At 57.4% G+C, this 56387-nt stretch carries 56 protein-coding genes and 1 riboswitch (1 of these 57 only partly in view); of the genes, 39 read left to right on the forward strand and 17 right to left on the reverse strand.

All coding sequences use genetic code 11. The features are described 5' to 3' along the window. Positions 1-108: 108 nt before the first annotated feature. From AC2FFA_RS15240 to AC2FFA_RS15250, 3 genes are all read right to left on the reverse strand, one after another. A complete protein-coding gene (locus tag AC2FFA_RS15240; protein WP_117871291.1) occupies positions 109-390 on the reverse strand; it encodes an SCP2 sterol-binding domain-containing protein in 282 nt (93 codons plus the stop codon). Positions 391-469: 79 nt separating this feature from the next. Continuing rightward, the gene (locus tag AC2FFA_RS15245) at positions 470-874 is read right to left on the reverse strand and encodes a DUF1810 domain-containing protein (RefSeq protein ID WP_117872921.1); all 405 of its coding nucleotides are present in this window, start codon (positions 872-874) and stop codon (positions 470-472) included. A 32-nt stretch (positions 875-906) separates the two neighbouring features. Continuing rightward, a complete protein-coding gene (locus AC2FFA_RS15250) occupies positions 907-2133 on the reverse strand; it encodes an argininosuccinate synthase (RefSeq protein WP_496852262.1) in 1227 nt (408 codons plus the stop codon). Positions 2134-2274: 141 nt separating this feature from the next. On the opposite strand from AC2FFA_RS15250, the gene AC2FFA_RS15255 reads away from it, so the two are divergent. Beyond that, complete coding sequence (locus AC2FFA_RS15255) at positions 2275-3042, forward strand: hypothetical protein (RefSeq protein ID WP_496852263.1); 768 nt, start codon at positions 2275-2277, stop codon at positions 3040-3042. Between the two features lie 57 nt (positions 3043-3099). After that, positions 3100-4326 (forward strand): threonine ammonia-lyase IlvA, encoded by a 1227-nt coding sequence (ilvA, locus tag AC2FFA_RS15260; RefSeq protein ID WP_496852265.1) that lies wholly within the window; start codon positions 3100-3102, stop codon positions 4324-4326. Here the strand turns inward: ilvA and AC2FFA_RS15265 are convergent. Beyond that, on the reverse strand, positions 4323-4652 hold the full coding sequence (locus AC2FFA_RS15265) for an Hpt domain-containing protein (RefSeq protein ID WP_496852267.1): 330 nt from the start codon (positions 4650-4652) through the stop codon (positions 4323-4325). The genes ilvA and AC2FFA_RS15265 overlap by 4 nt on opposite strands. Before the next feature lie 163 nt (positions 4653-4815). On the opposite strand from AC2FFA_RS15265, the gene AC2FFA_RS15270 reads away from it, so the two are divergent. Beyond that, positions 4816-6090, forward strand: coding sequence for a PP2C family protein-serine/threonine phosphatase (locus AC2FFA_RS15270; RefSeq protein WP_496852269.1), 1275 nt, complete (start codon positions 4816-4818; stop codon positions 6088-6090). On the opposite strand, the gene AC2FFA_RS15275 is transcribed toward AC2FFA_RS15270, so the two are convergent. Further along, positions 6087-6530 carry an NUDIX hydrolase gene (locus tag AC2FFA_RS15275; protein ID WP_299899830.1) on the reverse strand — a complete coding sequence of 148 codons (444 nt, stop codon included), beginning with the start codon at positions 6528-6530 and terminating at the stop codon, positions 6087-6089. The genes AC2FFA_RS15270 and AC2FFA_RS15275 overlap by 4 nt on opposite strands. Positions 6531-6606: 76 nt before the next feature. Here AC2FFA_RS15275 and hslO point away from each other — a divergent pair, with 76 nt between their 5' ends. The 8 genes from hslO (at position 6607) to AC2FFA_RS15315 (ending at position 15847) form a co-directional block, all read left to right on the forward strand. After that, a complete protein-coding gene (gene hslO / locus AC2FFA_RS15280) occupies positions 6607-7593 on the forward strand; it encodes an Hsp33 family molecular chaperone HslO (RefSeq protein WP_496852271.1) in 987 nt (328 codons plus the stop codon). Further along, on the forward strand, positions 7568-8182 hold the full coding sequence (locus AC2FFA_RS15285) for a CoA pyrophosphatase (protein WP_117871307.1): 615 nt from the start codon (positions 7568-7570) through the stop codon (positions 8180-8182). The genes hslO and AC2FFA_RS15285 overlap by 26 nt, the downstream gene beginning before the upstream one ends. Then, complete coding sequence (locus AC2FFA_RS15290) at positions 8179-9333, forward strand: CCA tRNA nucleotidyltransferase (RefSeq protein ID WP_496852273.1); 1155 nt, start codon at positions 8179-8181, stop codon at positions 9331-9333. The genes AC2FFA_RS15285 and AC2FFA_RS15290 overlap by 4 nt, the downstream gene beginning before the upstream one ends. Before the next feature lie 192 nt (positions 9334-9525). Next, positions 9526-11364 carry an ABC transporter ATP-binding protein gene (locus tag AC2FFA_RS15295; protein WP_496852275.1) on the forward strand — a complete coding sequence of 613 codons (1839 nt, stop codon included), beginning with the start codon at positions 9526-9528 and terminating at the stop codon, positions 11362-11364. Then, positions 11361-13193, forward strand: a complete 1833-nt coding sequence (locus AC2FFA_RS15300; RefSeq protein WP_496852277.1) for an ABC transporter ATP-binding protein — start codon at positions 11361-11363, stop codon at positions 13191-13193. Before AC2FFA_RS15295 ends, AC2FFA_RS15300 begins: the two co-directional genes overlap by 4 nt. Positions 13194-13232: 39 nt before the next feature. Continuing rightward, on the forward strand, positions 13233-14462 hold the full coding sequence (locus AC2FFA_RS15305) for a class I SAM-dependent RNA methyltransferase (RefSeq protein ID WP_496852279.1): 1230 nt from the start codon (positions 13233-13235) through the stop codon (positions 14460-14462). 21 nt (positions 14463-14483) lie between these two features. Beyond that, positions 14484-15269, forward strand: a complete 786-nt coding sequence (locus AC2FFA_RS15310; RefSeq protein WP_117871317.1) for an ion transporter — start codon at positions 14484-14486, stop codon at positions 15267-15269. 59 nt (positions 15270-15328) lie between these two features. Continuing rightward, the gene (locus tag AC2FFA_RS15315) at positions 15329-15847 is read left to right on the forward strand and encodes a L,D-transpeptidase family protein (protein ID WP_117871319.1); all 519 of its coding nucleotides are present in this window, start codon (positions 15329-15331) and stop codon (positions 15845-15847) included. Here AC2FFA_RS15315 and AC2FFA_RS15320 read toward each other — a convergent pair. The 7 genes from AC2FFA_RS15320 to cysQ all read right to left on the reverse strand — a co-directional run bounded on the left by AC2FFA_RS15320 (position 15844) and on the right by cysQ (position 23860). Then, on the reverse strand, positions 15844-17283 hold the full coding sequence (locus AC2FFA_RS15320) for a nodulation protein NodH (RefSeq protein ID WP_496852282.1): 1440 nt from the start codon (positions 17281-17283) through the stop codon (positions 15844-15846). The genes AC2FFA_RS15315 and AC2FFA_RS15320 overlap by 4 nt on opposite strands. A gap of 6 nt (positions 17284-17289) precedes the next feature. Next, positions 17290-18990: a DUF5927 domain-containing protein gene (locus tag AC2FFA_RS15325; protein ID WP_496852283.1), complete on the reverse strand. Its 1701-nt coding sequence runs from the start codon at positions 18988-18990 to the stop codon at positions 17290-17292. Beyond that, entirely contained in the window at positions 18987-19973 is a 987-nt protein-coding gene (locus AC2FFA_RS15330; protein ID WP_496852364.1) for a glycosyltransferase family 2 protein, read from the reverse strand. The genes AC2FFA_RS15325 and AC2FFA_RS15330 overlap by 4 nt, the downstream gene beginning before the upstream one ends. A gap of 184 nt (positions 19974-20157) precedes the next feature. Then, positions 20158-21201: a glycosyltransferase family 2 protein gene (locus AC2FFA_RS15335; protein ID WP_496852285.1), complete on the reverse strand. Its 1044-nt coding sequence runs from the start codon at positions 21199-21201 to the stop codon at positions 20158-20160. Between the two features lie 7 nt (positions 21202-21208). Then, entirely contained in the window at positions 21209-22192 is a 984-nt protein-coding gene (gene galE / locus AC2FFA_RS15340) for a UDP-glucose 4-epimerase GalE (RefSeq protein ID WP_496852287.1), read from the reverse strand. 70 nt (positions 22193-22262) lie between these two features. Beyond that, positions 22263-23063, reverse strand: a complete 801-nt coding sequence (locus AC2FFA_RS15345; protein ID WP_496852289.1) for a 3-deoxy-manno-octulosonate cytidylyltransferase — start codon at positions 23061-23063, stop codon at positions 22263-22265. Beyond that, positions 23063-23860: a 3'(2'),5'-bisphosphate nucleotidase CysQ gene (cysQ, locus tag AC2FFA_RS15350; protein WP_496852291.1), complete on the reverse strand. Its 798-nt coding sequence runs from the start codon at positions 23858-23860 to the stop codon at positions 23063-23065. Before cysQ ends, AC2FFA_RS15345 begins: the two co-directional genes overlap by 1 nt. A 122-nt stretch (positions 23861-23982) precedes the next feature. On the opposite strand from cysQ, the gene AC2FFA_RS15355 reads away from it, so the two are divergent. Beyond that, positions 23983-24807: an ABC transporter permease gene (locus tag AC2FFA_RS15355; protein WP_496673574.1), complete on the forward strand. Its 825-nt coding sequence runs from the start codon at positions 23983-23985 to the stop codon at positions 24805-24807. Here AC2FFA_RS15355 and AC2FFA_RS15360 read toward each other — a convergent pair. After that, the gene (locus tag AC2FFA_RS15360) at positions 24804-25406 is read right to left on the reverse strand and encodes an alpha-ketoglutarate-dependent dioxygenase AlkB family protein (protein ID WP_496852293.1); all 603 of its coding nucleotides are present in this window, start codon (positions 25404-25406) and stop codon (positions 24804-24806) included. The genes AC2FFA_RS15355 and AC2FFA_RS15360 overlap by 4 nt on opposite strands. A gap of 212 nt (positions 25407-25618) precedes the next feature. Between AC2FFA_RS15360 and dnaK the strand changes: the two genes are divergently transcribed. The 14 genes from dnaK to radC all read left to right on the forward strand — a co-directional run bounded on the left by dnaK (position 25619) and on the right by radC (position 38126). Continuing rightward, the gene (gene dnaK / locus AC2FFA_RS15365; RefSeq protein WP_299899852.1) at positions 25619-27526 is read left to right on the forward strand and encodes a molecular chaperone DnaK; all 1908 of its coding nucleotides are present in this window, start codon (positions 25619-25621) and stop codon (positions 27524-27526) included. Positions 27527-27707: 181 nt separating this feature from the next. Further along, entirely contained in the window at positions 27708-28433 is a 726-nt protein-coding gene (locus AC2FFA_RS15370; protein ID WP_496852295.1) for an FkbM family methyltransferase, read from the forward strand. A gap of 3 nt (positions 28434-28436) precedes the next feature. Beyond that, the gene (dnaJ, locus tag AC2FFA_RS15375) at positions 28437-29585 is read left to right on the forward strand and encodes a molecular chaperone DnaJ (RefSeq protein WP_117871341.1); all 1149 of its coding nucleotides are present in this window, start codon (positions 28437-28439) and stop codon (positions 29583-29585) included. Between the two features lie 239 nt (positions 29586-29824). Further along, a riboswitch (TPP riboswitch) is annotated at positions 29825-29930 on the forward strand. A gap of 44 nt (positions 29931-29974) precedes the next feature. After that, complete coding sequence (gene thiD, locus AC2FFA_RS15380; protein ID WP_496852298.1) at positions 29975-30778, forward strand: bifunctional hydroxymethylpyrimidine kinase/phosphomethylpyrimidine kinase; 804 nt, start codon at positions 29975-29977, stop codon at positions 30776-30778. Next, positions 30775-31752, forward strand: coding sequence for an FAD-dependent oxidoreductase (locus AC2FFA_RS15385; RefSeq protein WP_496852299.1), 978 nt, complete (start codon positions 30775-30777; stop codon positions 31750-31752). The genes thiD and AC2FFA_RS15385 overlap by 4 nt, the downstream gene beginning before the upstream one ends. After that, positions 31736-31930 carry a sulfur carrier protein ThiS gene (thiS, locus tag AC2FFA_RS15390; RefSeq protein ID WP_117871347.1) on the forward strand — a complete coding sequence of 65 codons (195 nt, stop codon included), beginning with the start codon at positions 31736-31738 and terminating at the stop codon, positions 31928-31930. The genes AC2FFA_RS15385 and thiS overlap by 17 nt, the downstream gene beginning before the upstream one ends. Positions 31931-31932: 2 nt before the next feature. Beyond that, a complete protein-coding gene (locus AC2FFA_RS15395; protein ID WP_496852301.1) occupies positions 31933-32697 on the forward strand; it encodes a thiazole synthase in 765 nt (254 codons plus the stop codon). Continuing rightward, on the forward strand, positions 32694-33290 hold the full coding sequence (locus AC2FFA_RS15400; protein WP_299899865.1) for a thiamine phosphate synthase: 597 nt from the start codon (positions 32694-32696) through the stop codon (positions 33288-33290). The genes AC2FFA_RS15395 and AC2FFA_RS15400 overlap by 4 nt, the downstream gene beginning before the upstream one ends. Further along, positions 33287-34252, forward strand: coding sequence for a HesA/MoeB/ThiF family protein (locus tag AC2FFA_RS15405; RefSeq protein ID WP_496673551.1), 966 nt, complete (start codon positions 33287-33289; stop codon positions 34250-34252). Before AC2FFA_RS15400 ends, AC2FFA_RS15405 begins: the two co-directional genes overlap by 4 nt. A gap of 20 nt (positions 34253-34272) precedes the next feature. Then, a complete protein-coding gene (locus tag AC2FFA_RS15410) occupies positions 34273-35208 on the forward strand; it encodes an ABC transporter substrate-binding protein (RefSeq protein ID WP_496852303.1) in 936 nt (311 codons plus the stop codon). Beyond that, complete coding sequence (gene tenA / locus AC2FFA_RS15415; RefSeq protein WP_496852304.1) at positions 35205-35879, forward strand: thiaminase II; 675 nt, start codon at positions 35205-35207, stop codon at positions 35877-35879. The genes AC2FFA_RS15410 and tenA overlap by 4 nt, the downstream gene beginning before the upstream one ends. Further along, complete coding sequence (locus AC2FFA_RS15420; protein WP_496852305.1) at positions 35876-36604, forward strand: ABC transporter ATP-binding protein; 729 nt, start codon at positions 35876-35878, stop codon at positions 36602-36604. Before tenA ends, AC2FFA_RS15420 begins: the two co-directional genes overlap by 4 nt. Beyond that, complete coding sequence (locus AC2FFA_RS15425; protein ID WP_496673539.1) at positions 36601-37335, forward strand: ABC transporter permease; 735 nt, start codon at positions 36601-36603, stop codon at positions 37333-37335. Before AC2FFA_RS15420 ends, AC2FFA_RS15425 begins: the two co-directional genes overlap by 4 nt. 35 nt (positions 37336-37370) lie before the next feature. Continuing rightward, positions 37371-38126 (forward strand): RadC family protein, encoded by a 756-nt coding sequence (radC, locus tag AC2FFA_RS15430; protein ID WP_496673536.1) that lies wholly within the window; start codon positions 37371-37373, stop codon positions 38124-38126. Positions 38127-38129: 3 nt separating this feature from the next. Here the strand turns inward: radC and AC2FFA_RS15435 are convergent, their stop codons facing one another. From AC2FFA_RS15435 to secA, 3 genes are all read right to left on the reverse strand, one after another. Next, positions 38130-39686: a phosphate ABC transporter substrate-binding/OmpA family protein gene (locus AC2FFA_RS15435; protein ID WP_496852306.1), complete on the reverse strand. Its 1557-nt coding sequence runs from the start codon at positions 39684-39686 to the stop codon at positions 38130-38132. Positions 39687-39710: 24 nt separating this feature from the next. Beyond that, positions 39711-40628 carry a hypothetical protein gene (locus tag AC2FFA_RS15440; RefSeq protein ID WP_496852307.1) on the reverse strand — a complete coding sequence of 306 codons (918 nt, stop codon included), beginning with the start codon at positions 40626-40628 and terminating at the stop codon, positions 39711-39713. A gap of 99 nt (positions 40629-40727) precedes the next feature. After that, the gene (secA, locus tag AC2FFA_RS15445; protein WP_496852308.1) at positions 40728-43445 is read right to left on the reverse strand and encodes a preprotein translocase subunit SecA; all 2718 of its coding nucleotides are present in this window, start codon (positions 43443-43445) and stop codon (positions 40728-40730) included. A 176-nt stretch (positions 43446-43621) separates the two neighbouring features. Between secA and AC2FFA_RS15450 the strand changes: the two genes are divergently transcribed. The 3 genes from AC2FFA_RS15450 to AC2FFA_RS15460 are packed head-to-tail and all read left to right on the forward strand — an operon-like array spanning position 43622 to position 46098. After that, on the forward strand, positions 43622-44470 hold the full coding sequence (locus AC2FFA_RS15450; protein ID WP_496852309.1) for a peptidylprolyl isomerase: 849 nt from the start codon (positions 43622-43624) through the stop codon (positions 44468-44470). 6 nt (positions 44471-44476) lie between these two features. Next, positions 44477-45703, forward strand: a complete 1227-nt coding sequence (gene argJ / locus AC2FFA_RS15455) for a bifunctional glutamate N-acetyltransferase/amino-acid acetyltransferase ArgJ (protein WP_496852310.1) — start codon at positions 44477-44479, stop codon at positions 45701-45703. Next, positions 45700-46098, forward strand: a complete 399-nt coding sequence (locus tag AC2FFA_RS15460) for a (deoxy)nucleoside triphosphate pyrophosphohydrolase (RefSeq protein WP_496852311.1) — start codon at positions 45700-45702, stop codon at positions 46096-46098. Before argJ ends, AC2FFA_RS15460 begins: the two co-directional genes overlap by 4 nt. Before the next feature lie 81 nt (positions 46099-46179). Here AC2FFA_RS15460 and AC2FFA_RS15465 read toward each other — a convergent pair whose 3' ends face one another. Beyond that, the gene (locus tag AC2FFA_RS15465; RefSeq protein WP_496852312.1) at positions 46180-46608 is read right to left on the reverse strand and encodes a GFA family protein; all 429 of its coding nucleotides are present in this window, start codon (positions 46606-46608) and stop codon (positions 46180-46182) included. Between the two features lie 316 nt (positions 46609-46924). On the opposite strand from AC2FFA_RS15465, the gene AC2FFA_RS15470 reads away from it, so the two are divergent. From AC2FFA_RS15470 to AC2FFA_RS15515, 10 genes are all read left to right on the forward strand, one after another. Next, positions 46925-48868: an AMP-binding protein gene (locus AC2FFA_RS15470; protein ID WP_496852365.1), complete on the forward strand. Its 1944-nt coding sequence runs from the start codon at positions 46925-46927 to the stop codon at positions 48866-48868. A gap of 78 nt (positions 48869-48946) precedes the next feature. Next, positions 48947-49765 (forward strand): ABC transporter ATP-binding protein, encoded by an 819-nt coding sequence (locus tag AC2FFA_RS15475; RefSeq protein WP_496673518.1) that lies wholly within the window; start codon positions 48947-48949, stop codon positions 49763-49765. A 29-nt stretch (positions 49766-49794) separates the two neighbouring features. Continuing rightward, positions 49795-50781 (forward strand): branched-chain amino acid ABC transporter permease, encoded by a 987-nt coding sequence (locus AC2FFA_RS15480; protein WP_117871384.1) that lies wholly within the window; start codon positions 49795-49797, stop codon positions 50779-50781. A 10-nt stretch (positions 50782-50791) separates the two neighbouring features. Then, entirely contained in the window at positions 50792-50980 is a 189-nt protein-coding gene (locus tag AC2FFA_RS15485; RefSeq protein WP_480685585.1) for a hypothetical protein, read from the forward strand. Beyond that, a complete protein-coding gene (locus AC2FFA_RS15490; RefSeq protein ID WP_117871388.1) occupies positions 50977-51234 on the forward strand; it encodes a hypothetical protein in 258 nt (85 codons plus the stop codon). Before AC2FFA_RS15485 ends, AC2FFA_RS15490 begins: the two co-directional genes overlap by 4 nt. A 3-nt stretch (positions 51235-51237) precedes the next feature. Beyond that, positions 51238-52314 carry a branched-chain amino acid ABC transporter permease gene (locus tag AC2FFA_RS15495; protein WP_117871390.1) on the forward strand — a complete coding sequence of 359 codons (1077 nt, stop codon included), beginning with the start codon at positions 51238-51240 and terminating at the stop codon, positions 52312-52314. A gap of 73 nt (positions 52315-52387) precedes the next feature. After that, positions 52388-53671 (forward strand): ABC transporter substrate-binding protein, encoded by a 1284-nt coding sequence (locus tag AC2FFA_RS15500; protein WP_117871392.1) that lies wholly within the window; start codon positions 52388-52390, stop codon positions 53669-53671. Between the two features lie 108 nt (positions 53672-53779). Then, on the forward strand, positions 53780-54613 hold the full coding sequence (locus AC2FFA_RS15505) for an ABC transporter ATP-binding protein (protein WP_117871394.1): 834 nt from the start codon (positions 53780-53782) through the stop codon (positions 54611-54613). A 19-nt stretch (positions 54614-54632) separates the two neighbouring features. Next, positions 54633-55850, forward strand: a complete 1218-nt coding sequence (locus AC2FFA_RS15510; RefSeq protein WP_496852313.1) for a phenylacetate--CoA ligase family protein — start codon at positions 54633-54635, stop codon at positions 55848-55850. Between the two features lie 122 nt (positions 55851-55972). Beyond that, positions 55973-56387, forward strand: the 5' portion of a protein-coding gene (locus AC2FFA_RS15515; protein WP_496852366.1) for an ABC transporter permease. It continues 1250 nt past the right edge of the window; 415 of the gene's 1665 nt are visible here — the first part of the coding sequence; the start codon lies at positions 55973-55975; the stop codon falls past the right edge of the window.

Here is a 56387-nt window from a genome sequence, read left to right on the forward strand (position 1 = left end):
GAGTTTATCGGCGGCGGACGTCGGTGGAATACCTTACACCGGGCCGTCTTGGCAGTGGGATATGGGCGTCCCGGCAAGGGGGAGGTCCGCGATGAACCTGCCTTCGGCTTAACCCAGCAACTGCCCCAGTTTCATCGCAACACCCATATTGCCCGAGATTTTAAGCTTGCCTAAAGCGACACCTGTCATCGGGTTCAGTTTTCCGGTCAGAAGCTTGGTCAGGTTGTCCTGCGAGATGCGGATCGTGCAATCCGTTTCCTGGTCCTGAGTCGATGCCTGACTGTCCGCCAGAACAATAACGCCGTCCTCACCACAATCGAATTTCAACGAGCCGTCAAAGGTTTTGCCGTTCAGACCTTTTTGAATTTCGTCGGCGATGTCCTGAAGCATCCGGGTTCCTTTCGCAGTTTCCGAATGCGTAAAGCGTCAGGTATCGAACAGGCAAGGCTGACCCGACTGGAACTTCCCATCACGACGCGCTGAGGCTCTGAACTGTCCGAGCGCAGGGCGCGCCATCATAAAAAGCGTCAAGAACAGCCTGAAACTCGGCCGGAGCATTCGCCACCGAGGAAAACAACGTCATCGAAGAACGAAGCTTTTTTGCATCAACCCCGCCCAGAATATCGCTGGCGTCGCGCCCCTGATGCTGCAGTAACAGCGAGGCCGCATGTGTCAGACGGCGGCGCAGTTCAGGATGGTTCAGATAGCGTGTCGCTTCATCCAGATCTTCGATGCCGTAAAGCTGCGCCATATGGGACTGGCCCAGCTCGGCCAGTTGCGGAAACACGAACCACATCCAGTGACTGGTTTTCTGCCCCTGTTCCAGTTCACGCAGGACATCGGCCCAAACCGTGTCCTGCGCCTCGATGAACATATCGAGTTCGTCTTCGTTGTCGTCTTCGTCAATCACTTGGACAAACGCTTGTCGCGCGCGGCCAGCAGTTTCAGACGCAGCGCGTTCAGCTGGATGAAGCCTGCCGCGTCGGTCTGATCATAGGCACCTGCATCTTCTTCAAAGGTGACATGTGCCTCGGAATACAGCGAGTGATCCGACCAGCGACCAACGGTCGAGGCCAGACCTTTGTACAGTTTCACACGCACTGTGCCGGAGACATGTTCCTGCGATTTGTCGATGGCAGCTTGCAGCATTTCACGCTCGGGGCTGTACCAGAAACCATTATAGATCAGTTCTGCATATTGCGGCATCAGCTGGTCTTTCAGGTGCATCGCGCCGCGGTCCATGGTGATGGATTCGATACCACGGTGAGCCTCAAGCAGGATGGTTCCGCCGGGCGTCTCATAGATACCGCGTGATTTCATGCCGACAAAGCGGCCTTCGACCAGGTCCAGACGGCCAATGCCGTGCTTGCCGCCATATTCGTTCAGCTTGGTCAGCAGGGTCGCCGGGCTCATCGCCTCGCCATTGATGCTGACCGCGTCGCCTTTTTCAAAGCCGATTTCGATGAACTCCGGCTCGTTCGGGGCATCTTCGGGGTGGACGGTACGCTGGTACACATAATCAGGCGCCATATCCGCAGGGTCTTCCAGAACCTTTCCTTCGGACGAGGTGTGCAGCAGGTTGGCATCGACCGAGAAGGGCGCCTCACCACGCTTGTCCTTGGCGATCGGAATCTGGTTCTGTTCGGCAAACTCCAGCAGCTTGGTGCGGCTGGTCAGATCCCATTCGCGCCATGGTGCGATCACCTTGATGTCGGGGTTCAGCGCATAGGCCGCCAGTTCGAACCGTACCTGGTCATTGCCCTTGCCGGTTGCACCGTGGGCGACCGCATCGGCACCCGTCGCTTCGGCGATCTCAACCAGACGCTTCGAGATCAGCGGCCGCGCAATCGAGGTGCCCAGCAGGTACAGCCCCTCGTACTGCGCATTGGCGCGGAACATCGGGAAGACGAAGTCGCGAACGAACTCCTCACGGATGTCCTCAATATAGATGTTCTCGGGCTTGATCCCCAGCAGTTCGGCCTTCTGGCGTGCGGGCTCCAGCTCTTCTCCCTGACCCAGATCAGCGGTGAAGGTCACGACCTCACACCCATACTCGGTTTGCAGCCATTTCAGAATGATCGAGGTATCAAGGCCACCGGAATAGGCCAGAACAACTTTCTTGGGCGCGGACATCTGACTTCCCTTTATGCGTAGAACGATTGGCCCCTAGCGGGTTTTACGCGCGGGGGCAAGTTGTGAGGATTGACGCAGTGACTGAATTGGGGTGAAACGGAGGCAGAGAATAACAAGCATTGGTTGAGAGGGCGGTTTCATATGTTGGGATGGCAAATATTTGTGCATTCGGTGCGGATGGTGTTTGGGAACCTGAAGCAGGTCCTGCAGATCACGGTTGGCCCTGCTCTGATTGGGACTATCGTTATCGTGGGCGTGTTCTTGGCGCTTGGTATTCCGCTTGAAGCGCTTGATGAAAACGCAGTCGATCTGCCACCTGGTGTAACCGCAGGATCAGTCTTTGTCTTTGTGTTCGTTTTGCTGGCGGTAATGTTCGTCACCATGTTCTGGATCGCGGTGTCATGGCACCGCTTCATCCTTATGGAAGAGTACCCCACGGGAATACTCCCGACATTCCGTTTCGACAGGATCCTTGCCTATTTCGGTCGCTTCCTGATGTTGGGGATTTTGATGATGATCGCGTATATCCCCATGGGTCTGCTCGCTGCAGCACTTGGCGAAAGCCTTGCGGGGCTTTCGATCATTCTGATGATTGCATACACTGTTTTTCTGGTCGTATGTTTCTATCGCCTGTCAATTATCCTGCCGGCAGCGGCGATTGGTGATCCCATCTCGCTCAGCGATGCATGGACCAAAACTGCGGGGGTCAGCGGTGCAATTTTGTTGCTTCTCGTCGTTGCATTCCTGTTCCAGGTGTTGGTGCAGCTGGCTTTCACTGTCCTGGCAATAATTCCGGTTTTGGGCGTTTTGCTGACCGTGTTCTTTGGCACGCTCATCCTTCCGATGATCAACATCAGTATCTTTACCACAATGTACGGTGTCTTCATCGAAAAGCGCGAGCTGTCGTAAGCCCGTACACATATGTATTCCTTGCCCTTATCGCGATGATGGGGCAGGGAAACGGACATGACTGATTTCGTGACCCGCGCCCGCGCCGCCGAACAGGCGATGCGCTCTGTGTTTCCGGCGACGCCGTTGCAGCGCAATGCTCATCTGTCCGAACGCTATGGGGCCGATATCTGGCTCAAGCGCGAAGACCTCAGCCCGGTGCGGTCGTATAAAATCCGCGGGGCGTTCAACGCGATGCGAAAACAGCAGGGGCAGGACCTGTTCGTCTGTGCCAGCGCGGGCAACCACGCGCAGGGCGTGGCCTTCATGTGCAAGCATCTGGGTGTCAAAGGCGTGATCTTCATGCCGGTGACCACACCGCAGCAGAAAATTCAAAAGACCAGAATCTTCGGCGGCGACAATATCGAGATCCACCTGACCGGCGACTATTTTGATGACACTCTGGCCGCCGCGCAAACCTGGTGCACGCAGCAGGGCGGGCATTTCCTGTCACCGTTTGACGATGCGGATGTGATCGAAGGGCAAGCCTCTTTGGCGGTCGAGATTGAAGAGCAACTGGGCGGTGTACCGGATCACGTTGTTTTGCCCGTTGGCGGTGGCGGCATGTCTTCGGGCGTGGCCACATGGTTCGGGGATCGCAGCCATTGTCTGTTTGTCGAACCAGCTGGAGGTGCTTGTCTTCGGGCTGCATTGGCTGCGGGGCATCCTGTGTCGCTGGATCATGTGGATACCTTCGTCGATGGCGCTGCGGTTGGACGGATCGGTGAGAAACCGTTTGAACTGTTGAAATCACGCCATCTGTCGGATGTGCTGGTCCTGTCCGAGGACCGAATCTGCACCACCATGATCGAGATGCTGAATGTCGAAGGCATTGTTCTGGAGCCCGCCGGCGCCCTGGCGATCGAAGCGGTGGGCGATATCCAAAGCTTTGTGCGGGGCAAGACCGTGGTCTGTGTGACATCCGGTGGCAATTTCGATTTCGAACGCCTGCCCGAGGTCAAAGAACGCGCCCAACGCTATTCCGGGGTGAAGAAGTATTTCATCCTTCGCCTGCCGCAGCGCCCGGGCGCATTGAAAGAGTTTCTGGGCATTCTGGGCCCCGAGGATGACATTGCCCGCTTTGAATACATGAAAAAATCAGCCCGCAATTTCGGTTCGGTCTTGATCGGGATCGAAACCCGCAAGCCCGAAAATTTCATGCGCCTGTTTGCGCATCTGGACGAGGCGGGGTTCACCTATACCGATATCACCGAAGACGAGACGCTGGCGCAGTTTGTGATCTAACTCAGGTTCTGGCGCAGCTCAGCCTCGAATTTCTGTTTCGAGCTGTCAAATACGGCCAGAATAGCGGGCAGATCGACATCTCCGCCCTGACCTGCGGCCGCCTGCCGTTCGCCGTCCTGACAGAGTTTCGAGAACTGGTCGAATCCAAGACTGAGCGCGCTGCCCTTCAGGAAATGCAGATTCTGTTCCAGTTCGGACCGGCTTGTATCCTGATGCAGGCGGGCGATGACCTCCTGAACTTCTTCCAGAAAGATGTCGACCACCTCATCAAACTCATCCGGGCCAACTTCGTCCCGCAATTGCCTGACTCTGCCCCAGTGGATCATACTGCGTCACCTGCCGTTGAACATGCGTTTTTAGGAATAGGCAACACCAGTAAAAACCGGGTTAACCGCCAAGCGGGATTGCAGCCTTCGGTCTTCACCGGATGTTAAAACCGTCGCCGCTAGGGTCGCTGTGTGTGAATGAACGCATCAAATCAGAGGGTAAATGGTGCCAAGGACGAGTCTTGAGGAAACCAGATCAGATCTGGATTTCGGCGCGATCCGTAAGGTGCTGGTGGTGGATGACAGCCGTCTGCAGCGGCGCATCCTGGTCGCATCGCTCAGAAAATGGGGCTTTGAGGTGGTCGAGGCCGAGACGGGCGATGCGGCTTTGGCGCATTGTCTGGATGATCCACCCGACCTTGTTCTCAGCGATTGGGTCATGCCGGGGATGAGCGGGCTTGAGTTTTGCAATGCGTTTCGCGCCCTGGATACCGATCAATACTGTTATTTCATCCTGCTGACTTCAAAAAGTGAAAAGCAGGAGGTTGCACGCGGGTTGGATGCCGGGGCAGACGATTTTCTGATCAAACCCCTTGAGGCGGATGAGTTGCGGGCACGCATATCCGCAGGCGCGCGCATTCTGGACATGCAGCGCGAGCTTTCGCAGAAAAACCGCTTGATTGAGTCCGCGCTGGAGGAACTCAGGCTGGCTCATGACGCGATCGACAAGGACCTCATACAGGCCCGTAAAATCCAGGAATCGCTGGTTCCGGAATTTACGCGGAGCTTTGGAAAATCCCGGGTCAGCCTGTTGTTGAGACCCTGTGGCCATATTGGTGGAGACCTTGTTGGCATGTTCTCGCCCGGGGTCAATCGGCTGGGGTTCTACAGCATCGATGTATCCGGACATGGCATCACCTCGGCCATGATGACGGCGCGTCTGGGCGGTTATCTTTCAAGCAAACACTTTGATCAAAATGTCGCAATGGCAAAGAGGTTCAACAAATTCTACGCACTGCTGCCTCCGGAAGACGTCGCCAGTATGCTCAATTCCCGATTGATGGCGGATGAAGGGATCGAGGAATACTTCACGATGGTCTACGCCATTGTGGATCTTCGAAACGGGCATCTCAAAATGGTACAGGCCGGGCATCCGCATCCGCTCCTGCTGCGGCAGGATGGCAGTACTGAATATCTGGGTGATGGCGGGTTGCCGATCGGGTTGATCGAAGACGCGAGCTTTCAGCAGATCGAGACTCACATGAAACCCGGCGACAAGCTGTTGGTGTACTCGGACGGGTTTACCGAATGTCAGCTCGCTGAAGGTGGTTTGCTGGAAGAAGACGGTTTGCGAGAGATGGCCCAGCAGTGCATTTCTGCAAAGGGCGGGTCGGAGTTTCTGGACGACATGTTCTGGCGATTGACGCAAGAGATTTCGCCCAAAGATAGCATTGGGGATGACGTATCCGCCGTTTTCTTCGAATATAACGGGCCTTAAAGCGAACTGAGATGCATTTCCGCAAAGTGCCGGTCACCGTCATTGCCCAGCAATCCAACGGCATCGGTGGCTTCCATCCACAAAGCTTCGTGGAACGCTTCGCTCGGAGGGCCTTTGCGGCGTACGGGACGGGCGCGGTAGATAAGGCAGACTTTTTCAGCCCACAGATCGTATTCGGGCATATAGGTGAACCGACGAAAAGCGCCGACACGACGCGGGTTGGCGACGTGCCACCCGGTTTCTTCATAGACTTCGCGATGCAAGGCTGAAATCGGTGATTCGCCTGGATCGATGCCTCCACCCGGCAATTGCAGATCCGGGCCCGGCTCTGTCTGACAGGTCAACAGCAATTGCCCGCCACGTGGCAAAAGGGCATAGACGCCAACCCTCCGGGTATATTTCCGCCCCGTCTCGGGGGTTTCACCGAACCGCCTGATCATGTATGGCCCCTTACAACCCAATCTGTACGACCTATATGGTGCCGGTATGCCAACCCGTGGCGTGTAAGGAAACCCCATGTCTCTTGGAACAAAAATCGCGTGGGACGATACCGTCCTGCCCTTTCAACTTGATGCATCCGACATGCGCGGCCGCGTGGCCCGTCTGGATGGCGTGCTGGATGGTATCCTGAAACAGCATGACTATCCCAAGCAGGTCGAGGCGCTGGTGGCCGAGATGGCCTTGCTGACCGCGTTGATCGGCCAGACAGTTGCGCTGCGCTGGAAATTGTCGTTGCAAGTGCAGTCCAAAGGGGCGGTCCGCATGATCGCCACCGACTATTATGCGCCGCAGGAAGAGGGTCAGTCCGCTCAGATTCGGGCTTATGCCAGCTTTGACCGGGACCGGTTGACCAATTCCGCGCCTTTCGATCAGGTGGGCGAAGGGTATTTTGCCATCATGATCGATCAGGGTGAGGGCACACAGCCGTACCAGGGCATCACTCCGCTGTCCGGTGGATCGCTGAGTGAATGTGCCGAGGCTTATTTTACGCAGTCCGAACAGCTGCCGACGCGGTTTTCGCTGAGCTTCGGCAGATCGACCGAGCCGGGCGTGGGCGAGCATTGGCGCGCAGGCGGCATCATGCTGCAGCACATGCCCAAAGCGTCGCCCTTTGCAGCGTCGGGTGAAGGAACGGGTGAAATCCTGACCGCTACCGATCTGGTCGACGGCGAAGAAGGTGAAAACTGGGGTCGCGTCAACATCCTGCTGGATACTGTCGAGGACTTGGAAATGATCGGCCCCTCTGTTGCGCCGACCGACCTTCTGGTTCGTCTGTTTCACGAGGAACAGCCGCGTGTTTATGATGCGCAGTCTGTGCAATTTGGCTGCACCTGTTCCGAGGATCGTGTGCGACAGAGCCTGTCAATCTATTCGGCCAAGGATATCGAAAAGATGACCACACCCGAGGGCGAGGTCACCGCGGATTGTCAGTTCTGCGGGGCTCATTATGTGTTGGACCCGGCAACTGTCGGGTTCGATGCCGAAGACACCAAAGGTGAATGACCCAGTTGAAAAGATCCGGGCGGCCCTGCGCCGCCCAGGTCACGGGTCCAGCGATTTTGACCTGAACCCGGATACCGTTCTGCCGCCCGGGCGCCGGTTACGGCCCGCCGGTGTTCTGGTGGCAATTTCTCTGGCTGAAGATACACCGCAGGTCATCCTGACCAAGCGCTCATCCGCGCTGAAGCATCACCCGGGCCAGATCGCCTTTCCCGGTGGCAAACAGGACGAAGCCGATGCTGATGTTACAGCAGCGGCTTTGCGGGAAGCTCAGGAAGAGATCGGCCTGCCCCCGGAAATGCCAGAGATCCTCGGGTTTCTGCCGACGCATGAAACCGTGACCTCGTTCACCGTAACACCTGTGGTCGCTGTATTGCGGGACAGGTTCCAACCCGTGCCTGAGCCCGGCGAAGTGGACGAAGTTTTCTCGACCCCCCTTGCCCATCTTTTGAATCCTGAGAATTATCTGGTTGAGTCGCGCCGATGGCGCGGCCAGAGACGCAGATACTACGCAGTTCCGTACGGCCCGTATTACATTTGGGGCGCGACCGCACGCATATTGCGCGGGCTTGCAGCACGGGTGAATGAATGATGCAGATTGACGAGCCCTGGATCAGTGAGCCAGCGACCCAAAAAGTCTGTTCGGCCCTGACCTCATCCGGGGCTCAGGCGCTTTTTGTGGGTGGCTGCGTGCGCAACGCGCTGCTTGGCGCGCCGGTTTCGGATATCGACATCGCCACCGACGCAAAACCCGAGCGGGTTATCGAAATGGCGCAGGCTTCCGGGCTCAAGGCCATTCCAACCGGCATCGAGCATGGTACGATCACAGTGGTCAGCGCAAGTATCCCGCACGAGGTCACGACCTTCCGCCGTGACGTGGAAACCGACGGTCGTCGCGCTGTCGTGGCATTTTCCGATCACGTCGAAGAAGACGCGGCGCGACGTGATTTCACAATGAACGCGATTTACGCACAGCCCGATGGCACTGTTTTAGACCCGCTTGGGGGCCTTCCCGACCTTGAGGCCCGGTTGGTGCGGTTTATCGGAACAGCCGAGAATCGTATACGTGAAGACTATCTCCGCTCGCTTCGTTACTTTCGTTTTCACGCCTGGTATGGGGATCCGGATGCCGGTTTTGATCCCGATGCGCTGGCCGCCATCGGTGCCAATCTTGACGGGCTGGAATCGCTGTCGCGCGAGAGGGTCGGGGCAGAACTGCTGAAATTGCTGGCATCGCCTGATCCAGCCCCCGCCGTTGCGACCATGCGCAGTACAGGTGTTTTGGCCCGGGTGTTACCGGGTGCGGACGATCGGTCTTTGGCCCCTTTGATCGCGCTGGAACGGGCGGCTGGTGCCGATCCCGATCCGGTGCGTCGCCTGGCTGCGATTGCTACGCCCGATAATGCCGCCACATTGCGGTTGAGCCGTTCGCAGTTGCAACGCCTGATCAGGATGCGCGAAGAGGCACAGGCCGCAACCAGTATAGCTGAACTGGGATATCGCTATGGCGACGAAGGTGGTTTGCACGAGACGCTTTTGCGCTGCGCTTTTCTGGAACAACCCTGGTCCGAAGACTTGCGGCGCGATCTGCACGCCGGGGCAGCAGCACGTTTCCCCGTCCAGGCCAGAGATCTAATCCCCAACTTCACCGGCCCGGCGCTGGGCAATAAGCTGGCCGAGCTGGAAAAACGCTGGATCGCATCCGGTTTTGCGCTGTCTCGCGAGGAGTTGCTGGCACACTAGTACGAAGTCTCAAAAAGGGATGACAACATTGATCCTTTGTGTTTAGGTGCGCCAGTCACATGGATGGAGGAATGCGAATGTATTACGGGATCTGGTTCGGCTAAAGCCGGGACACTTGCCCCGTAAAGGGTGGTGTTCAGGCGCCATCTTTCTTCGCACGTCTTTAGTTTCTGCTCAATCGGAGCACTCTCCATGTTTCGCTATTTCGAAAACCTTGTTGACCCTTTTGTTGCCTACCGCGAGGCTGACATACCGCCGACGCGCTTGTGGCCCTTCATGCTGGACTATTCGCGACCGTTCTTTCGGGTATTTGTCTGGGCGGCGCTGATTTCCATTGTCGTCGCGGGCGTTGAAATCGGACTGATCTATTACATGGGTCGCGTTGTGGATATGTTGGGCGGTACGCCGTCAGAGGTCTGGCAAAACCACGGAACGGAATTGCTTTTGATGGCGGCCTTTGTGTTGCTATTTCGACCGCTTCTGCATCTGGTCGATGTACTAATTCTGAACAATACGATCTTGCCAAACTTTGGCACATTGATCCGCTGGCGTGCGCACAAACATGTTTTGCGTCAATCAGTTGGCTGGTTCGAAAACGACTTTGCCGGGCGGATTGCAAACCGGATCATGCAGACACCGCCTGCGGCCGGAGAAGTGGTCTTTCAGGTTTTTGACGCGATTTCCTTTTCGTTGGCCTATTTGATCGGTGCGGCATTCCTGCTGTATGCGGCGGATCCGCGATTATTGATCCCGCTGTTGATCTGGTTTGCGTTCTATGCGGCACTGGTGCGATGGACTGTTCAGCGTGTCGGTCCGGCGTCAAAGGCGGCATCGGACGCGCGTTCGACGGTCACGGGACGGGTCGTGGACAGCTATACGAACATCCATTCGGTCAAAATGTTTGCCCATGGCCCGCAAGAGCTGGACTATGCCCGTGAAGCGATCGAGGAAACCCGCCGGACATTTCAGATCGAAATGCGAATATTCACTATCATGGATGCCGTTCTGGTCACATTGAACGGCATGCTGATCGTGGGCGTTGTGGGCTGGGCGATCGCGTTGTGGATGCAGGGCAGCGCTTCGGTCGGAGTTGTTGCAGCGGCCACGGCGCTGACTCTGCGCCTGAACGCCATGACCGGATGGATCATGTGGGCCCTGACCAGCTTTTTCCGCCAACTTGGTATCGTGGCCGAGGGGATGGAGACCATTGCCCAGCCCATCGATTTGATCGACGCACCTGATGCAAAACCCTTGCGGCTCGGCAAGGGAGAGATCCAGATCCGTGACCTCTCGCATCACTATGGTCGCGAGGCCGGCGGCTTGGACCATATCAATCTGACCATCCAACCGGGTGAAAAGATTGGCCTGATCGGTCGCTCCGGCGCTGGCAAATCGACCTTGGTAAAGTTGCTGCTGCGGTTCTACGACGTTGAGCGCGGTGCGATTTTAATTGATGGTCAGAACATTGCGAACGTTACCCAGGGCAGCCTGCGCAGTCATATCGGTATGGTTCAACAAGACAGCGCCTTGCTGCACCGCTCTGTACGCGACAACATCCTTTATGGCCGGCCGGATGCGTCCGAGGCGCAGATGATCGCCGCCGCCAAGCAGGCCGAAGCGCATGAGTTTATCCTCGACTTGCAAGATCCGCAGGGTCGGACCGGGTACGACGCACATGTCGGCGAACGGGGGGTGAAGCTCAGCGGTGGACAGCGGCAGCGCGTGACGCTGGCGCGGGTGATCCTGAAGGATGCGCCGATCTTGTTGTTGGATGAGGCGACATCCGCGCTAGATTCCGAGGTCGAAGCGTCAATTCAGGAAACCCTCTACGGCATGATGCAAGGAAAGACCGTGATCGCCATCGCCCACCGGCTCAGTACCATCGCGCAGATGGATCGGATTCTGGTTATGGATGCTGGCCGTATCGTTGAGGAAGGCACGCATTCCGACCTTCTGGCGCAGGGTGGCCTTTACGCCCAATTCTGGGCGCGGCAATCTGGTGGTTTCATGAACCCGGAGGCCGTTGAATGAGGGTTGCCGACCTCATCTATCCGTTCAGGAACATCGAAACGCCCCCGCCGCAGACTTTGGGGGCGTTCATTCGCTGGAGCCTGTCCGGCGCGTGGCCGATGTTGTTTGTTGCGGCAATCTTCTCGGCCACTGCAGGTGCGATGGAGGCGGGGACAGCGTGGATTCTGGGCCGTGTGATTGATGTGGCGATATCAAGCGGGCCCGAGAATTTTCTGACCCCGGCGAATATGTGGATGATCTTCGGTGCGGTCGCCTTCTTTATGTTGCTTCGCCCGATCCTGTTTGGCCTGTCATCTTTGTCGAACAATTACATTGTCATGCCGAACATCACACCTTTGGTGCTGGCCAAGCTGAACCGTTGGACGCTGGGCCAATCGGTGACGTATTTCGATGACGACTTTGCTGGCCGGATCGCTCAGAAACAGATGCAGACATCGAACGCCATGGCGTCGGTCGTGTCGGAAACCATCAGCGCGATTGTGTTTGCCCTGGCGTCTCTGGTGGGGTCTTTGCTTTTGTTAGGGTCTATACATCCTTTGGTGATGTTGCCCTTTGCCGCGTGGCTGGTGATCTACTTTCTGCTTGTGCGCTGGTATTTGCCGCGCATCCGAGTGCGGTCGGCGGCGCGGGCCGGGGCGCGAGCGATGGTGTCCGGGCAGGTGGTTGATACGATCACCAACATCAAGACTGTAAAGCTTTTCGCCCATTCCGCTTTTGAAGATCAGGCCGCGCGTGATTCGATGGTGGATCTGCGTGAAAAATCTCTGGAATTTGGCAAGTTGTCGGCCAGTTTCCGGTTCATCCTCATGACGCTGGCTGGAGTCCTGCCCGTCTTGCTGCTGGGCGCAACCTTGTGGCTGTGGCAGGGCGACATGGCGACTGCCGGGGATATCGTGGCTGCCGGGGCCGTTTCGATCCGTATAGCTCAGATGACCGGTTGGGTCAGTTTCACGTTGATGGGGCTGTATGCCAATGTCGGTGAAATCGAAAACGGGATGAAAACGCTGGCCAAGCGTGACCGGGTTGAAGATATGCGCGGCGCGAAGGACCTTGATGTGACCGAAGGATCGATTTCTTTCGAAGGCGTCAGCTTTGCCTATGGTCGCGATATCGGTGGGGTCATGGATTTGACCCTGACCATCGATCCGAGTGAAAAATTGGGCATCGTCGGTGCCTCGGGGGCGGGGAAATCCACGCTCGTTTCGCTGTTGCTCAGGCTCTATGACAAGGAAAATGGCGCTATTCTTATCGATGGCCAGGACGTATCGCAGGTGACGCAAGACAGTCTGCGCCGGCAGATCGGTATGGTCACGCAGGAAACGGCGATGTTCAACCGATCCGCTCGTGAGAATATTTTGTATGGTCGGCCGGACGCGTCAGAGGCCGAGATGATCGAGGCCGCAAAGAAGGCCGAAGCGCATGACTTCATCCTGAGTCTTGAAGATGCTTATGGTCGTAAGGGTTATGATGCTCATCTGGGGGAGCGTGGCGTAAAGCTCAGTGGCGGACAGCGGCAACGGATCGCTCTGGCGCGGGCCATTCTGAAAGATGCCCCAATTCTGGTTCTCGACGAAGCGACATCGGCGCTGGACTCCGAGGTTGAAGCTTCGATTCAGACTGCGCTGCATCGGGTGATGCAGGGTAAAACCGTGCTGGCCATAGCGCATCGTCTGTCCACGCTCAGCGAAATGGACCGCATCGTTGTTCTTGATCAGGGACGGATCGTGGAAACCGGAACCCATGAGGCGTTGCTGGACCTGGGCGGGCTGTATGCACGGTTCTGGCAACGGCAGTCGGGCGGCTTCATTCAGGCAGAAGCTGCGGAATAAGGGTTTTGTTGCTGTGAAAGCCCGGCTATCAGGCCTCCCATGACGCAGCAATTCAAAATCACACGGCTTGGACATCAGGGCGATGGCATTGCCGATGGCCCCATCTACGCCCCACGCACCCTTCCGGGCGAAATCGTCAGCGGCACCCTTGTTGGCCAGCAATTGACCGATATCCGGGTCGACACACCGTCCGAACATCGTGTCAAAGCTCCTTGCCGCCACTACAAAGCGTGCGGTGGCTGCCAGTTGCAGCACGCATCTGATGTATTTGTGACCGATTGGAAGCTGCAAATCGTCAACAACGCGCTGACGGCGCAAGGTCTCGAAGCGCCACTGCGCCCAATACACACATCGCCCGAACAGTCGCGGCGGCGCGCTACGATTGCCGTAAGGCGCACGAAGAAGGGCACGTTGGCGGGGTTTCACGGTCGTGCATCGGGCACGATCACAGAGATACCCGACTGCCGGTTGCTTGAGCCGGAATTGATCGCGGCTATTCCGGTGGCCGAGGCGCTGGCTGTTCTGGGAGGAAGCCGCAAGGGCGCTTTGGCCGTCACGCTCACACTGTCCGAAGGTGGTCTGGACGTGGCCGTCAAAGGCGGCAAACCTCTGGACGGCCCCTTGGAACTGGCGTTGGCGCAGGCGACTGAGAAGCATGGTCTGGCCCGGCTCAGCTGGGATGGTGAGGTTATTGCCATGCGGCATGCGCCGGTTCAGCGTTTTGGGACAGCCAGCGTCACGCCGCCTCCCGGAGGTTTTTTGCAGGCAACAAAGGATGGCGAACAGGCTCTATTACAGGCGGTTTTCGAAGCAACACAAGGTGCGAAGCGTATCGTTGACCTGTTTTCGGGCAGCGGAACGTTCTCACTGCCATTGGCGGAAAACGCCGAAGTTCACGCGGTTGAAGGCGAAGCTGCTATGATTCAGGCACTCGATCAGGGCTGGCGCCGGACACAAGGGTTGAAACGTGTAACGACCGAGGTCCGCGACCTGTTCCGCCGCCCGCTGATGCCGGACGAGCTGAAATCTTTCGACGCGATAGTGCTGGACCCGCCCCGCGCCGGTGCCGAAGCGCAGGTAGATGAGATTGCACAGTCGCAACGCCTGGTGATTGCCTATGTATCGTGCAGTCCTGTCACCTTTGCGCGCGATGCGAAAACGCTGGTTAACGCGGGTTACACACTTGAATGGGTACAGGTCGTTGACCAATTTCGATGGTCTTCACATACGGAACTCGCTGCGCGGTTTGTCCTGAGCGCCGCAACTTGATCAGGCAGGGGAATGCGACTCATGGGGTTTAAACAGCGTTTGCTGAACATTATCGAAGCGCCGGTATTCGGTCGCTTCATTACTGCTGTCATAATCTTTAATGCCATTCTTTTGGGGATGGAGACATCGCCAACCCTGATGGAGTTAGCAGGTCCGCTGATCGTCGCGCTGGATAGACTTTGCCTGACGATCTTCGTGGTCGAAATTACCATGAAGCTGATCGCCACCGGGCGCAGGTTCTTTACCAATGGCTGGAACATTTTCGATTTTCTGATCGTAGGCATCGCCCTGGTTCCCAGCGCCGGAGGTCTGTCGGTGTTGCGTGCCTTGCGAATTTTGCGGGTGTTGCGCGTGATTTCCGTCGCGCCTCGCCTGCGTCGCGTGGTCGAGGGGTTCATCTCTGCCCTTCCCGGAATGGCCAGCGTGTTTCTGCTGATGGCAATTCTGTTCTATATCGGGGCGGTTATCTCGACCAAGTTGTTCTCGACATCGTTCCCGGGTTGGTTCGGCGATCTGGGCCTGTCTGCTTATACGCTATTCCAGATCATGACATTGGAAAGCTGGTCGATGGGCATCGTGCGCCCGGTGATGGAGATCTATCCCTATGCCTGGGTCTTCTTTGTTCCATTCATCATGGTCACCACATTTGCCGTGGTGAACCTCTTGGTGGGTCTGATCGTAAATTCGATGCAGGATGCCCACCACGCCGAGGATGAAGTTAAAACCGACGCCTATCGAGATGAGGTTCTGGAACGGCTGGAAAGCATTGAACGTCGACTGGCCGAGCAGTCGAACATCAAAAAGTGATTTCAGTTTTTTCCTTTTTTGGCATAATGATCAAAAAAAAGCAGAGCAGGCAGTGAAACATGGATCGTCGAGTATTCGGATTGGGGGCGTTGGCAACGCTGAGCCTTTCGGCTTGTGCCTCTGGCAGCCCAAGATTTCTGACTTATAGCGGACCCGAGGTGACATCTTTAGTGGTCAACAAGAGCACGCGTAAGCTTTACTTGTTGCACCACGAAAGAATCCTCAAGGAATATGATGTCGAATTGGGGTTTGCGCCGAATGGAACAAAGAACCAGCGCGGCGACGGCCGGACGCCCGAGGGCACCTATCTGATCGACCGTCGCAACCCCAGAAGCCGATATCATCTGTCCATAGGCATATCCTATCCCAACTCGCAGGATGTCGCCAAAGCCAAGGCCGCGGGCGTTGATCCGGGTGGAGATATATTCATCCACGGAGAACCCAATCTGCGCTCAGAGCGGAAACGCGCAAAAAAGACGCGGGATTGGACGGCAGGATGCATCGCGGTCAAGAATGACGAAATCGAAGAGATCTATTCGATGGTTAACAAAGGCACGCTGATCACCCTGCGTCCTTAGGCTGTTTTCGGCACCCAGTCACTGAACCCGAAGGTTTCATAGTCGCGCTGGTACGCTGCAACTGCCTGCGCCTCGAGGTTTTCGTCGTAGATCTGGTCCAGAGCGTATGGTTCATCCGGCGCGCAGTGACCTGGTGGAGGCGGATCTGAATGCCCTAGGTTGCGTGCCAGATCCGGCAAAGCCGTCATCAGGTCCTCTTCTCTCAGAATCAGATCCGGCATGGTGAAGGATGCGATTCCCTCCAGTGTTCTGGACTGGCTGCACCACGTACCGTCTACGCGGATCGGCGTCTGCCCGTTCAGGTTAAGGCGCAAAAAGCCCAGAAACCCCGAAAATGCTTCACGGTGTTGTTCGACAGAATAATTGGTGTCCCGTACTTGCCCCGGGATTGGCAGTTTGAGCCGGTTACGAAGATAGTTCCGCACCATCTTGTAGCTGCCTGGCCCCGTACTCAGAATGTGTTGACAAAACACCGTATGTGCCCGGGCCAGAGGGTGCCGCAGAACCGTGAATTGCCGATGACCGGGATGGTTCTGCTTCCAGGAACGGACCTGTTTACGGTTCTGGTCCGAGATCAGTTTGTCCTTCGGGCATCCGTCCAGATCAGCCAGCCACTGCTCAATAACAGGCTCTATTCCACCGCGAATAGGCAAATACATCAATGGAGACCGGGCGGCGGCAACGTAAAGCGGCACAGCCGCCCCGCGCTGCGGTTCAAAGCTTGTTGACCGATGCAATCCGAACCGATCCTGGTCGCACAGGGCTTGCTTCATCTCTTCAGGATTGGTGACCTTGGACAAAGCCGGTGACGGGTTTTGTGGCTTCAGGGAATCATCCAGCCTGGTCAGCCGCGCCTCAACGCCCAACCATGCAGCCAGCCCGTTTATGACCTCCAGCTCGGTCAGGTCGTCATAGTTAATGAAGAACCCTGTTTGGCCTGTTTTTTGCAAGTGCCGTTGCACCATAAGCCGATGGCCTTGCACCTGGTTCAGATAATCCGAAAACTCGTCGGCGTCGAAGACAACCTGCGCGTCGACGCGACGTTTGACATTCTTCAGCAGCCACTGCTGCGTTTTCCGCGCGATTTTCAGCGACAGATAGCTGTCCAATGGATTGCGGGTCAGAAGGATCTTGGCACAGCACGGGTCGTTCAGCATGGGTTTCAGGATACGTGGGTCATGGTCTTTGAAATAACGAAAGCCATTGATGTCGCCCGGCGCTGATCGGATGGCTTTGAGCATTCGCATCGGATCCGCATCCCGGTCTTCCAGCGACAGGCCGAGCAGGTGGTCGGATTTCAGGCTGCCGACGAAATGCGGGTTGAATGCCTCTCCGTGACAGGTAATCCCATCCATCGCATTCAGGTTGGCTTCGAGCAGGTTCGAACCTGTTCGCATAGCGGCCAAAATCACGAAGTAGTCAAAACTGGCTGACATGGGCAATCACTGCACCAGATATGGTTTTCGGTAGGGTTTTGCCTGACGGCCGAATACGTCGTCCGCCGGGAAGTCGCCCATCAGATAAGGGTGCATTCCCTGATTCTTGAGGTTTTGCAGGAACTTCCCGAATCCGGACAGATCGACCATGGTTGGCACTTCGGTCAGGTGGCTGGTCGGTTGCACGCCTATTTCTTCAAGCACTGCCTGCAATGCATCCATCGGAGATTCAATGAAATCTGCCAGCGTCCAACTGCGCATCCGCGCTTTGGTCCAGACCGATGTCAGCACCTCAAGCTGCTTGGTTTCAATTCGTTGCAGGCGCGCCGCCTCACACCGGATTTCCGAGAAATTCATATTGGATCGGAACAGTGGAATTGCCCACGCGCCAGTGATGACCGAAATCTGAGCGTTTTTGTCCCGCGCCAGAAACCAGTTGATCTCCTGGGTGTCCCGCGGGCTGAACTGGAAACACTGGCGCTCGCCCCGCGTATTCCAGATCAGGTTCGACAAAAAGGCGGTTGGGTTGTAGTCCCGCAGCGCTGCACTGTCGCTGAGAGCCCCATTTGTTATAGCTTCCTCTTGCGAAAAACCGACGCGCCCCGGCCCGAAAAGATGCCCGTGGACTCTGGTTCCCGTGGTCGCGGCCAGCCATGGTTCAAAATCCTCGAACAGTTCTGAAAAGCCTTGAAATACGGAATACTGTGACGATGTCAGACCGTTTTCACTGCCATGCCGGGGAAACCGGCTTTGCATGTACAGCCCGTCGCGTCCACGAGTTCGCCGCTCCACAGCTTTGGAGAATACACGGTCGATCTTGCCCGGATTGGGTTCCGCCGGTTTCATTGCTCCGGTCTGATCTGTCAGGAATGCCTGGTACAACCGTTCCGCGCGAGGCCAGATTTTTCGGGCCACAAAACAATCTGATCGGCGCAGCAATTGCAGATGATCGTCATAGAAGATGTGTGGACGGCCCTGATAATCGAATTTGGACAGGGTCAGAGACCGGCTTTCTATATGCGTGGAATACAACCGCGCCAGCGTTTGAAAATAGCTTTCATCTGGAATCCAGACATGGCGGAAGTACTTGTCATATAGCTTGCGTCTGGGGTCCTGAAGGATTGCGGACAGCGTTTGACGGGTCAGGCACCACCACTGACTGCCCATATGCGGAACCAGGCCGTCGGGGATTTGCCTGCGAAATCCTGCGGCGCGCTGAAGTTTTACATATGCGTCGAATAATTTGCGATGCTTGCGCCACGAAAACGGAAACCGCAGGGTGAACCGTTCATGATCCAGCCCGCCGATGGTCCAGCTGACATCAGACGTGGTCGCGCTTTCGATGAAATCGACGCGTGGCCTGTCTGACAGGTAATCGATCAGTTCCTCGACCGGTCGCAAGGGCAAGCAGGCCCCCGAGGCCAGAAACACATGGCGAACTTCAGGGAATTGCTCCAACATCAACTCGGAGGCGCTTTGCGAGGCGGCAACAATGCCCCAGCCACCCCAGTCACACCGATATCGATCTGAAAACACGATCACGGGATTGTTGGAACAGGACGCTACAAATCGGGAATAGACATCGTCTGACACCTTGCGATCCACGTGGATGACCACCGGGCATCCTGCTGTCGTCCAGTGGCGTGCGACCTGTTCGGCACGGTCCAGCGAGGTATGAACCAACATGACAATACCCAGACCGCTCATGCCCAGTTTCCTTTCGACATGAGGCCAAGGATCTCAAGCTGCCGCCAGTTGATATAGGCCTCGGACCACTCGCACCAGAAAACGGGCTTGTCCTCAAGCTGTGTCGCATAGGCCCTGTATTCGCCGGAGCCGCGGTAATGCTGGCCACGTTCCAGTTCTTCGCGGGCTTTGTCGCCAAGAATATTGATCAACTTGGCATGAAGCAGCGACCCGCTGGCCTTCTCGCCGCCCCATTCGTCATAAACCTGATTGAGCCCGCGCGGCAAAAGCGAATGGGTCGAGCTGACATAAACATAGCGCCGGTCCCATTTTACCAGCGGAATCTTGTTCAGCGCCGGTGCCTTGGAGGGGTTGTCCCGAAAGAACACACGCGCCCGTGGACCCCCTTGTATCCAAAGATTTTTGTATTCGGGGTTCTTGGTAATCATATAGTTGCCGGGATCGAACCAACGCGCAATTTCGAACGGGTTCTGACCTTCGGCATAAGGTTCGGCGTCCACCGCCCCCTCAGGGTACATGTCGATCAGCATCGCGCCAAAACTGCGTACGGCACTGCCATCCAGCCAGTCGGTCAAAGCACGGATCGGGCGAGTGTCGCAGAACGGATAGATGAAGAATTCATCCGGATCGACGCTCAGCACCCAATGTCCATGCGCATATCTGTGCAGCAGATAGTTTGACCAGTCCAGACCATAGCTTGCGCGTTTGTAACTGGTTGTCGTCCGCCAGACCGAAACATCGGCCTGTTCTTTCAAAAACTCAAAACTGCCATCATCGCTGTCGTTGTCGACAAACAAAAAATGATTGATGCCCAGTTTGCGATAGTATTCGAGGAAGAAGGGCAGGCGAATTTTCTCGTTCCGAACAACGCTCATCAACAGGATATCATCACGGCGGATTGCTTGTGTGTTGTTGCTGACCGGCCTGAGTTCGCGGCGACGTTTGAGGCAACGCAGAATACGGCGCTTGCGCCGCAACCTCATCTTGTAAGACTCAAACAGGCTCACGTGTCTGCCCAACCTTTTTATGACGCGAGCTTTCCCCAAACCCGTCGCGACCGTTAACACGACATGGCGTTGCAGGTTTATGCCACTTTTGCATCTTCAGAGGCAACGACTTTAAAACCCGTAAATTGTAAACGTGCGGTTGATGCCCTTGTTTTCGTTTTCAATCCCAGCCTCCGCCACTCATCAGGCCCAACTGTTCCAGCTGGCTCCATCCGGTGAAGCGCACCGATTGCGAGGTCCACATATCCGGCTGGTTGATTATTCCATCGTAGTATGGCCCGAATTGGTCCGGATCATGAAAATGCTGGCGTCGCTGCTTTTCGGTATCGGATTTCTCGATAACGTCCGGCAGGAACTTCGTGTGCAGCAACACGCCCGACGGGGAATCACCGCCCGGCCCATCATAGGTTTCGTTCAGATGGCGCGGCAGGGCGGAATGACATGAGTTCACATAAGCATAGCGCCGCGACCAGCGCATCAGCGGGATCTTGTTCAGCGTTGGGGATCTTTGTCGTGTCTGCGTAAAGAACATCCGTTCCCGCGCGCCGCCCTGCACCCAAAGATTGCCCATCGGGCTTTGCCGTTGCGTACGATACGGTCCTGAATCGAACCAGCACAGCAGATTTGTGGGGTCAGTGCCCGGGTCATAAGCCTTATCGCCCAAAGGACCCTGGGGATAGAGGTCCAGCATCAGCGCCCCGAACCCGATCTGCCCGCGCCGGTCCAGCCAAGCAGTCAGGTCATGCAGGGACCGGGTGTCGCATTGGGCATAGACCAGCAGTTCATCCGCATCCACCATAAGGCACCAGTGGCGGTGGCCATACCGCATCTGCAACCAGGTTAACCAGTCTAGGCCAAACCGCGATCCACGATAGCTGGTATGGGTTTTCCACACAGAGACATCCGGTTGATCCTGCAGATACTCGGACGATCCATCGTCACTGCCGTTGTCGACGATCAGAAAATGATCAACACCCAAAGCGCGATAGTGACGAAAGAACCACGGCAGGCGGATGATTTCATTGCGTAGGGTGACAAAAGCCAACACGTCACCGCCCTTGATCTCGGCCGTCCGATCCTTCTGGCAGGTCAATTGATGTCGGCTGCGCAGCGACCTCCAGAGCAGCCGCCGGCGTTTCCAGCGCAACCTGTACTGCCGTGCCCATCCGATCCGGGGAAGTGTCAAAGCAGTGCTGGATGTCACCGGGTCCTCATTTCTCGTAGTGGCCGTTCTGGTGCCAGCGCCAAGCATCTGAGACCATCGTCTCTAACGTAGATCTTTTGGGCTTCCATCCCAGTTCGTTTTCAGCCCGCACAGAGCCGGATACCAGCTTGGTGCAATCTCCTGCCCGTCGAGGGCCCACAGTATACGGCACGGAACGGTTGGTGACGGACTTGGATTGCTCGATCACCTCAAGGACGGAAAACCCGGACCCGGTGCCCAGATTGAAGGCTCGGCTGTCTTTGCTCTGTTCCAACCAGCCTAGCCCCAGAATATGTGCATCTACCAGGTCACAAACATGTACATAGTCGCGGATACATGTGCCGTCGGGCGTGTCGTAATCCGTCCCAAAGACGGTAAGACCTTCCCGCTTGCCGTCAATCGCGTCCAACATCAGCGGAATCAGATGGGTTTCGGGTCGGTGAAACTCGCCCACATCCCCTTCAGGATCAGCGCCTGCAACGTTGAAATAGCGGAAGATGACATGGCGCAGCCCATGAGCCGCCTCGAAATCTTTGAGGATATCTTCGATCGCGCGTTTCGATGCTCCGTAGGCGTTCAGGGGATACTGCGCCGTGGATTCATCGAGTACCACATTGTCATGCTCACCATATGTGGCACATGTGGACGAAAACACGAAATCCAGACACCCGGCTGCAACCGCTGCTTCAATAAGCGTCAGCGAGCCTGTGACATTGTTCGACCAATACAGTCCGGGTTGACGCATGGCATCGCCAACCTGGCTGAGCGCCGCAAAATGCATCACTGCATCTGGTTTGTGTTTCGCGAAAACCTCATCCAGGCGGTCCCGATCCAAAAGGTCGCCCTGTTCAAAAGGGCCAAACTGTACCGCATCCTGCCAACCCGTGATCAGATTGTCGTAGGTCACAGGAAGATAACCTGCCTGCGCAAGCGCCTTGCAGGCATGTGAGCCGATGTACCCGGCACCACCGGTGACAAGAATTGTCTTCATGGCATATCCATCGGGGTTGTTTGAGGAACAGTTTCGGCAAGGGCGCCGCCAGAGTCATGGGGAAAAGACGTCACTCCAGCCCCATGGCTGCCATCATCTCTTCGATTCTGGGCACGTCCTGCGGGTTGTTCAGTTCCCAGAACTGACGGCCCCTTGCCTCGACCTCGACGCACAGAACCTTGCGCCCGTTTTCCATGAACCTGAGCTGTTCCAGGCCTTCCAGCTGTTCCAGAGGGCCGATTGGCCAACCTGGATACGCCGCCAGTGCATCGGGCCGATAGGCGTAAACGCCGACATGGTGAAAAACGGGTGTCGCTTCATCGCCGGTGTATGTCTGGGACGTAAAGGGCACGACCTCTTTCGAGAAGTACATCGCACTGTGATCGCGTCCGAATACTGCCGTCGTGCCACCCACACGGTCATGCTTGCGGTCGTTAAGAAGACTGTTCAACGCATTACCATCGCAGCGCAAAACAGGGGTCGCAACACCGGCATCCGGGGCCGCGCGCAGGCTGGACACCAGATCTTCGACAAACCAATGCGGTGTCAGCGGAGCGTCTCCTTGCAGGTTGACGATGATTTCATACCCGCCGCCCAGAACCTCATGCGCTTCGGCGCATCGTTCGGTGCCGTTTTGACAGCTTTCCGAGGTCATCACGACCTCGGCCCCAAAGCCCTCGGACACTTCACGAATTCGGTCGTCATCCGTCGCAACAACTACGCGATCGACACCAGAGACCGACTTGGCTGCACGCCAGGACCGTTCGATCAATGTCATGGAATCGCCCTTCGCGCCGGTCAGAGGAACCAGAGGTTTGCCGGGATAGCGGGTCGAGGCGTAGCGGGCGGGGATGGCAATCAGAACAGACATCAGGCTTCCTTCAGTTCAACACCCGGAGCGTAGGCAATAAAGAACGGATTTGCATAGCCATCTTTGCCATAAACCAACGGAGTATGGTCGTCAAAACGCACAACCCGGCCACCGGCTCCGGCCAGTACTGCATGGCCCGCTGCCGTATCCCATTCCATCGTGCGTCCGACGCGCGGGTAAATATCCGCTTCGCCCGTGGCAACCAGACAGAACTTGAGTGACGAACCCGCGCTTTTGCTGTCCTTCACATGATATTTGTTGATGTAGTCCTCGGTGGCCTGATCCCTGTGGGACTTCGACGCCACAACCAGCAGCCCTGAATTGTCCGGTTCAGAGACTGATATGGGCGTCAAAGGACCTGTTACGTTTTTGTCGAAAGCACCTGTTTCCTCGACCGCACGGCCATCAGCCAGCGTTAAGAACATACGACCCCGCGCCGGGGCATAGACGACACCCCGGGTCGGCACTCCGTTTTCGACAAGTGCGATGTTGACGGTAAAATCACCGCGACGGTTGATGAACTCCTTGGTGCCGTCCAGCGGGTCAACAATGAGAAAAGTGTCGCCTTTTTCAGAGTGCGAAGCGGCCTGTTCTTCGGTGACCAGAAGAGTATCGGTGAATGCCGCACGCAACCCGGCCGAAATCAATGCGTCAGCGGCTTCGTCTGCCTCGGTCACAGGGCTGGAGTCGGATTTGACTTTGACATCGAAATCATCCGCCTCGTAGATTTCCATGATCTTGTCGCCTGCCTCCAGAGCCAGTCGCCGGATGACGGGAATAAGCGCGTCGTAGGTCACAAAAAAGCTCCGTTCCTGTGGTTTGTTGATCCAAGCTCGCGATCGACTTATGATGCGGCGGTTACGGAACGGCAAGATATTCATGCCAGTTTAGAGGCGACGAAGCAGAAAAGACCCTTTGAATGTTCTATTTCAAGCGTAACCAAACGCTGCTGGGCAGCGCTTTCACGACGGCTGAGCTGGTGTTCCATGCCACCGTACGAAAGGTGCGCTCGCAACATCCGAATGCGATCGTCGCCATCCTGATCAATGTCCTGCAACTTGTGGTGATGGGAACCACTTTCTACCTGCTCATGTCACTGATGGGCCGGGGCGGAATTCCAAAGATCAGGGGCGAATTTCTGCTGTATGTTCTGTCCGGCGTGTTCCCCTTCATGCTGCATATCCAGTCAATAGGTGCGATTTCAGGGGTGGGGTCCGCGAACAATCCGATGATGCTCCATTCACCTATGAATGTGATGGTGACGATCCTGTCTGCGGCGCTCGGTATTCTTTACAAGCAATTGCTGGCCATGTTTGTGATCCTGTTCATCTACAGCGTCGCGGTCGCCCCGATCGAGGTGCAGGATCCCGGCGGTGCATTCGCGATGCTGATATTGGCCTGGTTTACCGGATGCGCCGTGGGCTTGGTGTTCATGGCGATGAAACCCTGGTTTCCGACAACCGTGGGAATGCTCACCAGTATCTATCGTCGCCTGAACATGGTGTTTTCGGGAAAGATGTTCGTTGCAAACACACTGGGAGGCGGATTGCTGATGATGTTCGCCTGGAACCCGTTGTTTCATATTATCGACCAGTGTCGGGGCTTCATTTTCCGAAACTATTTTCCGCGAAACACAAGCTGGGAGTACGCATTGTGGGTTGGAATCGCCTTGCTGATGATCGGACTGATGGGTGAGTTTTTTACACGCCAGCATGTTTCACAGAGCTGGAACGCGCGGCGCTAACGTGCGACCCGCAGCGTCAAGTTGATCCGTCCGCCTTTTGGCAACAGCCGGGATGACCCGTATCTGATCCGATCGACCCCGTGATAGGCCAGCCGTGCCGGGCCGCCCATGATCACCACGTCGCCCGAGCCCAGCCAGATCGACTCGCTTTTGCCGCCGCGGGTCGTATTGCCGATCCGGAACAGGGCGTCATCGCCTAAGGAAACCGACAGAACCGGCCAGGAAAAATCTGCTTCGTCCTTGTCCTGATGCAGGCCCATTTTGGCGCCTTCCCCATAGTAGTTGATCAAACAGCAATCCGGTGCGCGCTCGGTGCCGACCAGGTCACGCCAGATATCAAGAATGGCGAGGGGAATTTCAGGCCAGACCCCGCCTTTCGGATGCTCGCCCTGATAGCGATAGCCCGCCTTGTCGGTCACCCATCCCAGATCCCCGGCCGAGGTCATTCGCACCGACATCTCTTTACCCGACGGCGTGACGGGTCGAAACAAGGGCGCAGCTTTCAGAATCGGTCGCAGGGCTGCGATCACCTGTGTCTGAGCGGCGGGATCAAGATAGCCTTTTCTGATTTCGAACTCTCGCAAAATCACCCGCGTCATTCCGGAAACCCCAAACCTTTCCAATTCATTGCCAAAAAAGACATCAAATTCCCGAAAACCTGCGTTCTACGGTGCTTGCAGGCCCCTTGTCTCGCCCTTATATACGCCGGGACGCGCGATGGTAGTGCTGTCGCGCACATCAGATCGGGGGTGGGATGCCATAACGGGTCCGATCCTCGGGACATCGCCTTGAAGAGAAAGGGATTGCAAAAATGGGAAAAGTAATCGGGATTGACCTCGGAACCACAAACTCCTGTGTGGCCATCATGGAAGGCTCGCAGCCGAAGGTCATCGAAAACGCCGAAGGGGCGCGGACCACGCCTTCGATCGTCGCCTTCACCGAAGATGAGCGACTGGTCGGTCAGCCTGCAAAACGTCAGGCGGTCACCAACCCCGACAACACGATCTTTGGCGTCAAGCGTCTGATCGGTCGTCGTGTGGATGATGCAGAAGTCCAGAAGGACAAGAAAATGGTGCCGTACGCCATCGTGGATGGCGGCAACGGTGACGCGTGGGTGGAAGCCCGCGGTGAAAAATACTCCCCAAGCCAGATTTCGGCCTTCACTCTGGGCAAGATGAAGGAAACCGCCGAGAGCTATCTGGGTGAAGAAGTCACGCAGGCGGTCATCACCGTTCCCGCGTATTTCAATGACGCCCAGCGTCAGGCCACCAAAGACGCAGGCAAAATCGCTGGTCTGGAAGTACTGCGGATCATCAACGAACCGACAGCCGCCGCGCTGGCCTATGGCCTGGATAAAGAAGAAACCCAAACCATCGCGGTTTATGACCTTGGTGGTGGTACGTTCGACGTGACCATTCTGGAAATCGACGACGGGCTGTTCGAGGTCAAATCGACCAATGGCGACACCTTCCTGGGTGGTGAAGACTTTGACATGCGCATCGTCAACTACCTGGCGGATGAGTTCAAAAAGGAACACGGTGTCGATCTGTCCAGCGACAAGATGGCCCTGCAGCGTCTGAAAGAAGCCGCTGAAAAGGCCAAGATCGAACTGTCCTCGACCTCGCAGACCGAGATCAACCAGCCGTTCATCTCGATGGGCGCCAACGGTCAGCCGCTGCACATGGTCATGAAACTGACCCGTGCCAAGCTGGAATCGCTGGTCGGCGATCTGATCAAGAAGTCGATGAAACCCTGTCAGGCAGCATTGAAAGACGCCGGCCTGTCGGCGGGCGACATTGATGAGGTTGTTCTGGTCGGCGGTATGACCCGCATGCCCAAGGTGATCGAAGAGGTCACCAAATTCTTTGGTAAAGAGCCCCACAAAGGCGTGAACCCGGACGAAGTTGTTGCCATGGGCGCCGCCATTCAGGCCGGTGTTCTGCAGGGCGACGTCAAAGACGTGGTTTTGCTGGATGTAACCCCGCTGAGCTTGGGCATCGAAACCCTGGGCGGCGTGTTCACCCGTCTGATCGATCGCAACACCACGATCCCGACCAAGAAGTCTCAGGTCTTCTCGACCGCCGAGGACAATCAGAACGCTGTGACCATCCGCTGTTTCCAGGGTGAGCGCGAAATGGCTGCGGACAACAAGATCCTGGGTCAGTTCAACCTTGAAGATATCCCGCCTGCACCGCGCGGCATGCCTCAGATCGAGGTGACTTTTGACATCGACGCCAACGGCATTGTCTCGGTTTCGGCCAAGGACAAAGGCACCGGGAAAGAGCAGAAGATCACCATCCAGGCATCGGGTGGTCTGTCGGACGAAGATATCGACAAGATGGTCAAGGACGCCGAAGAGAACGCCGAGGCGGACAAGGAACGCCGCGAGCTGATCGAGGCGAAGAACCAGGCGGAAAGCCTCATCCACTCGACCGAGAAGTCGATGGAAGAGCATGCCGACAAGGTCGACCCGACCACCATCGAAGCCATCGAGCTGGCGATCGCCGCGCTGAAGGACGAGCTGGAAACCGAAAATGCCGACAAGATCAAGTCGGGTATCCAGAATGTCACCGAAGCAGCCATGAAGCTGGGCGAAGCCATATACAAGGCGCAGGCCGAAGAAGGCGAAGAGGAACCTGCTGCCGCTGACGCCGCACCGGGTGACGATGACATCGTCGACGCCGAGTTCGAAGATCTCGACGACAACAAGCGCGCCTGACCAGTTGCTCGGTTTCCGGCGGACCCATTCAGGGCCCGCCGGAACGGTCTCCACCATGCAGCACGCGTCTCTGAAACCTCCATTTGGCACCTACGCCCTCTCAACTCGGGTGGAAAGATTGCGCCGGTGGTCTGAAGGCATGCCGCGTCAATGGATGTCGTCCGGAATTCGAAGGGTATTGATGGCTTCTCAGCGAGAGCCTTACGATGTTGAGGTGTTCGGCGGGCAGAAATGCCGATTGTACCCTTCAGACAACTGGGCCGAACGTCGAGTCATAACCGGATCGCAATTCTTTGATCTGGATGAGCGTCAATCACTGGCCAAACATATATCGCAGGGCTCTGGTGATTATGTCTTTGTCGACGCTGGTGCGAATGTCGGGCTTTACACCCTGTGGGTCAGATCAGTTGCGCAGAAGTTTGGGCGCAACCTAAGGGCTCTGGCTGTTGAGCCGGATCCGGTCAACAAGGCCCGTCTCGGTACCAATCTGGCTGCCAATCAAGCCAGTGAAGTCACTCATTGCGATAAAGCACTGTCTGACAAACCGGGTGAGGTGTGGTTCGAGTCTGCGAATCTCGGTGACAGGGGTCGTGCCAAAGTTGCCGAGTCGGGCGATCTGTGCGTTCAGGCGGTTCCGTTGCTGGACGCCATACGCGATGCCGGGCTGACCAGGGTTGATGCGATGAAAATGGATATTGAAGGCCAGAAAATCCGCGTATTGCGCGCTTTTTTTGAAGATGCCCCGCGGGAGATCTGGCCTGAAGTGCTGCTAATAGAAATCAAGCATTCGGACGATGGGCTTGACCAGATCTTGAATAAGGCAGGTTACGTGGCCAGTTTTGCAAACAACACCAACGGCGTGTACAGACTCAATAAAAGCACCGCGTCCGGCGGCACGAAGGAATAACAAATGTCAAAGCGCGACTACTATGAAGTGCTCGGCGTGTCCAAGGGCGCTTCGGCGGACGAGATCAAGAAGGGTTTTCGCAGGAAAGCCAAAGAGCTGCATCCTGACCGCAACAAGGACAACCCGGATGCTGAGGCGCAGTTCAAGGAAGCCAACGAGGCTTATGATGTTCTGCGCGATGCCGAAAAAAAGGCTGCTTATGATCGCTTTGGTCATGCTGCTTTTGAAAACGGCATGGGCGGAGGTGGTCGCCCAGGTGGTGGCTTTGGCGGGCAAGGCGATTTCTCCAGTGCATTCTCGGATGTGTTTGACGACCTGTTCGGTGATTTCATGGGTGGTCAACGGGGTGGCGGCGGGCGTCGCGCCGCGCGCGGCTCGGACCTGCGCTTCAACCTGCGTGTGACGCTGGAAGAGGCATTCTCTGGCCTGCAAAAAACCATAAATGTGCCAACGGCTGTGGCGTGTTCATCTTGCGACGGCACCGGGGCCGAAGGTGGCGTTGAGCCCACTTCCTGCCCCACCTGTTCAGGCATGGGGAAAGTACGGGCACAACAGGGCTTCTTTACGGTGGAACGAACCTGCCCGACCTGTTCGGGACTGGGTCAGATCATCAAGAACCCTTGTAAATCCTGTCAGGGGGCTGGTCGGGTCGAAAAAGACCGTGCTTTGTCAGTGAACATCCCTGCTGGTGTCGAAACCGGAACGCGCATTCGCCTCGCGGGCGAAGGTGAGGCCGGACTGCGTGGTGGTCCTCCGGGCGATCTGTACATTTTCGTGGAAGTATCCGAGCACAAACTGTTCGAACGTGACAGCGTCAATCTCTATTGCCGCGTGCCGGTTAGCATGGCAAAGGCGGCGTTGGGCGGATCGATCGAGGTTCCGACCATCGATGGCGGCCGCGGCCGCGTTCAGATTCCAGCCGGAAGCCAGTCGGGTCGGCAAATGCGCCTGCGCGGAAAAGGCATGCCAGCGCTGCGCGGCGGTGGCGTCGGCGACATGTTCATTGAACTGGCCGTGGAAACCCCGGTCAACCTGACCAGCCGCCAGAAAGAGCTACTGCGCGAGTTTGATGATCTGGGCGAAGACAACCATCCGGAATCAAAGAGCTTTTTCTCATCCGTCAAATCCTTCTGGGACGGAATGAAAGGCTGAGATCGTGCACTGATGGGGGTTCTTCCCCCGCCGCCTTAGGGCGATTCCCTTGGGATATTGATGGCCAGATGAAGCAAGGGGCCCGTTCTTCATCTGGCTAAAAATATCCCGGAGCGCGAGGCAGAGCCGCGCTGGACACTATTATTCGCATAGTGTTTTGGCCTTAGCAGAAAGCTGAAAGTGGCAATACGTCTTGGAAATTGAGTCTTGATTCTGATCCTCGACCCTGAGATTGTCCGCCTCAACCGTTGGGGTGCCCTGTTACAGGGCTGAGAGGCGCAATCGCGTTAACCCATCGAACCTGATCCGGGCAATTCCGGCGTAGGGAACGGTCTCTTGAACACAGACGTTTTCCTTACCCCGTTGCCCAAAGAAGATGGAGCAACGACATGGCGGAAATTGCCCTGACCATAGCAGGATCTGATAGCGGCGGTGGCGCGGGCATTCAGGCCGACCTAAAGGCTATGTCAGCGCTGGGTGTTTTTGGGGCGAGTGTCATCACCGCCGTGACCGCGCAGAACACGCAAGCTGTCACCGCGGTGCATGGGATTCCACTGGACGTCATTGCTGCCCAAATTGAGACGGTTCTGAGTGATCTGGACGTCAGGGCCGTCAAAATCGGCATGCTCGCGACACCTGAGATCATTCATACTGTCGCCAGGGGTTTAGCGGTGTTTGAAGGTCCTGTCGTTCTTGATCCGGTTATGATCGCCAAATCCGGCGATGCCCTGCTGGCGAAAGAGGCGGTCCGGACGCTACGCGATGTGTTGTTGCCAATGGCGACGGTTCTCACGCCAAATCTGCCTGAGGCGGCGTGTCTGCTGAACACGCAATCGGCGGAAACCCCGGAAGAGATGGCCGAACAGGGCCAAGCATTGTGCGCCTTGGGTGCGGATGCAGTAGTTATGAAAGGCGGACACGGGTCGGGTGATATCTGCCACGATATGCTGATTGATCCTTCGGGTACCGTGGCCGAGTTTCAGGCCCCGCGTCAGGATACAAAAAACACCCATGGGACAGGGTGTACTTTGTCGTCGTCCATCACTGCCGGTTTGGCTAATGGGCTGGCCCTGAGGGACGCGGTTGCGCAGGCGCATGACTATCTGCAAGGGGCCATCGCGCGCGCGGATGAGTTGAATGTCGGCGCTGGGCACGGCCCGGTGCATCATTTCCACCGGGTTTGGCCCTCGTGACGCTTTGGTCTGTCATAGGAGCAGGGGTTGCCGGTCTTGCCGTTGCCAGCGAACTGGCGTCGCGCGGTGCGAAAGTGCAGATATTCGACCCCGGCGGGCCACCGGGCCCGCATGGCTGTTCGTGGTGGGCCGGGGGAATGCTGGCACCGTGGTGCGAATATGAAAACGCGGAAGAACCGGTGCTGCGCCTGGGGCAGTCTGCGATCGAATGGTGGGCTCAACGCACCAAGGTGACCCAGCGGGGAACGCTTGTTGTCGCGAGCGCCCGTGATGTGCCGGACCTGCACCGCTTCGCGCGTCGAACAAAAGAGTTCACAATGGTCAAACGGGCAAAAATATCCGAATTAGAGCCAGATCTGGCGGGGTTTGGCCAGGGCCTGTTCTTCGCACACGAAGCCCATGTCGATCCGCGCCAGGCGCTGCGCGATCTGCATCGTCAATTGCTAAGCCAGGGCGTGGAGTTCCACCGGAAACTGGCACCTGCCCAGTTGGAAAACGCCATTGACTGCCGTGGTCTTCACGCGCGCGAATACCTGCATGATCTGCGCGGCGTGAAGGGCGAGATGTTGGTTATTCGATGCCCTGACGTGGAACTGACACGCCCGGTTCGATTGCTGCACCCGCGGATGCCGCTCTATATCGTTCCGCGCGGCGACGGCGTCTATATGTTGGGTGCGACCATGATCGAATCCGAGGATAGTGGTCGTATCACTGCCCGTTCGATGCTGGAACTGCTCAGCGCAGCCTATGCCGTGAACCCGGCTTTTGGCGAAGCTGAAGTTTTGGAGATAGGCGTCGATCTGCGCCCCGCCTTCCCTGACAACTTGCCGCGTATCCGACGTTTGGGCCGGACGATCTATGCCAACGGGCTCTATCGCCACGGGTATCTGCTGGCACCGGCACTGGCGCGGGGCGTTGCGGATCTGGCGCTGGACAACACACATTCGGAGATGGTCGATGAAGATCGTGCTTAACGGCGAGGCGCGCGAGGTGCACGCCGAAACCCTGTCGGAATTGTTGGAAGAATGCGGTTTCTCGGGTCGTGTGGCGACCGCCGTGAACGAAGATTTCGTGCCCTCAAGCCTGCGCATCGCTCACAAACTGGCTGAAGGCGACCGGGTTGAAGTTGTCGCTCCGATGCAGGGGGGCTGAAGATGAAGACGTTTTACGACACTGAACTGCCCAACCCGCTGATGCTGGGCACGGCGCAATATCCAAGCCCGGCCATTCTGGAAAACGCCTTCCGCGAAAGCGGCGCAGGCGTTGCGACGGTTTCCCTTCGGCGCGAAGCGGGTGCGGGCCAGACCTTTTGGAACATGATCCGCGACTTGGGTGTACGCATCCTGCCCAACACCGCCGGTTGCCATACGGTGAAAGAGGCCGTGACGACCGCCCATATGGCCCGCGAAGTGTTTGAGACCCGATGGATCAAGCTGGAACTCATCGGACACACGGACAGCCTGCAACCAGACGTCTTCCAACTGGTCGAAGCCGCGCGCATTCTGACCGAGGACGGGTTTCAGGTTTTTCCATACACCACCGATGACCTGATCGTGGGGGAACGCCTGCTTGAAGCGGGGTGCGAGGTGCTGATGCCCTGGGGTGCGCCTATCGGGTCCGGGCGTGGTTTGAACAACGAATATGCCCTACGCGCGATGCGGGCCGAGTTTTCTGACATACCCCTGGTCGTGGATGCCGGTATCGGCTTGCCCAGCCACGCGGCCCACGCGATGGAACTGGGCTATGACGCGGTTCTGCTCAACACCGCTGTGGCCCGCGCCGGAGATCCTGTTGTGATGGCCAGAGCGATGGCGCAGGCAACCCTTGCCGGGCAGTTGGCCCATCAGGCAGACCCGATCGAGGCGCGCGATATGGCTGAACCTTCCACTCCCGTTGTTGGAAAGGCATTCCTGTCATGACGCTGGACCGTTTCTATCCAATCTTTGATCACTCGGACTGGCTGCGGCGGATGCTGCCGCTGGGCGTGAAACTGGTGCAGCTGCGCGTCAAGGATCAGCCATACGATGTGGTGCGCGACCAGATTGCAGTCTCCCGCGATCTGTGCCGCGACCATGGGGCGGTTCTGGTTATCAATGACTATTGGCAGCACGCGATCGATCTGGGTTGCGACTGGATTCATCTGGGACAGGAAGATCTGGACGATGCAGACCTGAAAGCCATTCGAAAAGCGGGTCTGAAACTGGGTGTTTCCACCCATGACGATGATGAGCTTGAGCGTGTACTGGCCATGGATCCCGACTACGTGGCCCTGGGTCCAGTCTACCCCACCATTCTGAAAAAGATGAAATGGCATCAGCAGGGCCTGCCCCGCGTAACGGAATGGAAGGTTCGGGTCGGTGGTATTCCTTTGGTTGGTATTGGTGGGATGAGTGTTGAGCGCGCGGCAGGTGTGCTGGAGGCCGGGGCGGACATTGTCTCGGCGGTCACGGACATCACACTGAATGCCGACCCCGAAGCCCGGCTGCGTGCGTGGATCGAGGTCACACGATGAGCCGATATGCCCGCCAGACGCTTCTGCCCGAAGTTGGGGCGCAAGGGCAGGCACGACTGTCAGCGGCCCGTGTTCTGGTCGTCGGTGCGGGCGGTCTTGCTGCACCGGTTCTGCCGCTTTTGGCGGGGGCCGGGGTCGGACAAGTAACGATACTGGATGGTGACACCGTCGATCTGTCGAACCTGCACCGTCAAACGTTTTTCTCCGAGGCCGATTGCGGGCAATCCAAGGCGGAAACCGCCGCCGCCCGTTGTCGCGCGCTGAATGGTGAAACTGATGTCACAGGTTTGAATCAGGTTCTGACTGGCGAGAACGCGCCTGAAATGGTCTCGCGAGCTGATATCATTCTGGATTGCGCTGACAGCTACGCGGCCAGCTACATCCTGTCGGATACTTGTCTGGCGCAAGGCAAGCCTTTGATCAGTGCCTCGGTTCTGGGGCTTTCGGGTTATGTGGGTGGGTTCTGCGGTGGGGGCCCGTCCCTGCGCGCTGTCTTTCCCGATGCGCCGGACAGTGGCGCCAGCTGCGCCACTGCGGGGGTTCTGGGCCCCGTGGTTGGCGTGATCGGGGCGATTCAAGCGCAGATGGCGCTTAACGTGATCCTTGGGCTTGATCCCGCGCCCCTTGGGCAGTTGGTTCAATATGACGCAAGAACCCTGCGCAGCACTGGGTTTCGCTTTGATGATGCACCCGAGCCCGACAGCTGCTTTCGCTTTCTGTCCACAAGCCAGCTGAAGGACACGGATCAAATAATCGAGCTACGCAGTTCGCAGGAAGCGCCCGTACCCACCCATTCGAACGCGACGCGCATATCACCGGATAACTTACACGAAATAGACCCTAACAAGGGAAAACGGCTGGTGATTTGCTGTGCCACCGGTCTGCGTGCATGGCGCGCCGCCGAACAGATTCAACCAGATTGGCCGGGCGAGATTGTCCTCGTCGCGGCTTCAACCTCGTGAAGAAAAAGGAAACGCGAGACATGAAAAAGCTGATGACAGCCATCGCCCTTCTGGCCGCCGCGCCAGCATGGGCCGAAGACCAGATGACCGTCCTGCTGGACTGGTTCATCAACCCTGACCATGGTCCCATCATCGTGGCGCAGGAAAACGGCTATTTTGCCGAACAGGGGCTTGAGGTCGAGATCGTTCCGCCCGCCGACCCGTCCGCCCCGCCACGCTTGGTGGCTGCCGGTCAGGCTGATCTGGCAGTGTCTTACCAACCGCAATTGCACCTGCAGATTCATGAGGGTTTGCCCTTGAAGCGCGTTGGAACATTGGTCGCAACACCACTGAATTGTCTTCTGGTGCTGGAAGACGGGCCAATCAAGTCGCCGGCCGACCTCAAGGGTAAAAAAATCGGGTTCTCGGTTGCAGGGGTGGAAGAAGCCATCCTTGGTACCGTTCTGGGCAAATATGGTGTTGCTCTGGACGATGTTGAACTGATCAACGTCAACTTTTCCCTCTCGCCGTCGCTGATGACCGGTCAGGTGGATGCGGTCATTGGCGCATATCGCAACTTCGAGCTGAACCAGATGGATATCGAAGGTCGTCCCGGCACCTGCTTCTACATCGAGGAAGAGGGCGTTCCGTCTTATGACGAACTGATCTATGTCGCCAACCCGGATACGATGGACAAGGACAAGATTGCCAGGTTCCTCGCCGCGACAGAAAAAGCGACTCAATATATCGTCAACAATCCGGAGAAAAGCTGGGAGATCTTTGCGGCCACCTCGCCCGAACTTCAGGACGAGCTGAATGCCCGCGCCTGGGTTGATACACTGCCGCGCTTTGCACTGCGTCCGGCAGGTTTTGATGCCGGTCGTTATGCTCGGTTCGAAACCTTCCTGAACGAAAGCGGGATGATCGACAGCGTCCTTCCGGTCAGTGACATCACCATCGACGTGACCGCGCAATGAGCAACTATGGCAAAGCCTTTGCGCTGATGCGTGATGCTGCGGTGGGGCCGTGGCGGGATTATACCCGCCACGCCTTCGTGGAGGGCATGAAAGATGGAACGCTGCCGCGCGAGGCGTTTCTGCACTACCTGCGGCAGGATTATGTGTTCCTTATCCACTTCAGCCGCGCGTGGGCCCTGGCGGTGGTGAAATCGGAAACGCATGAAGAAATGCTTGCCGCATCGCGAACCGTGAACGGTTTGATCAGCGAAGAGATGAAACTGCATATCGGTACCTGCGCGGTAGAAGGCATCTCGCAGGCTGAGCTGTTTGCCACACCGGAGCGTCACGAGAATCTGGCCTATACCCGTTTTGTCCTGGAAGCAGGCTACAGCGGAGACCTTCTGGACCTGCTGGCGGCGCTTGTTCCTTGCGTCATGGGATATGGTGAGATCGGTACGCGTCTGTCCGCTGAAGAAACTTCGGGGACATATCGCGGCTGGATCGACACTTATGCTGGCGAAGACTACCAAGACGCATGTACGGCGGTCGGCGAGTTGCTGGATCAGGCTCTAACAAGACGCATTGGGGCAGATTTTCAGGATTCGCCACGCTGGGATCGACTGTGCCAGACCTTCCGCAAGGCGACAGAGCTTGAGGTTGACTTCTGGCAGATGGGTTTGACTCCATGACCCCTGCGCCCGATCTGACCATCAGCGGTACCGCCACGATCGACGGCGCGACCCTGTTTGCGCCGCTGTCCCTGACCCTTGGGGCCGGGGCGTGGACGTGCCTGCTGGGCGGTTCGGGCGTGGGAAAAACCACAATTCTGCGGTTGATTGCCGGGCTCGAGACCGGGGCGGTTTTTGCTGGTCGAATCACGGCCAGTGATGGCTTTCCGGTATCTGGGCGTGTCTCATACATGGCTCAGGATGATCTTCTGTTGCCCTGGGCAACCGTCGCGCAGAATGTCTCTCTGGGCGCGCGTTTGCGTGGTGAAACCGTTGATCTTGATCGACGCGACCGCCTTATCGAACGTATGCGGCTGCAGGATCACATGAACAAGAAGTCCAACGCGTTGTCCGGTGGGCAACGCCAGCGTGTCGCTTTGGCCCGGACCTTGATGGAAGATCGCCCCGTTGTTTTGCTGGACGAGCCCTTTTCGGCGCTTGATGCCCGCACCCGCGCTGACATGCAGGAACTGGCCGCCGAAGCTTTGAACGGCCGCACCGTCCTTCTTGTGACACATGATCCGGCGGAAGCTGCGCGTTTGGGGCAATCCATCGTAGTGATGACGGAACACGGATTGACGCCCTGCGACCCGCCGCACGCCCCGGCCCCGCGCAGCGTGGACGACTTGGAGACATTGGAAACCCAAGGTGCCTTGCTGCGTCTTCTCCGTGAGGGCGCGGCATGAAGCATTTTTCTGCATTGGCCGCAACTTTGTTTGCTTTGTTGATCTGGCAGGGCATCGTGACCCTGACCGGATTGCCAAAATTCATCCTGCCTGGGCCTGCCGTGGTGGCCGAGACCTGGTGGCAGAACCGCTGGGTGATAGCGGAACATACCTGGATCACGGCGATCGAAGTGGTTATCGGTATGGCGTGCGGGACGCTGCTGGGTGTCGTCACCGCGTTGCAGTTGGCAAACTCTCGGGCGGCGCGGGTGCTGGTACAGCCGATGCTCGTGTTTACGCAGGCTCTGCCGGTTTTCGCATTGGCTCCGTTGCTGACACTGTGGCTGGGCTACGGGCTCTGGTCCAAGGTCGCCATGGCAGTGCTGATCATCTATTTCCCGATCACCTCGTCTTTCTTCGACGGGCTTATGCGCACCCCTTCGGGGTATCTGGATCTGGCCCGAACGATGCAGGCCAGCAAGCGCGCCGTATTGTGGCATATCCGTATTCCGGCTGCTCTGCCGTCGCTGGCGTCGGGGATGCGGTTGGCGGCGGTGTATGCTCCGATTGGGGCAGTGATCGGTGAATGGGTCGGCTCGTCGCAGGGGCTGGGCTATCTGATGCTGCTGGCCAATGGGCGGGCCAAGACCGATCTCATGTTTGCCGCGATGTTGACGCTGGGTGTGTTCTCGATCCTTCTGCACATGATTGTCCGCCGGGCCACGGCACGCATGGCAGGTGAGATGCGTTAACCAATCAGAAACCGATTCTGGGTCAGGGTGAGGTTATGACACAGGACGCCTTTGCCGAAGCCCCGATGCTGTTTGATACGGACGAAGCGCCGGCGCAGCCGCTGCCCTCTGGTCGTTTACCCTCCTACATCAAAGACCACCGCAGGCGACTGCGTGAACGGTTCATCGCGGGTGGGTCGGCCGCAATGCCGGATTATGAGCTGCTGGAGCTGGTCTTGTTCCGGTCCATTCCCCGGCAGGATGTGAAGCCACTGGCACGGGCGTTGATGGATACCTTTGGTGATTTCAATCGTGTCCTGACCGCGCCCGAGGAACGGCTGCGTCAGATCAAGGGCGTTGGGGATACTATAATCACAGACCTGAAGATCCTTGAGGCCTGTGCCCACCGGATGGCCCGCGCCCGAGTGATGCAGCGGCACGTGATCTCGGGCTGGGACGCGCTGCTGGATTACTGTCACACCACTATGGCGCATCGTGAGATCGAACAGTTCCGCGTGTTCTATCTGGATCGCAAGAACGTAATGATCGCGGATGAGGAACAGGCCAAGGGCACTGTGGATCATGTGCCGGTGTACCCGCGCGAGGTCGCGAAAAGGGCGCTCGAGCTGAATGCCTCGGCCCTGATTCTGGTGCACAACCACCCGTCGGGTGATCCGACGCCCTCGCAATCGGATATCGACATGACCAACCGTATTCAGGATGCCTGTTCGGCGTTGGGCCTGACCCTGCACGACCACCTGATCATAGGAAAATCGACCGAGTTGAGCTTTCGCGCGGAAGGGCATCTGTAACGTCTACTGCACCCAGATCTCGACCCGGCGGTTGACCTTGCGCCCCCATTCGGTGTCGTCACAGGCCATCGGCATTGCTTCGCCAAATCCTTCGGCGGATACCTCGATACTGTCTGATATTGATGTCTCAGCTGCGGCCAGAACCGCGTTTCGCACGGTTTGTGCACGCCGCAGGGCAATGCGGGCGTTGGCGGCGGCCCCGCCATCCCCGTCGCTGAAGCCAGCAAACACCAGCTTGCGTGCCTTCAGTGTTCCGGCATCAAGCATATGCGCCAACTGCTGAATGTTGGAGCGTGACTGTGCGTCCGGGCGGGACGACCCCGGCTCGAACCGGACCGATAGGGACAGGCGCGACAGGGGACGCAGTGTTTTGATCATGCGCTGAAGCTCGTCCAGCCCAACCTCTGGCCCTCCGGTGGCGATGGCGTTGGCCAGCCGGCCGCCTTGTACGTCAATCGGCAAGATTTCGGGCGATTGATCCACGTAACCTGCGTCACGAATGGCCATCTGGGCACCGGGGCTTAGGCTATAGGCCAGAAACTGTCGCGCGATCCGCGGCAGGCGGCGTTCGGGCAGATATAGGAACATCGGCAGATTCAGCGGATAATCCTCGGTCTTGATCGATTGACGGGTTGCTGCCAGCGGATGCCCACAACCTCCGGTCAGCGGCAGGGCTCGGACGTTGTCGGCTGTCGCCTTGCTGGCGATTCCGATGGAAAACGGATCTTTGGCCACAGCCCTGATCAGATCGCGTGCGCGCGCATGGCGGATCGCACTTTCAGACATTTCCACACCGGCCGTTTTCAGGACCTGATCCTCGACGGCCTGCGCCAGCCCTGATCCCGGATCCGGCACATGCAAGGCGATCGGTGCATCCGGCCCGCCCAGGTCCACCCAGTTCTTCACTTCACCTGACAGAATGCGCGCCAAATCGGCCAGCGAAATCTGACGCATCACACTATCGGGTGCCACCACCGGAACCATGGCGTCCAATGCAACAACCCTGGATCGTCGGGCCCGTTTCAGATCACCCAGCCCTGCGGATTCTGCTGCATCCCGTTCCACCTCGCGTACTTCGCGCAGGGCCATCACGATATCTGTCTGATTCTCGATCAGCTTGGCAAACCCGCGATCCGTGGTCCCGACGTCAAAGTAGAACCGCGCCAGCGGGGCCTGACGGCCTGCCTGAAAAAGCTCATAGACGAAGGTGTCCGAATCCACACGGGCAGGCGTTGCGGTCAGGTCTTCCTGCCGCGCAAACCCGATGATCAGCGCGGGCAAGACCGTTTCGGCCATTACCGATGATCCGGAAAACCGCAACTCGGCTACGAAATCCGTCAGGCTGGGGCACGCAGGTCCGTCGCATGTGACGCCCGAACCATCAACGGTCAACTCACCGAACTGCGTGTCAACGCGGTAGAATTCGCCGTCAAAGCCCAGCAGGTTGCCTGTTACTTCGACCTTGCCGTCATGAGACGTCAGCGTGATGTCCTGCGCCACGGCACAGGTCGCACTTGCAACGAAAAACAGCGCGGTCACCGCCGCACGAAAGAAAGTCATAAGAGAGCCGAGCCTGCCTGCGGATTACTTTGCCGCAATTGTCAGGTCTGAGAGCAGATTATTCAACACCAGAAACTCACCGGCTTGTGAACAATCAGGCAGGGTCAGGGACATGTCGCGCGACCGCAGGCGGCGGTCCGAAAGAAGTTCCAGCGCCTGCACATTCAACGTGTGCCCGCAATTGGCTTCGGTCACTTCAGCTTCGACTGTCAGGTCGATGGTGCCGGACCGATCCGTTGTGCCTGCCGGAAAGGAATACACTTGAACATTCTTAGTATCACCCAGACCCGCCTGGCCCAGGCGCAGAACTTCTCCTGCGCCTTTTGCCGATGCATCATCCCATACATGGCCGCTGCTGCCATAGCTTGCCCCAAATTCCAGCGCGTGAATCTGCAACTCAGTATCACCCTGCCATTGTAGGGCGACGCGGTCATATTCGGCAATATCGGTAACGTGAGTGGTGGCGACAGTGCCCGCTTCATTTTCAAATGAAATCAGAAAAATCGCATATTCCGAAAGTGCCGGGATTGTCATGTCCAGAGCACCGGATTCGTTGGTTTTCTGGCTGACCGTCAGGCCGCTATGGTGGACTTCAACCCGCTCGTTCTTGTGGCACGGCGCTTTGAGGGACAGGCGCGCCATCGCGCCGGGAACTGCAAGAGCGCGTGCACTTATACTGCAATCAGAAGGCCTGGAAGGCGCCGGAACTGCACGGGATACAGGCGTGGCGCTGCCCGGAATCGCGTCAGAGACAGTAGCCGAAGTCTGTACGATACCATCCAGCCCCGACAGAACCGAAGACTGCTCGGATGCCGACGCGACGTCGACCCCTTGCTGCGCACCGGCAGGCTGCGCAGGTGATCCGTTTTGCATCAGGTAGCCAATGCCCAATGCACAAGCGACCGTTCCGCACATGGTTACGTAGTTTCGAACTACAAACAAGACACCCTCCCCAGTTGAAGGAGCAAATCGCACTTTCGCCACGAATCGCGGCCAATTTGTGGCCGCGAGACGAACACATTGTGGATTTGACGGGTGACGTTAGGTCAGGCGGCCGTGGCAGTGTTTGAACTTCTTGCCTGACCCGCAGGGACATGGGTCATTGCGGGATGGGTTGCCCCAGGTTGAGGGATTGTTTTCGTCGAAGCCCGGCAGCGCGTCACCGGAAGCCGCAGCTTCGGCTTTTGCTTCGGCCTGATTCGTGGCTTTGTCCACAGCCTGCTGCGCCTGAGCCTGCTGTCCGGCCATCTGTGCCAGCATTTCTTTCTGTTCTTCCTCGGTCAGCGGGCGCACGCGCGACAATTGCTGAGTCACGGTTTCGCGTAGGGAATCCAGCATGCTTTCGAACAGTTGGAAGCTTTCGTTCTTGTATTCGTTCAGCGGATCGCGCTGGGCGTACCCGCGGAAGCCGACGACCGAACGCAGGTGTTCCAGTGTCAGCAGGTGCTCGCGCCACTTGCTGTCAATAGTCTGCAGCAGAACCTGCTTCTCGATGTTGCGCATATTTTCAGGGCCAAAGGCGACGGCCTTCTGTGCCATCATCTCATCGGCGGCCTTGATCAGACGCTCGCGCACTTGCTCGTCATCCACGCCTTCCTCGGCCGCCCAGTCCTGAACCGGGGCGTCGATGGACAGCTTGTCCTTGATCGCCTCGTGCAGACCCTCCGTATCCCACTGATCTGCATAGGATTTCGGCGGCATGTATTCGTCAATCAGGTCGTCGATCACCTGTTCTCGCATATCCGAGACGATCTCGGACAGGTCGTTCGCCGACATGATTTCGCGGCGCTGGCTGAAGATCACCTTCCGCTGGTCGTTCATCACGTCGTCAAACTTGAGAACGTTCTTGCGCATATCAAAGTTGCGGCCTTCGACCTTGGATTGTGCGCGTTCCAGCGACTTGTTCACCCAGGGATGGACGATCGCCTCGCCTTCTTTCATGCCTAGCGTGGTCAGGACCTTGTCCAGCCGTTCCGAGCCAAAGATGCGCATCAGGTCATCCTCGAGGCTCAGGTAGAATACCGTGCGACCCGGGTCGCCCTGACGGCCCGAACGACCCCGAAGCTGGTTGTCGATGCGGCGGCTTTCGTGGCGTTCAGACGCAATGACGTAAAGGCCACCAGCAGCCAGCACCTTTTCTTTTTCCTCGGCGTGGCGTGCTTCTTCTGTGGCCCGCAGCTCGGACGGGTCAGCGTCAGGATTTTCGGCAAGCGCTTTCAGCACCTTCATCTCGACATTGCCGCCAAGCTGAATGTCGGTGCCGCGACCGGCCATGTTGGTGGCGATGGTTACCGCACCCAGACGACCGGCATCAGCGACGATCTCAGCCTCTTGTTCATGCTGACGGGCGTTCAGAACGTTGTGCTCGATTCCTTCCTTTGCCAGCATCTGGCTCAGCAGTTCGGATTTTTCGATCGATGTGGTCCCCAGCAGAACAGGCTGGCCCTTTTCCTGTGCCTTTTTTGTCTGGGCGATCATCGCATTGTATTTTTCGGCGGCTGTACGATAGACCTGATCATCTTCGTCGATACGGGCAATCGGCAGGTTGGTCGGAACTTCGACCACGCCCAGACCGTAAATCTCGGCAAATTCTTCGGCTTCGGTCAGCGCGGTGCCGGTCATGCCGCTCAGTTTGTCGTACAGGCGGAAATAGTTCTGGAATGTCACGCTGGCCAATGTGACGTTTTCCGGCTGGATCTGAACCTTTTCCTTGGCTTCGATCGCCTGATGCAGACCTTCGGACAGGCGACGGCCCGGCATCATGCGGCCGGTGAATTCATCGATCAGAACAACATTGCCGTCGCGCACAATGTAATCCTTGTCGCGCTGGAACAGCTTGTGTGCTCGCAGCGCCTGATTGACGTGATGCACGACGGTGGTGCTTTCCGGGTCATACAGGGAATGGCCTTCGGGAATCAGGCCTGCCTGAAGCAGTTGGCCCTCGAGAAACTCGTTGCCTTCATCGGTGAAGGTCACATTGCGCGATTTTTCGTCCAGGGTGTAGTGATCTTCGCTCAGCGTCGGGATCAAGGCATCAATGGCAGTGTACAGGTCCGAACGGTCCTGCGCAGGACCCGAGATGATCAGCGGCGTCCGCGCTTCATCGATCAGGATCGAGTCGACCTCGTCCACAATCGCAAAGTTGTGATGCTTCTGGTAAACCTGCTCCAGATCCGCCTTCATGTTGTCGCGCAGATAGTCGAAGCCCAGCTCATTGTTGGTGGCATACGTGATGTCACAGGAATACGCGGCCAGTTTTTCCGCGTCGGACTGGCCCGACCAGATCACGCCGGTGGTCATGCCCACGGCAGCAAAAACCTTGCCCATCCATTCCGCGTCACGCTTGGCCAGGTATTCGTTCACCGTGACGACGTGCACGCCCTTGCCGGTCAGCGCATTCAGATAAGCCGGGAAGGTGGCGACCAGAGTCTTGCCCTCGCCCGTCTTCATTTCCGAGATGTTGCCCTGATGCAGGAAAATGCCGCCCATCAGCTGCACATCAAAGGCCCGCAGTCCAAGCGCGCGTTTGGCGCCCTCGCGCACGTTGGCAAAAGCCTCGGGCAGCAGGTCGTCCAGCCTTTCACCATCCAGTGCGCGCTTACGCAGTTCTTCAGTCTTGTCGATCAGGTCCTGATCCGACAGCTTTTCAAACTCTGGTTCCAGTGCGTTGATCTTTTCGACCAGCGGGCGGGTCGCCTTGATCTTGCGGTCGTTCGGTGTTCCGAACACCTTTTTGGCGAGCGTTCCGAGTCCCAGCATGTTCACTCCAGCGGATCTGTTCTTTTCGTGGTTGCGACAGGCTTGCCCACCTTGCGCGCAACCCATAGATACGGGGGGTGAAAGGCGGCCCTGTCCAAGGCTACGAAGCGATGTAAGCGGCAGGTTCCAGAGTGTCAACGCTGCGCCCTGTCGCGGCAAGAAAATAGGATGATTCAATGCCCAAAGGCCTCACTTTTCTGCCATCGCTGGCCCTCGCTGCCGTGATGGCCCTGCCTCTGGCCGCCGAAACCAAGCCGGATGCGTCAACCATAGTTGCTCGGGTAAACGGGGATGAGATCACACTGGGTCACGTGATCGCCACCGTCGCGTCTCTACCGGCGCAATACCAGCAAGCGGAAGATGATGTTCTGTTCGATTTCGTTCTGGAACAGCTGATCCAGCAGCAATTGCTGGGACAGCAACAGGAAGGTTTGAACAAGCAGAACGCGCTGACACTCGAAAATGAAAAGCGGTCGCTTCAGGCGGTTCAGACAGTCGCAGCCCTGACCAACGATGTTGTTACGGACGAAGCCATTCAGGCCGCTTATGACGCGCGCTTCAATGAATTTGCGGGTGAAGACGAATTCGACGCCAGCCATATTCTGGTTGAAACGGAAGAAGAAGCCAAAGCGCTCAAGGCACAGCTTGACGATGGTGCCGATTTTGCGGAACTCGCACGCGAGAACTCGACCGGTCCGTCCGGCCCGAATGGTGGTGCGCTGGGATGGTTCGGAAAAGGCCAGATGGTACCCGAATTCGAGGAAGCAGTGATCGCGCTTGAAAAAGAACAGGTGTCGGAACCGGTGCAAACTCAATTTGGCTGGCATCTGGTCAAGCTGAACGACAAGCGCAAAACCGAGGCACCCGAACTGGACGCGGTGCGCGATGAGTTGGCTCAGTCCATACAACAGGATGCCATTCAGGCGCGGATCGACGAGTTGACGCAGCAGGCACAGATCGAACGCCCCGTGCTCGAAGGCGCGGGTCCCGAGATCATGCGCCAACTGGACCTGATTCAGGAGTAAAGACCCGTGGCCACGATCACCAAGGTTTCGCCGCTGGCGCCCGCGTCTTTCCCTGAACTGCCCGCGATCGATGGTGTGCGCTTCGCCACCGTCGAAGCGGGCGTGCGCTATCAGGGCCGTACAGATGTCATGCTGGCGGTTCTTGATCCGGGCACGTCAGTGGCGGGTGTCTTCACCCGCTCGACCACGCGGGCCGCGCCGGTTCTGGATTGTCAGGAGAAAATAGGTGGCCCCAACGATGGACCGGCGGCGATCCTTGTAAACTCGGGCAATGCCAACGCGTTCACTGGCCATTTTGGTCAAACTTCCGTGGCCGAGGTGACGCAGGCCGTTTCAAAAGCAACAGGCGTTCCGGTCGAGCGGGTCTTTACCTCGTCCACCGGTGTCATCGGCGAACCGCTGCCACATGACCGTATCGTGGTTCAGCTTGAGGCGTTGAAATCCGGCCTCAGCCGCCATGCTATCGAAGATGCCGCACGGGCGATCATGACAACTGACACGTTCCCGAAAGGGGCGAGCGCACAGGTCGAAATTGACGGCAATACAGTCTCTATTGCAGGAATTGCGAAGGGGTCTGGCATGATCGCACCGGACATGGCGACGATGCTGGTCTTTATCTTCACTGACGCACGGGTTGAGCAACCCGCGTTGCAGGAAATGCTGAGCGCACAGACAGACCGCACCTTCAACTGCATCACTGTGGACAGCGACACCTCGACTTCAGACAGCGTGTTGCTGTGTGCGACCGGATCTTCGGGCGTTGATGCCACCGGCAATTCCGCCTTCGCGGAGGCATTGGAAACGGTGATGCTGGACCTTGCGCAACAAGTGGTGCGCGACGGGGAAGGCGCCACCAAATTCGTGGAAATCCGTGTGACCGGCGCCGCTTCGGATTCGGATGCCAAAGTACATGGTCTGGCCATCGCCAACTCTCCGCTGGTCAAAACGGCCATTGCCGGGGAAGACCCGAATTGGGGCCGCATTGTCATGGCCATCGGCAAATCCGGCGCCGCCGCCGACCGCGACCTGCTAAGTATTTCCTTCGGTGATATTCTGGTTGCCGAAAAGGGCTGGGTCAGTCCGGACTACCGCGAGGATGAAGCCGCCGCCTATATGAAAGGTCAGGATCTGGTGATCGCGGTTGATCTGGGACTGGGCGTAGGCAAGTCCACCGTTTGGACTTGTGACCTGACCCATGGCTATATTGAGATCAACGCGGATTATCGCTCGTGAAAACTGTATTAGTGTCTGCCGTTGCCCTGATCGACATTGAGGGCCGGGTGCTACTGGCCCAACGACCCGAGGGCAAATCTATGGCCGGTCTCTGGGAATTCCCCGGTGGCAAGATCGAACCAGGCGAAACCCCCGAGGTCGCTCTGATCCGCGAATTGCACGAAGAGCTGGGCATCGACACCTGGGCTTCGTGCCTCGCCCCGCTGACTTTTGCCAGCCACAGCTATGACGATTTTCACCTGCTGATGCCGCTGTTTGCTTGTCGCAAATGGGAAGGCATTCCGCAATCCAAGGAGGGGCAGGCGTTGAAATGGGCTCGTGCGAATGAGTTGCGGAACTATCCGATGCCTGCGGCGGATGTTCCATTGATTCCGATTTTGCGAGATTGGTTGTAGGTGCAGGATCGACGTTTACACGTCAGGCGATCCGCGCGGATTTAGGCCTTCGAAAAAGCGAAACATCGCGCGGGAAACAACCTAGTTGTCATAGGCGCTCAGATCCTCTGGAGCGTGAAGCAATGTACCTTCGTACTTCGCGAGATCGTCCTCGATCAGAAGCCAAGGCAGCTTGCTTTGGAAGTTGACATGGAAGGTCGGGGCGAAATCTTCTGGATACTCCATTGAGGCCGCGTAGAGATGCATACCACCGGGATAGTGATCGGCTTCAAAGCCAATGGGTGAGCCGCAATCTCTGCAAAAGTGTCGAAATACACCCTTTGAGCTTTCAACTGTTTTGGGTGCCTGCCCATTCCAATTGAAGTTGCGAATTGGAACGCCTAGCCATGCTACTATGGGCGCAGCGCAATTTCGACGGCAATCATCACAATGGCAGTAGCAGGCCCAGGTCACCTCCCCAACAAATTCCCATTGGGTACTCTTGCACAGGCAATGGCCTCGCGTCGTCATATCGAACTCCAGATTTAGTTTCCTCCTATAGTTTGCACGACCTCTGGCAACAGACTGGCTGAAACCGGACAACTAAAGTTCAAAACACGACCCGAACTCACCATTTGGAATGGTCGGAAAGGCCAATCCCATGCCACTGTTACAATTCGTAAGAATTGAGAAAACATCAGGAAAAAGTTGACGCTGATCTTTCCTGCGTCCCTTATCGGGGCATTGGCGTCCGGGGTTGAGCCCCGGTCCGCCGTTTCCGGCTCGGAGGAGGGGTCGGATGGGGAGGAGAAAGAGATTGGCTCAGACGCAGTCGGGCGCTGAAGGGATGCACTCTCTTCCGGCGCTGCTACACCGCAATGCGACCCAGTTCGGGGACGCCCCGGCCTACCGGGAAAAGGAATTCGGAATCTGGCAATGCTGGACCTGGGCCGAAACGGCCAGGGAAATCCGCGCGATTGCCTTGGGTTTTCTGGAACTTGGCGTAGAAAAAGGCGACCACATCGCCGTTATCGGACGCAACCGTCCGGCACATTACTGGTCAATGGTTGCGGCGCAGATGGTCGGTGCCATTCCGGTCCCTCTCTATCAGGACGCGGTTGCCGAAGAGATGGCCTATGTGCTGGAGCATTGCGGTGCGAAATATGTCGTCTGCGGCGATCAGGAGCAGGTCGACAAGGTCATCGAGATTCAGGAAAACCTGCATCAGGTCAAACACATCCTCTATACCGACAAGCGGGGGATGCGGAAATACGACCACAGCCAGATGAATGCCCTTGACGACATCAAGGCCGAAGGCAGCGCCGGTCATGCGCGGTTTGACGCGGAACTGGATAAGCGCATCGGTGAGCTCACCTATGACGACACCTGCGTGATGCTCTATACCTCGGGCACCACGGGCAAGCCCAAGGGTGTGGTGCTGTCGAACCGCAACGTGATCGAAAGTGCCAAGAACTCGGCCGAATTTGATCATCTGACCCGGAATGAAGACATCCTGTCATACCTGCCGATGGCCTGGGTTGGTGATTTCATCTTTTCCATCGGTCAGGCTTACTGGTGCGGCTTCTGCGTGAACTGTCCTGAAAGCGCCGACACGATGATGACCGATCTGCGCGAGATCGGGCCGACCTATTTCTTCGCCCCACCACGCGTGTTCGAGACCCAACTGACCAATGTGATGATCCGGATGGAAGATGCCAGCAAGCTCAAGCAGCGCATGTTCCACTACTTCATGGCGCATGCCAAGAAGGTCGGCGGTCGGTTGCTGGATGGCAAGCCGGTGAGCTTGGGTGACAAGTTGAAATACGCACTGGGCAATCTGCTGGTATACGGGCCGCTCAAAGACACGCTGGGGTACGGGCGCTTCCGGGTGGGCTATACGGCAGGTGAGGCGATTGGGCCCGAGATTTTTGATTTCTATCGCTCGTTAGGCATCAACCTGAAACAGCTGTATGGCCAGACCGAAGCGACCGTGTTCATCACTGTCCAGCCGGATGGTGAAGTGCGCGCGGATACTGTCGGTGTTCCTGCGCCGGACGTTGAGCTGAAAATCGACGACAAGGGCGAAATTCACTATCGCTCACCCGGTGTGTTTGTGGAGTATTTCAACAATCCGGACTCCACGGCCTCGACCAAGGATGTCGAAGGCTGGGTGGCCACGGGTGATGCCGGGTTCATCGAGGAAAGCTCGGGGCATCTGCGGATCATCGATCGCGCCAAGGACGTGGGCAAGATGGCCGACGGGTCGATGTTCGCGCCGAAATACGTCGAGAACAAGCTGAAGTTTTATCCGGATATCCTTGAGGTCGTCGTGTTCGGCAATGGCAAGGATCGTTGCGTGGCCTTCATCAATATCGACCTGACGGCGGTCGGCAACTGGGCCGAGCGCAACAACGTCGCATATGCCTCGTATCAGGAACTGGCGGGGCATCCGCGCGTGTTAGAGACGATTCGGAGCCACGTGGAAGAAGTGAACAAGTCGGTTGCCGCCGATGAAATGCTGTCGGGTTGTCAGGTGCATCGCTTTGTGGTGCTGCACAAGGAACTGGATGCGGATGATGGCGAGATGACCCGGACGCGGAAGGTGCGGCGCGGTTTTGTCGAAGACAAGTTCAGCGACATCATTGCCGCGCTTTATGACGGGTCCAAGACGGTCTCGACCACCACAGAAGTCACCTATGAGGATGGTCGCAAGGGATCGATCTCAGCGACGCTGGAAATTGTCGACGTGCCGGTTGTTCCCGTTGCCCAACATAAGGTTGCCGCAGAATGAAGGCCGTACGTGCGCCGCTCGACCTGCGGTCATCGCCCCGCCCGCCGTCCCGTTTTCGCGCAAGTCAGGGAGTGACCGATGCTGGATAATTCCGATGGATATGTCACCGAAGACGGTCGCAAGATCGGCGGTGTGGTGATGGAAATGAAGAACATCACCCTGCGCTTTGGTGGTGTGGTTGCGATCAAGGATATCTCGTTCGACATTCGTGAGGGCGAGATCCGCGCCATCATCGGGCCGAACGGTGCCGGAAAATCCTCGATGCTGAACGTGATTTCGGGCTTCTACGTCCCGCAGGAGGGTGAGGTCTGGTTCCATGGGTCCAGGCGACCGCCGATGCGGCCCTTTGAGGTGGCGCAGCAGGGGATTGCGCGGACGTTTCAGAATATCGCCTTGTTCGAAGGCATGAGCGTTCTGGACAACGTCATGACCGGACGATTGGGTTACATGAAGACCAATATCCTTCAGCAGGCACTGTGGAAGGGCAAGGCCGAGAAGGAAGAGACCGAAAACCGCGAGGCGGTTGAAAAGATCATCGACTTTCTGGAAATCCAGCACATCCGCAAGACGCCGGTATCACGCCTGCCCTACGGTCTGAAGAAACGCGTCGAACTGGCGCGGGCGCTGGCGGCAGAGCCCAAGCTGCTGCTGTTGGACGAGCCGATGGCGGGTATGAACGTTGAAGAGAAAGAGGACATGAGCCGCTTTATCCTCGACGTGAATGACGAATTCGGCACCACCATCGCCCTGATCGAACACGACATGGGCGTTGTGATGGACCTGAGCGACCGGGTGGTCGTCATGGATTACGGAAAGAAGATCGGTGACGGCACACCTGATGAAGTGCGCAACAATCAGGAAGTCATCGACGCCTATCTGGGGGTCAGCCATGACTAAGCTCAGGGCAGAATTGAGGAGGGGCTGGCATGCCTGATCAAATTATCTTCGGGATGGAGGTCATCCTCAACGGTCTGATGGCCGGGGTGCTCTATGCGCTGGTCGCGCTGGGCTTTGTACTGATCTACAAGGCGTCTGGGATTTTCAATTATGCCCAAGGGGTTATGGCCCTGTTCGCGGCGATGACGCTGGTCGGGATCATGAACGGGCAGGTACCATTTGCGCATCTGATCAACGCGACTTTCGGCACCCATATCCACTACTTCGGGTGGAATGTGCCCGCGCTGTTCGCGATCGTTCTGACGATGGGTGTGATGGTGTTGCTGGCCTGGTGTGTGCAGCGGTTCGTCATGCGACATCTGGTTGGGCAGGAGCCAATCATCCTGTTCATGGCGACCATCGGTCTGGCATATTTCCTGGAAGGCGTCGCCGACCTGATGTGGGGGTCCGAGATCAAGACGCTGGATGTGGGCCTGCCGCAGGGGATCAACCTGTGGATCGATGAGACGACGTTCAACATCTTCGGCTATGGCTTCTTCATCGACAATCTGGACATCGTGGCGACGGTCATCGCGGCGCTTCTGGTCGCGGCGCTGGTCGCGTTCAGCCAATACACAAAGCAGGGCCGCGCGATGCGGGCGGTAGCAGATGATCACCAGGCGGCGCTGTCCGTTGGCATCTCTTTGAACTTCATCTGGGTCATGGTCTGGTCGGTTGCGGGATTTGTCGCCCTGGTCGCAGGTATCATGTGGGGCACCAAGTCGGGCGTGCAATTCTCGCTGTCGCTGATCGCGCTCAAGGCGTTGCCAGTGCTGATGCTGGGCGGGTTCACCTCGATCCCCGGAGCCATCGTTGGCGGGCTGATCATCGGCGTGGGTGAGAAGCTGTTCGAGTTTGCCATCGGCCCGATGGTCGGCGGCGCGACCGAGAACTGGTTCGCCTATGTGCTGGCGCTGATCTTTCTGGTGTTCCGACCGCAGGGTCTGTTTGGGGAGAAGATCATTGAGAGGGTTTAGGAGCCGTCTGATGTTCGCCGTGGCCGTATCGTGTGTTGCAGCTATTGCGTCAGGTATCGCTGTTCATTCGGGCGGCAAGTATCGCGGACCCGGCGTAGAACCTGCACTTGATACGGTGGACACGATTGCGCTTATGGGGATTTCAGCTGCCGCGATGTTCGTATTGGTGATGTGGTTCACTTGGTGGGGTTCATCATGACCAAGCTGATCGCCATCATCAACGTGATCGCATGGGCCGGGTTCTGGGCGTTTGGGTATATCGCCCTGACCTCGGACGATCTGACGGATGGCCAGCTGACCATCGCGGCAATCCTGGCTTTTGCGGGTCTGATCATGGGGGTTCTGGCCTACCTGAAACTGGTGCGCGCCTCGGAGGCGAGCGGATATGCCAAAGGGTCCAATCAACTGGACGCCGAAGCCCGGAACCGGGCGCAGGAAGAATGGGGAAAGTAAGACATGTTCTATCGCGAGGCCGGAGATTTCAAAACCTCCTATGTTGCTGACAGCCAGACTTTCCCGATCAAGTTCGATCGGTATCGGTACTATGTCGTCCTTGCCGTAGCGTTCGGGATCATTCCGTTCATCATCAACGACTATTGGGCAAACGCCCTTCTATTGCCTTTCCTGATCTATGCCATTGCAGCAATCGGCTTGAACATTCTGGTGGGGTATTGCGGGCAGGTCAGCCTTGGCACCGGCGGGTTCATGGCTGTGGGGGCCTATGCCTGTTACAAGCTGATGACCGCTTTCCCGGATGTCAGCATGTTTATTCACGTGTTGCTGGCCGGCGGGATAACGGCCATCGTCGGTGTACTGTTTGGCTTGCCATCCTTGCGGATCAAGGGGTTTTACCTTGCGGTGGCGACGCTGGCGGCGCAATTCTTCCTGGTGTGGCTTTTCAACCGGGTGCCGTGGTTCTACAACTATTCGGCGTCGGGGCAGATCAATGCGCCGGAACGGGATGTGTTCGGCATCATCATCACTGGTCCAAATGCATCGGCTTGGGCCACTTACCTGTTTTGCCTGATTTTCCTGACCATCTGCGCCATTCTCGCGCGCAACCTGACGCGCGGCACGACGGGGCGGACATGGATGGCGATCCGCGATATGGATATCGCGGCCGAGATCATCGGGGTGAACCCGCTCAAGGCGAAACTGACTGCCTTTGCCGTCAGTTCGTTCTTTGTGGGCATCGCGGGCGCGCTGTTCTTCTCGGTCTATCTGGGCGCGGTTGAGGTCGGCGAAGTATTCGGCATCCAGAAATCGTTCCTGGTGCTGTTCATGGTCATTATCGGCGGTCTGGGCTCGATCTTCGGATCCTTCGCGGGCGCAGCATTCCTTGTACTTCTGCCCGTGGTCCTGAAAGTGGTCGGCGTCGATGTTCTCGGCTGGCCCACGGATATCGTGGCGCATCTACAGCTGGTGATTGTCGGTGCCCTGATCATCATGTTCCTGATTCTCGAACCGCACGGGCTGGCGCAGCTATGGCGCGTGGCGAAGGAAAAACTCAGACTCTGGCCGTTCCCGCACTAAGGGGCAGGCCCAACTAAAAGACGGGTGCAAAGCCCGAACTCAACATCGGATCTATTAAGGGAGGAAACACCCGATGAACAAGAAACTGGCAACCTTAGCGCTGGGCGCGTTGATGGCGGCAGGCCCGGCCATGGCCGACCTTGTATTTCCGTCGCTTAGCTACCGGACCGGACCTTATGCGGCTGGTGGTATCCCGTTTGCAGACGGCTATGCCGACTATTTCACTCTGGTGAACGAACGCGACGGTGGAATCGGCGGTGTTGCAGCGAAGGTGATCGAATGCGAAACCGGCTATAACACCGAAAAAGGCGTTGAATGCTACGAGTCTACCAAAGGTGAAGGCGCGTTGGTGTATCAACCACTGTCGACCGGCATTACTTATCAGCTGATTCCGAAAGTCACCGCAGATGGCATCCCGCTGCACACGATGGGTTACGGTCGAACATCGGCTGCGAACGGCAAAGTGTTCAGCCACGTGTTCAACTATCCGGCCAACTACTGGAACGGTGCATCGGGCGCGATCAACTATCTGCTGGATGAGAATGGTGGAGATCTGAACGGCAAGAAGATTGCGCTGGTCTATCACAACTCTGCTTATGGCAAGGAACCGATCCGCACGCTGGAAACTCTGGCCGAAAAACATGGCTATGAACTGTCCTTGCTGCCCGTAGATCACCCAGGTCAGGAGCAGAAGTCGCAGTGGTTGCAGATTCGCCGTGAAAAGCCCGATTACGTAATCATGTGGGGTTGGGGCGTCATGAACCAGGTGGCCGTGCAAGAAGCTGCAAACATCCGTTTCCCGATGGAAAACTTCATCGGTGTCTGGTGGTCCGGTGCTGAATTCGATGTTGAACCAGCAGGCGAAAAAGCGAATGGTTACAAGGCACTGACCTTCACTGGTCTTGGAATGGACTACCCTGTCTATGACGATCTGAAGAAATACGTTGTGGACGCGGGCAAAGCAGCAGGTGCAGGCGATCAACTGGGTACAGTTCAGTATAACCGCGGTCTCTATGCTGCGATGCTGGCAGCCGAAGCCGTGAAAACCGCGCAAGAATTGCACGGAACTGCTGATATCGACGCGTCCATGATGCGCGATGGCATGGAGGCGCTGGAGATCACCAATGCCAAGATGGAAGCGCTTGGCATGTCCGGATTTGGACCCGAGTTCGCGGTTTCCTGCGACAATCACGGCGGCCCCGGTCTTGTCGGTGTTGTTCAGTGGGACGCAGCGGCCGGAACCTGGAACCCGGTTCAGGACTTCAAGCCAACGGATGTCGAAGTGATCAACGCTCTGATCGCGGAAGACTCGGCAGCTTATGCAGCCGAGAACAACATCGAACCGCGCTGCGAATAAAGGCAGTCTCGTACCGGCTTGGGCCGGCTTTCAAAACTTCGGAGCGGCGGGCAGACTGCCGCTCCTCACGAACAGTCCCGAAGGGGACAGGCATGAGGACACGCGCTGATGCTGGATGCGGCACACACCACTGACGTGCAGGCGGAAACCCTGCTTGAGGTCAACAATATCGAAGTGATCTACAACCATGTGATCCTCGTGCTGAAAGGCGTTAGCCTGACTGTTCCCAAGGGCGGTATCACGGCCTTGCTGGGTGGTAACGGCGCGGGCAAGACGACCACGCTCAAGGCAGTGTCGAACCTGCTGCATTCGGAACGCGGCGAGGTTACGAAAGGCTCGATCAAGTATCGTGGCCAGAGCGTACACGAAAGCGACCCTGCCGTATTGGTGGAAAAAGGTGTGATTCAGGTGATGGAAGGCCGTCACTGTTTTGAGCATCTGACAGTTGAAGAGAACCTGCTGACGGGTGCGTATACCCGCAAAGACGGCAGCGCGGCGATCCAGCAGGATCTGGAGCTGGTCTACAATTACTTCCCCCGCTTGAAGGAGCGCCGCCGCTCGCAGGCTGGCTATACGTCGGGTGGAGAGCAGCAGATGGTTGCCATGGGCCGGGCATTGATGTCGCGCCCGGAGACGATCCTGCTGGACGAACCTTCGATGGGGCTCGCGCCGCAGTTGGTCGAAGAGATTTTCGGCATCGTGAAGGACCTCAACGAGAAAGAGGGCGTGTCCTTCCTGTTGGCCGAGCAGAACACAAACGTCGCCCTGCGGTTTGCGCATTACGGGTACATTCTTGAATCCGGGCGCGTTGTCATGGATGGCCCGGCCGCCGAACTGCGCGAGAACCCGGACGTGAAGGAATTCTACCTTGGTATGTCCGACGAGGGTCGCAAGAGCTTTCGCGACGTGCGGTCCTATCGCCGCCGCAAGAGGTGGCTGTGAGCGGATGGAGGATTTGGCGATGACCTATTTCGACGCACTCGAAACACGTTCGGCGGACGAACGTGCTTCCGATCAGGCAAAAGCGCTTGCAGAGCAGATCAAACGTGCTGCATCTGCCCCCGGATTCGCTACACACTTGTCGGATTCAGACACTAATAAGGTGATTTCGGCAGATGATTTGCCGATGCTGCCCGTGCTGCGCAAGTCGGACCTGATCCGCGCGCAGGCGGAACGCCCACCTTTTGGCGGGTTTACCGTGAAGCCAGCGCGCCACTTCCATCACGTGTTTCAGTCCCCCGGGCCGATTTATGAACCGGGCAGCACCGATCACGATTGGTGGCGTATGGGCCGGTTCTTGAATGCCGTGGGTGTTGGTGCTGGTGATATTGTTCAGAACTGTTTTGGCTACCACCTGACACCGGCAGGCATGATCTTTGAAAACGGTGCCCGCGCTGTAGGTGCTGCCGTTTTGCCGGCGGGAACCGGACAGACCGAGTTGCAGGTGACAGCCGCGCGTGACGTTGGCTGCACTGCTTATGCAGGCACGCCTGATTACTTGAAAGTCATCCTGGACAAGGCCGACGAGATGGGCGTTTCGCTGAACTTCTCGAAAGCCGCCGTTGGTGGTGGTGCTCTGTTCCCGTCTCTGCGTCAGGAATACGCGGATCGCGGTATTTCGTGCCTGCAATGCTATGCGACGGCGGACCTGGGAAACATCGCCTATGAAAGCGCTGCGATGGAGGGGATGATCATCGATGAACACGTGATCGTCGAGATCGTAACGCCCGGAACCGGTACGCCGGTAGCGCCGGGCGAAGTGGGCGAGGTTGTCGTGACCTCTCTCAACCCGGATTACCCGTTGATCCGCTTTGCGACCGGAGATCTTTCGGCCGTCCTGCCGGGTTTCTCGCCCTGTGGCCGGACCAATATCCGGATCAAAGGCTGGATGGGGCGCGCCGATCAGACCACCAAGATCAAGGGGATGTTTGTACGCCCGGAACAGGTAGCGGCCCTGGTCGACAAACATGAGGAAATCGTCAAAGCCCGCGTTATTGCAGCCCGTCAGGGTGAGATGGACACGATGACAGTCCGGATTGAAAGCCCGCGCGGTGACGACCCGGCATATGCCAAGTCGGTGGCCGAGGTGTTGAAGCTGAAAGGCGCGATCGAGGTTGTGGCCCCCGGATCCCTTCCCAGGGACGGGGTGGTGATCGAGGATCAGCGCGTCTACGAATAATGGCCTGTTTCAAGTCTGCGGCAGTTTGCGCCGCAGATTTGTTTACCGATGCACTGGTGTTTCCGAGCTTTTTGGTCGATTAAAGGCGAACCCTTCGCCTTTGCCAATCACAAGCCGGGATGATGGCCGAAATCGAGTTTTCACAGAACGGATCGCGCAATCGCGGTGTACGCGGTACCCGACTGCTGGCGGGGATCGCCTATGTCGTGGCTGCCGCGTGCCTTTTGCCGATGATCGCCGTGGTCCTGGCGGCTGTAACCGGTGGAACGGACACAATCTCGCACCTGATGGAGACGGTGCTGCCCGGCTATATCGTGACGACCCTGATTCTCGTGGTGTTGGTCGCGGCGGGAACGTTCAGTATCGGCACCGGGGCGGCCTGGCTGGTAACGATGACCCGTTTTCCCGGAGTACGGTTTCTAGAGATCGCACTGGTCCTTCCGCTGGCCTTTCCGGCCTATGTTCTTGCCTATGCCTACACCTTCATTCTGGATCACCCGGGCATCGTTCAAAGCACGCTGCGTGATGTCACCGGTT

Source organism: Ruegeria sp. YTSB088 (assembly GCF_059609825.1).

What these genes read in the sequence shown, in the direction of transcription:
- AC2FFA_RS15450 (WP_496852309.1), top strand. Translation starts at nt 43,622, where the DNA reads ATGCCCAAAGGCCTCACTTTTCTGCCATCGCTGGCCCTCGCTGCCGTG.
- AC2FFA_RS15290 (WP_496852273.1), top strand. Translation starts at nt 8,179, where the DNA reads ATGATGCAGATTGACGAGCCCTGGATCAGTGAGCCAGCGACCCAAAAA.
- AC2FFA_RS15275 (WP_299899830.1), bottom strand. Translation starts at nt 6,530, where the DNA reads ATGATCAGGCGGTTCGGTGAAACCCCCGAGACGGGGCGGAAATATACC.
- thiD (WP_496852298.1), top strand. Translation starts at nt 29,975, where the DNA reads ATGGCGGAAATTGCCCTGACCATAGCAGGATCTGATAGCGGCGGTGGC.
- AC2FFA_RS15425 (WP_496673539.1), top strand. Translation starts at nt 36,601, where the DNA reads ATGAAGCATTTTTCTGCATTGGCCGCAACTTTGTTTGCTTTGTTGATC.
- AC2FFA_RS15400 (WP_299899865.1), top strand. Translation starts at nt 32,694, where the DNA reads ATGACGCTGGACCGTTTCTATCCAATCTTTGATCACTCGGACTGGCTG.
- ilvA (WP_496852265.1), top strand. Translation starts at nt 3,100, where the DNA reads ATGACTGATTTCGTGACCCGCGCCCGCGCCGCCGAACAGGCGATGCGC.
- tenA (WP_496852304.1), top strand. Translation starts at nt 35,205, where the DNA reads ATGAGCAACTATGGCAAAGCCTTTGCGCTGATGCGTGATGCTGCGGTG.
- secA (WP_496852308.1), bottom strand. Translation starts at nt 43,445, where the DNA reads ATGCTGGGACTCGGAACGCTCGCCAAAAAGGTGTTCGGAACACCGAAC.
- AC2FFA_RS15250 (WP_496852262.1), bottom strand. Translation starts at nt 2,133, where the DNA reads ATGTCCGCGCCCAAGAAAGTTGTTCTGGCCTATTCCGGTGGCCTTGAT.
- AC2FFA_RS15410 (WP_496852303.1), top strand. Translation starts at nt 34,273, where the DNA reads ATGAAAAAGCTGATGACAGCCATCGCCCTTCTGGCCGCCGCGCCAGCA.
- AC2FFA_RS15300 (WP_496852277.1), top strand. Translation starts at nt 11,361, where the DNA reads ATGAGGGTTGCCGACCTCATCTATCCGTTCAGGAACATCGAAACGCCC.
- AC2FFA_RS15500 (WP_117871392.1), top strand. Translation starts at nt 52,388, where the DNA reads ATGAACAAGAAACTGGCAACCTTAGCGCTGGGCGCGTTGATGGCGGCA.
- AC2FFA_RS15305 (WP_496852279.1), top strand. Translation starts at nt 13,233, where the DNA reads ATGACGCAGCAATTCAAAATCACACGGCTTGGACATCAGGGCGATGGC.
- AC2FFA_RS15435 (WP_496852306.1), bottom strand. Translation starts at nt 39,686, where the DNA reads ATGACTTTCTTTCGTGCGGCGGTGACCGCGCTGTTTTTCGTTGCAAGT.
- AC2FFA_RS15470 (WP_496852365.1), top strand. Translation starts at nt 46,925, where the DNA reads ATGCACTCTCTTCCGGCGCTGCTACACCGCAATGCGACCCAGTTCGGG.
- AC2FFA_RS15475 (WP_496673518.1), top strand. Translation starts at nt 48,947, where the DNA reads ATGCTGGATAATTCCGATGGATATGTCACCGAAGACGGTCGCAAGATC.
- AC2FFA_RS15325 (WP_496852283.1), bottom strand. Translation starts at nt 18,990, where the DNA reads ATGAGCGGTCTGGGTATTGTCATGTTGGTTCATACCTCGCTGGACCGT.
- radC (WP_496673536.1), top strand. Translation starts at nt 37,371, where the DNA reads ATGACACAGGACGCCTTTGCCGAAGCCCCGATGCTGTTTGATACGGAC.
- AC2FFA_RS15485 (WP_480685585.1), top strand. Translation starts at nt 50,792, where the DNA reads ATGTTCGCCGTGGCCGTATCGTGTGTTGCAGCTATTGCGTCAGGTATC.
- AC2FFA_RS15295 (WP_496852275.1), top strand. Translation starts at nt 9,526, where the DNA reads ATGTTTCGCTATTTCGAAAACCTTGTTGACCCTTTTGTTGCCTACCGC.
- AC2FFA_RS15245 (WP_117872921.1), bottom strand. Translation starts at nt 874, where the DNA reads ATGTTCATCGAGGCGCAGGACACGGTTTGGGCCGATGTCCTGCGTGAA.
- thiS (WP_117871347.1), top strand. Translation starts at nt 31,736, where the DNA reads ATGAAGATCGTGCTTAACGGCGAGGCGCGCGAGGTGCACGCCGAAACC.
- AC2FFA_RS15285 (WP_117871307.1), top strand. Translation starts at nt 7,568, where the DNA reads ATGCCGAAGACACCAAAGGTGAATGACCCAGTTGAAAAGATCCGGGCG.
- AC2FFA_RS15240 (WP_117871291.1), bottom strand. Translation starts at nt 390, where the DNA reads ATGCTTCAGGACATCGCCGACGAAATTCAAAAAGGTCTGAACGGCAAA.
- AC2FFA_RS15320 (WP_496852282.1), bottom strand. Translation starts at nt 17,283, where the DNA reads ATGTCAGCCAGTTTTGACTACTTCGTGATTTTGGCCGCTATGCGAACA.
- galE (WP_496852287.1), bottom strand. Translation starts at nt 22,192, where the DNA reads ATGAAGACAATTCTTGTCACCGGTGGTGCCGGGTACATCGGCTCACAT.
- AC2FFA_RS15505 (WP_117871394.1), top strand. Translation starts at nt 53,780, where the DNA reads ATGCTGGATGCGGCACACACCACTGACGTGCAGGCGGAAACCCTGCTT.
- AC2FFA_RS15355 (WP_496673574.1), top strand. Translation starts at nt 23,983, where the DNA reads ATGTTCTATTTCAAGCGTAACCAAACGCTGCTGGGCAGCGCTTTCACG.
- AC2FFA_RS15310 (WP_117871317.1), top strand. Translation starts at nt 14,484, where the DNA reads ATGGGGTTTAAACAGCGTTTGCTGAACATTATCGAAGCGCCGGTATTC.
- AC2FFA_RS15490 (WP_117871388.1), top strand. Translation starts at nt 50,977, where the DNA reads ATGACCAAGCTGATCGCCATCATCAACGTGATCGCATGGGCCGGGTTC.
- AC2FFA_RS15265 (WP_496852267.1), bottom strand. Translation starts at nt 4,652, where the DNA reads ATGATCCACTGGGGCAGAGTCAGGCAATTGCGGGACGAAGTTGGCCCG.
- AC2FFA_RS15420 (WP_496852305.1), top strand. Translation starts at nt 35,876, where the DNA reads ATGACCCCTGCGCCCGATCTGACCATCAGCGGTACCGCCACGATCGAC.
- hslO (WP_496852271.1), top strand. Translation starts at nt 6,607, where the DNA reads ATGTCTCTTGGAACAAAAATCGCGTGGGACGATACCGTCCTGCCCTTT.
- AC2FFA_RS15510 (WP_496852313.1), top strand. Translation starts at nt 54,633, where the DNA reads ATGACCTATTTCGACGCACTCGAAACACGTTCGGCGGACGAACGTGCT.
- AC2FFA_RS15370 (WP_496852295.1), top strand. Translation starts at nt 27,708, where the DNA reads ATGGCTTCTCAGCGAGAGCCTTACGATGTTGAGGTGTTCGGCGGGCAG.
- AC2FFA_RS15405 (WP_496673551.1), top strand. Translation starts at nt 33,287, where the DNA reads ATGAGCCGATATGCCCGCCAGACGCTTCTGCCCGAAGTTGGGGCGCAA.
- dnaJ (WP_117871341.1), top strand. Translation starts at nt 28,437, where the DNA reads ATGTCAAAGCGCGACTACTATGAAGTGCTCGGCGTGTCCAAGGGCGCT.
- dnaK (WP_299899852.1), top strand. Translation starts at nt 25,619, where the DNA reads ATGGGAAAAGTAATCGGGATTGACCTCGGAACCACAAACTCCTGTGTG.
- AC2FFA_RS15465 (WP_496852312.1), bottom strand. Translation starts at nt 46,608, where the DNA reads ATGACGACGCGAGGCCATTGCCTGTGCAAGAGTACCCAATGGGAATTT.
- AC2FFA_RS15330 (WP_496852364.1), bottom strand. Translation starts at nt 19,973, where the DNA reads ATGAGGTTGCGGCGCAAGCGCCGTATTCTGCGTTGCCTCAAACGTCGC.
- AC2FFA_RS15345 (WP_496852289.1), bottom strand. Translation starts at nt 23,063, where the DNA reads ATGTCTGTTCTGATTGCCATCCCCGCCCGCTACGCCTCGACCCGCTAT.
- AC2FFA_RS15395 (WP_496852301.1), top strand. Translation starts at nt 31,933, where the DNA reads ATGAAGACGTTTTACGACACTGAACTGCCCAACCCGCTGATGCTGGGC.
- AC2FFA_RS15315 (WP_117871319.1), top strand. Translation starts at nt 15,329, where the DNA reads ATGGATCGTCGAGTATTCGGATTGGGGGCGTTGGCAACGCTGAGCCTT.
- AC2FFA_RS15480 (WP_117871384.1), top strand. Translation starts at nt 49,795, where the DNA reads ATGCCTGATCAAATTATCTTCGGGATGGAGGTCATCCTCAACGGTCTG.
- AC2FFA_RS15495 (WP_117871390.1), top strand. Translation starts at nt 51,238, where the DNA reads ATGTTCTATCGCGAGGCCGGAGATTTCAAAACCTCCTATGTTGCTGAC.
- AC2FFA_RS15255 (WP_496852263.1), top strand. Translation starts at nt 2,275, where the DNA reads ATGTTGGGATGGCAAATATTTGTGCATTCGGTGCGGATGGTGTTTGGG.
- AC2FFA_RS15270 (WP_496852269.1), top strand. Translation starts at nt 4,816, where the DNA reads ATGGTGCCAAGGACGAGTCTTGAGGAAACCAGATCAGATCTGGATTTC.
- AC2FFA_RS15360 (WP_496852293.1), bottom strand. Translation starts at nt 25,406, where the DNA reads ATGACGCGGGTGATTTTGCGAGAGTTCGAAATCAGAAAAGGCTATCTT.